Here is a 56,296-nt window from a genome sequence, read left to right on the forward strand (position 1 = left end):
TTGGTAAAGGTATAGGTTTTACTACTTCTTCAACTCTAAAAGAAGAAGAAATAATTAAAAATAACATTATGAAAGCATTGAAAGATAAATTTGCACCAGAATTCTTAAACCGTATTAATGAAATAGTTATTTTTAACCAACTAAATGAAGATAATATTAAGGAAATAGTTAAAATTCATTTAAATAAATTGAAGAAACGTATTGATGATATTGGATACATTCTTACTTGGACTCCTTCAGTTATTGATTACATTTCAAAGGAAACTTACAACCCTATGTATGGCGCAAGACCTGTAGAAAGAGGTATTCAAAAATTAATAGAAGATATGATTTCAGAAGAACTTCTTAGAAATGAACCAACTACAGGTTCTAATATAAAAATACAATATAATAAGAAAGATAACAAACTATTTGTTGTATTTGATAATAAATTAAATATTAATAAAAATTAAAGGTTTTTAAAATTCATATGACAAAAGAAAATCTAGTAAAGTGGTTTTTAAATAAATTTAATTCTTGTTATAAAGTAAAATATATAGATTATCCAAATTCTATATTTTATTATTATGATCCACAATTTATTAGACAAAATAAATTAGCTAGAATTATGGGTGAAAATATTGAATATCCCTCAAAAGCTCTGGTATAGTTCTTTTTGAACAGGATTTAAAAAATAAATATTTTTATTGTAATTATAATGAAATATGGTCTTTTTTTGAAAACAATTTTAATACTAATTATAATGAAATCCAATCTTCAATTAAAGATATATTAGAAAAACATTGCAAAATTAAAGGGGTTACACCGCATTTAAATATCGACCCGGAAGAAATATAATTAGAAAAACATTGCAAAATTAAAGGGGTTACACCAAATGTAGGTTTATCTTTGCTACATATTAAATTAGAAAAACATTGCAAAATTAAAGGGGTTACACCACTGATAATGATATTTTATTAAATATTGGTATTAGAAAAACATTGCAAAATTAAAGGGGTTACACCTTGGCTATTACAGGCTCTACTCTTACCATATTAGAAAAACATTGCAAAATTAAAGGGGTTACACCCGAGGCGGAAAGTTTGGCTGTATGAATTAGAAAAATTCAAACCCTTTAATTTTTGCAATTGTTAGAAAAACATTGCAAAATTAAAGAGTTTATGACAAAAGAAAATCTAGTAAAGTGGTTTTTAAATAAATTTAATTCTTGTTATAAAGTAAAATATATAGATTATCCAAATTCTATACTTTGTGTAATTTGAAAACAATTTTAATACTAATTATAATGAAATCCAATCTTTAATTAAAGATATATTAGAAAAACATTGCAAAATTAAAGGGTTTACACCATATTTCACCTTACTTTGTTACCAACACCGATTAGAAAAACATTGCAAAATTAAAGGGTTTACACCCACCAATATTTTGCACCTTTTACTTTAAAAATTAGAAAAACATTGCAAAATTAAAGGGTTTACACCTTATCGAACAAACATTAGGAAAACATTGCAAAATTAAAGAGTTTATGACAAAAGAAAATCTAGTAAAGTGGTTTTTAAATAAATTTAATTCTTGTTATCAAGTAAAAAATATAGATTATCCAAATTCTATATTTTATTATTATGATCCACAATTCATTAGACAAAAGAAATTAGCTAGGATTACGGGGGAAATATTGGTGTAATTCTTTTTGAACAGAATTTAAAATATTTTTATTGTAATTATAATAAAATATAGTTTTTTTTATAACTAATCTTAATACTAATTATAATGAAATCCAATCTTTAATTAAAGATATATTAGAAAAACATTGCAAAATTAAAGGGGTTACACCCCGACCCCAATAAAGATTTTTATCTAATGAATTGTGGATCATAACAATAAATAATCTACATGTTTTATTTGATAACAAGAATTAAATTTATTTAAAAACCACTTTACTAGATTTTCTTTTGTCATAATTTTGCAATGTTTTTCTAATATAATTTCGCTCGCCAATAGGAGTTCGATAAGAGAATATCAGGTTAGAATTTCAAACTCACCAAGTTTTACTAATTACACAACTATTGCAACGGTTTCTGTTCCTGACGATGAAATGGTTTACACAAATTTTACTTCACTAAATTCGCTACCTAAGTGAAAGATTATCTTTCTTTTAGCTTCATCATCATAAATTTTGTTCCAGTTTGTGTCACCAACAACATTGTTCTTGAATGATTCAAACTGTCTGTCTACAACAAACATTGGAACTTTTGACCTATCAACACCTTCAGAAATATCTTTCAATATTCTTTCTTTTGATAGTTCAATATTAGGTTCAAAAACAATTGCAACTTTTTGAACATCGGTGTATTTCTTCAAAAATTTTCTTCCTGAAGCAGAAACACCAGTTGAATCAAATACGCAATATCCGTAAACATCTAAGTTCTTTTTCATTCTAGAATCAGCCAACTCCCAAACGTAGTTATCTCTTGATATATCAGACACATCACCACAAACTTCTCTACGAATGTCATCAGGACAAACCTTTATAGATTCTAAAGTCATACCTCTTTCTTTCAAGAAGTTAGCAACTTCTGGAAAATCAATTAAAAACTGGTTTTTATAGTAAGTTGATTTACCAGTTCCCGATATACCTATGCTGAAATAAAGTTTTTTCATATTATGGTTTAATTTTATTTTATATATAATTCAAATACAAAGATACTAATTTATGGACAAAGAAAAAAAATTTTTTGATGATATATTGGATGATGAAGATGGTGAAAATAAACTTCAAAATGAAACCGAAGAAACTGAATTGACAGAAAATGATGAAGTTGTTGGTTTTGATTTTGAAAGTGATATACCATCAGAAAACTATAAAACTGATTATGATAAAATAGATAATTATAATAGGACAAAGGAGGATATTAAAGATAGTGTTGCTGAATTACAAAGTAATATAAATAGTATGCTAGATAAAATTTCAACAAAACCTGAAGATATGTTTCCAGACAAGGATTTATTACCTAATTTAGATATACAGGTTGAATATCACGATTATGAAAAAGATATAGAACTAATTAAAATAGAGTCAAAAGAAACATTGGAATGTCTTGCTAATCTTTATCTTACTGAAAAAATGATGAATACTAAGAATATTTACAAAATTATTAAAGATGACTCTATGAATTTGGCTAAGTTAAATTTTTCAATAGAAATGTCACAAAGAGCAATGATATCATGTATGAGACAATTGGATATGGGTGTTAATGATCCTGATATGTACCAATCAGTGGCTTTATTTCAAAAAGAATTAAGAGATTCTATTAAAATGGCTTATGATTTACAAAAGAAAATGAAAGACTTTTATAAAGAGTTGAAATCGGAATTACAAGAAATTGATACGGGAGATGAAATTACAACACAAGAAGAATCTAACTATATTATTGGTGATCCAAAAATGTTGAATAATTTATTTGAACAAATGAAGAATGATCCGACATTATTAAATGATATGTTAAATAAAGATAAAAAGAATGATGATAAGAAGGATTAGTATTTCAACATTTTTTGGAATGTTTTCCAATCTTCAAAATTTTTATTTATATCTAAATCTATAAAATCTTTATAATCGATTTTATCTAAGTCTACTAATTCGCTTAAATATTCAAGATATATTTTTGACGTTTCCTCATCTAATAAATGTACTATATCTGTTTTATTCAAAAGTTTTATCACTTCTTCAACACCAATCATATCATATATTTGTTGCCATATTTCTCTAGGACTTTTTTTATTTGTATCAATATTTAAATTATATTTTTTAATATAAAAATTGGCATCTAAATTTATTGAAAGTATATCTACTACAATTTGTTTATTTATGCTATTTTCATTTTCTAAAAACATATCTGAGACAGCATTATAAATATCACTATCTCCCTCATTTATTATATAACATAATAAATCATTTACTTTTTTATTTTTAATTGCCCATTCTAAAGTTTCATCAAAATTAGGATTAAAATTATCCCACATATTATCTAAACTATCACCGATATATGTATCTGGATCAATTCCATTTTTTTCTATTTTGTCTAAAACATCCAATATTTCTCTAATTGATGTTATATTGTATTTTTCACACCATTTTGAAAGTTCATGTTTAAAATCATCATAAGTACCATTATATATATGGTCATTATTGGCGTCCCATATTGTTATTTCTAAAGGTGTTTCCTCATAATCATAACTATATATACTATTTATATTATCTATTTGAATTGCAAGATTTTTATAAGAATTTATTTTATTAATACATTGAATGACACCACCATAAGAAGCTTTATATTCATCTCCGTAAAAGTATTGAGGTTCACGATTTATACACCAAGAATGGTCACCATATTTATAAGCGGTATCAAAATCTAAAGGTGAAAAAATTATATATTCTTCACCATTGTAATAAAGACCCAAAGACCATTCATTTTCTATATTATCATATTTTTTTGTGATTATACTTTTAAGTGAGTCAAGTGTTTTTAGTTTTGTGATGTCTTTTATATGAAGTGTTTCTTTTTCTTTTTTGAAAAAGTCTAACTAATTCAAAAATAAATTTCTCTAATTCAACTTTTTTATATTTATTATTATCTTTGTTATCAACATAATATTTTAACATTATTTCAAGCAAAACTGATCCAGCACCATCCATTTTTTAGCCATATTTGACAAAAAATAATTAAAAATTTCCTCTGGAACAACATCTTTATACTTTACTTTAAGATCATCTATTTTACCTTCAAATATATAATTTAGATAATTCTTCATAACATTTTATATATTAATTTTTACTATATATAAAAATGAAATCATATAAGAAATTTATAGAAGGTATAGGTTCTGGTGATTACGCTATATTTACCAACACTGCAGGAGATTCGTTCTGGGGTGATGTAGGTGGTGGTGTTCTACCAATTTGTAAAAAAAAAAACAAAAAGAATCCTACTTAATTATCGTTCTAAATATGTTAATGAACCATATACTTGGGGCATCTATGGTGGTAAATTAGATTCTGATGAAGATATTATAAATACTGTAAAAAGAGAATTCCTAGAAGAAAGTGGTTACGATGGTCAAATAGATTTGATTCCCGCCTATGTTTTTAGAAGTGTTAATGGTACATTTGAATATCACAATTTTATAGGTGTTATAAATGATGAATTTGAACCAGAATTGGATTGGGAATCAGAAGGATATAAATGGGTAACATTTGATGAATTATTGTCAATAAAGCCTAAACATTTTGGGTTAGAAGAACTTTTAGCTGATAGTCAGAGTATACAAACAATAAAAAATATAATTAAATAAATATGAAACATTTAAAAAATTGGAATGAAAAAATTAAGTGAAATAGAAAAATTAAGTGAAATAGAAAATTAATATTTTTCTTTAAATATCTTTACAATATTTTCAAATTCAGATAATAATTCTTGATTATCTGATTTTTTTATTTTCTCTCTTATGATTTCTTCAATATTTAATGTATTATTATCAACAACCTCAACATTTTCAACATCATTTGTGTATGTTATAGATTTGAAATTATATTTTGAAAGCAACATATCAATTTTTATTTTCTTATCATCAATTAATGATTTATCAATTACAATATTAACAAAATTCTTATTTACAAAATCCACATCAATATCATCTATTTGAGATATATCGGTTATTGTTATAGTATTATAAATCGGTGAATAGTTGTTTTTAATAAATTTATACTTTTTTGTTTCTATATCAACAACATAGAAACCTTTATCTGATGAAGTTTTATCAAATTGATATGGTGCGCCAACGTGTATAACATTTGCATCTTCTTTTCTATCATCAGAATAACCGCATAAAAATAAAATATCTGGGAATTTTTTTAATAATTCTGTATCGATTCTATTATTAATAAATACTATTCTATCATTACTTGTAATATGTTCTAATGGATTTTTATTAGGTATGAATTTAACACCATATAATTCTTCGACATTATTTATATTATAAACAAAAAATGGTGCTAGACCGTTTATAAATAGTTTTGAAACACCATTTTTTTCATTATATCCATCAATTAAATAAACTGGTGTAACATAAGACATTCGTATAAATAACTCACGAACTGTTAATAATGTTGATATATTAACAGTTTCAGTTGTGTTTAAAATGTTTCCTAGGTGAATTATTTTATCGCCAGGTTTGGCGTTCTTTTTTAGAAATGGTATAAATTGATTATCAAAATAATCAACCATATTTTTTAACCATTCTTTTGAATTGTTTTTATAACCAAATTTGGTGTTATTTATTACCCATAATTTCATATGAATTATAGGTATAATTAGATTGGAAGTTTTATATTTTGTAAAACATTGGTAGAAATTTGTGTATAGATTTCGGTTGTTTTTATATTATTGTGTCCAGCTAATTTTTGAATGATTCTACAATCTGTTCCATTTTCAATTAAGTGTGTAAAACACGAATGTCTTAGAGTATGAAAATGATAGTCTTTTCCTAAGTATTCTTTCACAATTTTATTACAAGAATTAGATGAATATTGTGATGAATTCTGACCATTAAACAAATATTCTTTGGGTTTATATTCTAACCAATATTTTCTTAATAATTCTAGAACATTTTGAGAAAGTGGAACAATTCTATCTTTTCTTCCCTTTCCATTTTTAATATGTATAATCATTCTTTTAGAATCAATATCCTCAATTTTAAGATTAATAACTTCAGAAACTCTTAATCCAACTGAATATCCTAATGAGATAATTGCTTTATGTTTTAAATTTTTAATTTCATTTATTCGTTTGATTAAAAACTCTTTATCAATAATCTGTGGTAAATGTTTTTCTTTACGTGGTCTTTCAAATAATACTTTATCGTATTTTTTATCTAGAATTTTCTCATATAAAAATTTAATTGCATTTATTATCTGATTTTGTTGTGATATTGATGAAAATTTATATGAATCTAAATAAGATTGAAAATCTTTTGAAACAATATGTTGAGGATATTTTTTTGTTGATATTAGAAATTTATGAATGTAATGAAGATAAATTTTTCGTGTACATTCAGAATAATTAAGATTTTTAAACTTTAGTTCGGCAATCTTTAAAATTTTATCATACATTTAATTGAACATTAAATAGTTAGAATTGAGTGTTTATATATAATAGTTATAAACAATAAATTAAAATTGTTTACGTTTCCACTTTTTACGAGTTTTTTTAATCCATTTATCAAAAGATTTTGCTTTATTCTCATCAATGTTTTCTGGTTCTACCATGTGTCCTGCTGTTGCTTTATTTGCTGCATCAAATAATTTATCAGCAAAATCTTTTACGTCTTTGTCTGTAAAGTTTTCCATAATTTTAATTTACATGTTTATAACAACAAATATAAAACATTGCTGTCGTGTTTCTATTTATATTATACGTTATTTTTTTAAATTTGTTTCATTTAATTTACTTCAGTGCTGCAACGTTTTATATTTGCGACCGTTATAACCAATAAAATGAAAATCACTCTGCATCTTTATAAACATAAATATCTTTCTTAAATAATCCACCTTTTATAATCTCTTTTTTAAGAATACCAAATTCAACATAAGTATTAAGCACACCAATAAGAAAGATATTCCTTTGTGTGTATTTTAATTTTACTGTTCCCATAAAGTTTTTCATATATTTTCATTTAAAAGTTTATAACAACAAATATAAAACATTGCTGTCGTGTTTCTATTTATATTATACGTTAATTTTTAAATTTTGTTCTATTAATTATCATTAGTGTTGCAACGTTTCATATTTGCAGTCGTTATAAGTAATGTTTTGGGAGCGTGGACTCGAACCACTTTCGCAATCCAGCGTTACGCCTAAACAATTGGAATCGAACCAATTCTACGTTAACCAAACTTTAATCAGGAATCGAACCTGAACGTCTCAGGGAGCTACCCTTGCCACCTTGGAACTCCCAAAACACATACTTATAACAACAAATATAAAACATTTTATTCTTATTTCAAAATAAAATTTATAGTAATTGTTAAGTTTATTATTTCAATTTAAGTTCTGTGTTAAAACGTTTTATATTTGCAATTGTTATAAACAATTAATTTTTAAATAACCTATTGAAAAAATTCACCCATGATTCTGGAAAATATGTATAACAATTTTTGATATATTCATCATAATCCTTCTGCGGTTTTTGAATTTTTTCAATCATTTCTTTTAAAGGTATATTTTCTATTTCCATAAAATTAACTGTTTATAACAAGGTATATGTGAAATACCTCATAAGGTTTTTACTAATTATTTAAGTTTGTCGTTAGGTACTTCTACCAAAAAACGTTGTATATTTGCAATCGTTAGTTGTCATTTTCTTTAATTATCTTAATAGCATCATCTATAAGTTCATCCATTTTACCCAAGTAAGTGTCCATTCCCCATACATCACCTTTACTATCTTCATAAGCACTAAGTTCTATTATCTTCCTTAATGTTTCTCGTGATAGAAAACGACAACTAACATCAGATATATGTAATTTTTTATCTGTGTTATCAAATTCTGTGTCTTTATTTACTTCTTCCATATTATTTAAGTTTGGGTTTCAATTTAAGAAAAAACTACATATATCTGAGTATCGTTATGTGCCATTAAGAATTGACAAACTTATATAGTTCAATCAACAATAACGAAGCCTCTTCTTTATTAAGCACCATCTTCCCTTTCATGTTAATGTAGTTATGAACTGTCAATGTTTTTTCTTCATTGTAAAAATCATCAATAGTTACAACTGGTGATTCAATAATTTTGTTATCTGTTTCGTAACTCATAGTTTTAAAATTAACGGCATATAACATGGTATATATGTTATATGCCAAATTAGTGTCGTACTTATTTTTAGAGTTTGTGGTTAGGCGTACAACACATATACCCAACCGTTACCGCCAATTAATATAAGTCTTTATCGAGGTTAATGTCAATGCGAATGATTTTTGAACTATATCCTATATCTCCTTCTTCCGGAATAAATCGGAAATGTTCAATTGGATATGCAGCATATCCTTCCGTTCCTCTTTCGTTTTCAGGTATTGTTTTAGTAGCTCCGATTATTACATCGAAATCATCATCAGCCATGTTCAAAAATTATTTAAGTTCTTTTACTTTCATATTTTTAAAATTTCTTTTTAATTTTATTTCATCTTTGAAAATCCTTTTTAATTTCATAATTTATATATTTCACCAACAGTTAATGTAATACCAAATACTTCATTGACGGGATAAGGTTCAATATAACCAATATATTTAACATATTTCATCATCTTTGAAAATCCTTTTTAATTTCTTTTCTCTATTTCTTCTATATTTTATTCTAACAAATAACGCATCATCTAAAGTAGTCATATTATTATAACAATAAAAATTACCTTTAACCTTCTCTGGATTACCTTTTAAAGTAATTAATTTATTATTACAATCAAAATAGCTTTCAACTATTTCTGGATGATTAATTTTTGTTTGTTTTCTTGTCATATTACTAATTAATATTTTAAATATTCTTTTATATCTGTTCATAATTATACCACAATGATTCTATTTTTGATTTACTAATTCTATTATTATTTTGGGTTTTTATTTCCATATCAATTCTATTCCAACCATTTTTTTCTAAAATTGAATATCTTTCACAATTATAACCACTAACTAAAATTTTAGCATTTTTAATAGATAATAAAATTTTTAAATATTCATCTTGTTGTTTATCTGTCATATCATGTTTATATTTTCCAGAACTTCTTGTTTCGTTTGCATATGGTGAATCACAATACATAAATGTATTTTGTTTATCCCATTTTTTAATTAAATTTAAAGCATTAGTATTGTGAATTATAACAGAACTTAATCTATTGTGAATTTCATATAATCCATCTATTGCAGAAAGATAATCTGAAACCGGTTTTGACATTTTCCTACGAATTACTCCAGATGATGAAAATCCACCAACACCATTATAAGAGGTACGATTACAATAAAAAAACTTATAAGCTCTTTCTAATATATTTAAATCATCTTTTTTTAAGTCGTTAGTGTATTCTTTTAATAATTCTTCCGAATATGGTGTTAAATCACATAATTCTTTAAATTCCAAAAATAATTTTTTATCTATCAATACTTTAAACAAAGAGTAAATATTTTGATCTAAATCATTAATTATTTCAATATCTGACTTTTCTTTATGAAAAAGTAATGCAGCCGAACCACAAAAAGGTTCTATATAATTCATTTTTTCATAATCTATTCTCTTTATTTTTGTCTTAAATATATAATTATACAAAGATATAAAAAATTCTTTAAAATAAAAAATTTAAAGTGGTTATTGGTCTTTTTAATTACCTCCTACTATAATCTTCAAACACTTCAACCTGATAAAATCTTCTTTTACCCCTTGTTGCTGATAGCTACTGATTCATCGAGCTTGATAACATAACCAAGTCTATCATCATACACACAAAAAGGTATAAGATCTTTGAAAGCATCAATACCGTATTCTTCGTATATTTTAATCATAAGATCAAATATCGTTTTTACACGATATCGAACTGGAGAAACTTGATTAATATGTTTTAACTCTAAAAACTCCTTAAACTCATCAGAGTTAATCGTACCAGACTCTGAATGAAAATCAATTTTAGGCTCTTGTTCAAGTTTATTAATAACGACATTAAGCTCTTTATAACGGTCTTCGTACTGTTGATGAATACTTTCATAAAGACTCTTTTCGACTTGACCTAAACAGAAGGCTTGTTCTATTTGCCTCTTCTTTTCGATAAGAGAACCTTGTTCTCTTTTTAACGATTCGATTGTATATTTGTAATCCATATCAATTTAATTTATTTAAAGTTTTTTAATAATTGACATCCACACCTACATATAACAAGGTGCACCATATTATAAACTCCTATACACAATAGCTTTATTTAACTCTCTGATATTGTAAGCGTTTAGCTCAAAAAAGTGAATGTTATTATTTTCACCTTGAACTAATGCTGTCATACCGAGAGCCATTTTTGTTGCTGGTATTTGAAGTTGTTCAGACATATTTAAAAAGTCTTCTTCAATAATTCTTCGTATTTCTGTAATTATTGGTCGAATATTATCATTAACAAATAAATATGGTGATTCTGTTAATATAATTTTCTTATTTATATCTTTATATAAGATATTAAAAGATACAATAAACATATATATATTTTTATTTATTTTTATTAATTATAACAGCAAAAGTTTGAATAAAAAAACCTTCATTTTTTGGTGAAGGTTTTTAAAGATAAATTCCTTTTGTATCAATAATTATTTGTGTTAAAATACAAAATTCAATAAACTAAATAATTTCGATTTTTAACTTCAAGAAAAAATTTATAAATTTGTTATATTTTTTCATTTTCTTTTTTCATTTCTTTTCTACAAAACTATAATTCTCAGCATCTAATGTATCTCCTTGTGCAACATTTGATAATATTTGTGAAGTAGTCATCCAAGTTTCAAGTCTATCATTTTCTCCTTTAACAGTAAAATACCAAGATATTTTCAATCAATTGATTGGTTTCTTAAAACCTTTGATTCCTATGTTTCAATCGGCAAACGAAGGATTTAAAGACACAATATTTTGGGATATTTTTATTGAACCTTGGCAAGAAAAAGATTATGGTATTGGTATTATAACAGCCATATTAGGTTTAATTGTGGCATTCGGTATTTATATACTTTATAATTACTTAAATATTTCATTATCGTGATTATTATTTTATTATATATTAAAAATATCATTTAATATACGAAAACTCCCACAATGATGGTAAGTTTTTCATATATCCAACAGCATTAAATAATCCTACACAGATATTTACTATGAATTTTGGTACACAACAAAGTATATTAATAATCGTTGGTAGCCATGTTATAACGTTTTTAAATCTATTTTTCTTGTCATTATTTTGTTGTTCAAATTCTTGTTGATTTTGTTTTAATGTATTTAATTCTTTACTTAATTTATCTAACTCTTTTTCCATTTCTAATTTAGTTTGTAATAACTGTTCATTTGTTCCAATTGAAATTTTAATATTATCTAGTTGGTTTTTGAGATCAATGTTAAGTCTTTTTAATTCTTCATTTTTTGATAATTTATTAGAAAACTCAAAATCACTCATAGTTTCTTTATTTAAGCACAAATCACTTTCTAACTGATTTATTTGTACATTATTTTGTTGTATTTTAGCATTTAAACTATTTACTAAATCTAAATTACTCTGATCATTTTGATTATTATTGATATTATCCTGCAATTTATTTAATTTTTTCTTTAAATTATCAATTTGTTTTTGTTTTTCTATAATTTGTTTATTATAAGGAGTTATTTTATTTTCACTATCTAAGAAATCATTCATAATTTGTATAAGTTTATCAATATTATTCTTAAATGAACATAAATTACCAAATAATGAAATTTTTTCATTTAGTTCCGAAATTTTTGCCTTTTTATCATTTATATCAGATTGTATAGAATCAATATCATAAACATTATCTAAATTTTGTAGTTGTGTTTCCAATTTTATTTTATCAGCTTGTAATTGTGATAATGATTTGTTTTTTAATTCATTTAATTTTTTATTGTTCTCTTGAATTTGATTTTCTAAGTCATTTACAATTAAACAATTTTCTTTTAATTGTTTTTCTAATATTAATAATATGTTCTCAGATATCGAATCATTGCTTTTGATATTATTTTCAATAACTTCAATGTTTTTGGCATGAACTATTTGTAAATTTTTAAGTTTTGTGTTAAATCTTTCTATATCAGATAAATCACCATTTATGATAGAATTGGTTAATATTAATTGACTATTTAATTCGTTTTGTCTTTTATTTTTTGCTTTAGTTACAGTATCTAATTTATCATATAAATTATTTAAATTTTGGTTTAAATTCTTTACTTGATTTGAGAATTTTGATGATAATTGTTTCAATGTGGTCATAAATTCAGCAAAACCTTTTACAAAAATATCAATTAACATCAAACCATCAGAATTTGTAAATAAAAATTCCATCATACCATCTAATGTTGGTAATTTTTTAATAAGTTCTACAAGTTTTCCGAATCTTGTAATAATTCCCCAATCATTTTCATTTGTAGATGAAGGATTTCCAATAATCCAATCTGGAATTTTCATTGGATTTAATGGTATGCTTATTACTTTAATAATCAAATCCACAAGTTTTTTTATGAGTTCAAATATAAATTTCATAGGCATTGTGATGACGGTAGTTATCGTATTTATAATGGTTTTAGTCCACTCCAATATAGGATTTCTAGGAATTAAATACATAACATCTTTTAGCAATGACTTCCAATCATCCATACCAAAATTAAAAGGATATTCTAATAATTTAGCAATATTTTTTGACCAATTTGGATCATAAAAATTAACACCTATTTTATCTAATGCTTCAAATTTTTCTAATTCAGCAAGTATTAAATCGGTATTTAACTTATAAACTTTATTATCTAATTTGGATTTTTCTTCATTCAACAATAATAATTCAGCATCAATATCTACTTTTTTTAATTTCAATATTTTATTTCTTTCATCTAATAATTTATTTATTTCGTCATTTAACTTTGTTATCAATGAACATTTTTTATCTAAATTATTTGATAAATTGTTTAATTCTATTGCGGTAAAATTTGAAACATTCGTATTTTTCAAATTTTTAATATCTGTTAATGTTGTTGCTTGTAAAATTCTTAGTTTTTTAAGTTTATTGTCAATATCAATTATTAGTGAACCATTTAGAATATTTTCCAGATACGATATTCTTTTTAATATTTTAGACATCTTTTCTTCTCTGTTTTTCAAATATTCTATCTTAGCATCTACAACATATTGAGGTATAGAAATTAATTTTAATTGAACAAGTGATTCAATTTTTTGCATATAATCATCTTCTGGTTGTTCAAAATCAACACCTAATTTATTAAGTATAGCAATCTTCTGCCTGTTTTCTATTTCTAAATAATCTATACCTAATTTTTTTAAATTTACAGCTTTATTATAATCTAATAACCAATTATCTTTTCTAAAATCTATACCAAGTGAATTCAAATTTGACATTTGAGATATCCATTTTTTAGTACCCGATTGAACATAACTATTTGTAACATTTACAATAGTGGAAAAATTAATACCCAATTCTTTTAATTTCTGAATTTTATTACTCCAATCATTATCTTTAAAATTAATACCAAAAGAAATTAATTCTTCAATAGCATTTTCAAAATCCTTATCATTTATATTTAAGCCTATTGAATGCAATTCGTTAATCATAGTTAACCATTCTGGTCTATTAAAATTAAATCCTATATTATTTAAAGCATTTAATTTATCATCCATATCCACACCATTTGTAACTGTTTCATTTGATATATTGAAACTAAAACCTAATTGACTTAAGCTATCTAATTTATTCATACTTTCTACACTATTATAATGCCAACCTAAAGCACACAAAGCATCCACTATATTAGCAGTTTGAAATGCACTAATATTAAATGATAAACCGTTCAATTTATTTAAAAAAGCATCATATGTTGGATTTTGAAAGTTAAATCCCATTTTATTAAGTGAGTCGAGCTGAATAATTGTTTTTGTTGGTTGTTTAGGTTTATTAGGATCTATAATATTAGTAATTTCTATACGAGCATTATATCTCGCATCATCAAAAACTTTAGGATTTGGTTTTGTTGATGATAAATCAATAACCTTTTTTATATCATAAGCACCATTATTACTATTTCTATCATAATATGTTAATGTTACTTTTCTTTTTGTTTCAAGTATATTTATTTCATCTATTTTTACTTTTAATATGCTCATCATTTTCTGGAATTTATAATCGTATTCTTTATCTCTAATATTCAAACCTAATTTATCAAAATTACCATAAATGCCTGACAATTGATCGTAATTAATTTCATTGGTATTTGGTGTTGCACCTGTTGTCAAAACTAAATTTGGGTTTGTTGCAACCATTCGTTCATAATCACTAACCGATGTTGCAAAATTATCAGCAACTCTTACACCTTCAATAACCCAACCACGATTTAAAACAAAATCTCTCAACAAATCTAACATTACATAAATTTCTTTTGTACCATTAGACAATACCATTTTTTCTACATTTTTATTATTACCAGTAAATCTTTCATTTCCTTTATATGGTAAAATAGGAGGTATTAAATCTTCACCTTGTATGTTTTTATTTTTAGATATAAATTTTACCTTGACATTATATTTTGTCCACCTATTTATAATATTTATTATTGGAGTTGATGATAATGGTATACAGTATAATTTATCATAAGTATATGAAATAGATGTTACAGTTTCCCAAGTAACAGCTGTTGTTGAACCACTGCCTGTTATACCGCTAATTTGTTCAGATGTATAATTAGTTGTTACTTTATAAATTAACCCATTATCATGATATAATTGAATTTTTAAAGGTTTGCCTTCTTCTATAATTGGAACATAATGTGTGCCTTGATTTATAAGTGTTGTATAAGCGCCGGCAATTTGGCTTTTTACTGGTATTTCTTCATACCATTGTGGTTTATTTGGTATTATATCTTCTTTATATTCAAAATTACCAGAAATTACTAATCCAGCTGTATCACCAGCATTCATATATGATAAAGTTTTATCAATATCAAATGTATATATGTATTTTATAAATTCATTATTTTCTAAATTATTCTTACTGAAAAAATAATTTAAATCTGTGTTAGGATCTTCAAAAAAATTTAAAATTTGTTTAACTCTGTCAATTTGCTGTACTGTTACAGTTGATAAAATTTCAGCTTCAGTTGCTAAGAAATTGTCATTATTCCAATTCAAATTCAATGTAAAATATTTTCTTAACAAAGGTTCAATATATGGATTATTTAAATTTACATTCTTTTTTATAGCATTATCATAACCTGCAACAGTTTTAATATCAACATATTTACTTAATATTTTTAACCTCTCAACAGCATTAGTGTTATTGAAATTAAATCCTATTGTATTTAGTTTTTTAAGTATTTCTAAATCATTTATATTTATTCCAAGTTCATTTTTCAAAACATTGATAATATTAAATAAAAATATATTATTTAAATTCATTCCAAGTTCTTGTAATAATAACATTAAATCTTCATTTTTTATATCTATATTATATCTGTATAATAAATTTAATTTTTCCAAATGATTAGGATCATTAAGATTAAAACCAAGTTGATATAATTTAAATAAATGAGTTGCATTATTAAACTTTAAACCAAATTTATCTCTAAGTGTCTTTATTTCATAAATATATTTATCTTTAGTTAAGTCATAACCTATTTTTTGTAAAAATTCTGTAACTTGATTATCAAAAATATTCACACCTATATCCCAAAGACCAGAAAGTTTTTCTACCAAACTATCTTGAGGAATATTTTGTTCAAACGATAATAATATAGCTTTTTTAGCAAATTGTCTATATGTTATAATAGGTTTTTCTTTATCTGTTAATTCTTTTAAATCATTATTATATTCTAATAATTTTGATTCCAATTCTATTCTATTTAATAAACTTAATCGTTTTTGTTCATTATTATACAATTTTTTTAAATTATTAAGATTTTTTACTTCTTCACTAATCAATTCACAATTCGTTTTTAGTTCTTTCTCTTTGTTTATGAAATAGTTTAGATTTGAAGAATCTTTATTGGAAGTTAAATCTTCTTTTAACTTATTATTATTTAATGTTAAAATTTTTATTTTTCTTTCGGATGCCTTTATAAGAGATTCATATTTATTTACACCATTTAAATCATTTAATATTTTTTGTATTTTATCTTGTAATACTTTTATTTTTTGTAATTGGAGTTTTTTGAAATTTATTTCAATTTCTTTATCTTCTTTGCCAATTTCTTCAGCCATAATTTCATACCAATTTGATGGTATCTGTGTTGGATCGGCTTTTATATTAAATGATGTCAATTTATTAAAATAATCAAAAGGATCTATTTTAGGTATTCTAATTGCAAATGGTAAAAACGGTATCATAGCACCAAGGTCAAATTTAAAAGATGGTATAGGAATATTTATATCAAATAAAGGACCCAATATCTTTTTAAACATCCATTGACTTGGATTTGTGAATAATAATTTTATATCTTTTAAAATATTAACAAGACCTGGAATCATAGTACCCAACAACTCACCTATCTCCAAACCTGCTATTAAATCAACAGTATTCTTAAAAAAGAAAAATTGTTTTACGAAACCTTGACCAATAGTTTTTAATAATGTATCTATAAATACACTTAATAATGTTGGTAATCCAGGCATTTGTATATTTGAAATGCTTTTTATAACTTCATTTTTTGTCATGAAGTAATTTTCTGGTATAGTATTTAGACCAGCACCATATATACATTTTATAGTTTCAGATATAACAGCATTTTTAGGATAATTTATATAGATACCAAAGTTTTCATCAATAATAATTTTTTGATATTCATTCATTGAACTATTTTCTTCAAGACCTTTATATTTATTATTAGTATTTTGTTTTTGGCGTTCTAATTCTCTTTCTTTTGCAATTTGTTCATTGACTTTTGATAAGTCATCATATAATTTATCTATTTCGGCTTGATATTCTGTTGGTAATTTAGATAAATTCGTTTTTGTTTTAGAATCGAGTTCTTGATTTAACTGCCTTATAATTTCTTCATTTTTTGATAAATCATTACATATCTGTACTAATTTACTATAGATATTATTTAAAACAATAGGATTATTTTCAATTCTTGAATTAGATATTAAAGTATTGTATTGAGATAATAGATTATCTCTTTGTTTCTTTGCATCATTAATTTTACCAGTGATTTTTTTATCAGGTACACCAGCAAGAATATTTTGTTTTTCTACAATTTGTTCTATTATCCTATTCTTCTTTTCTAGTTGATATTCCAGACTCATTTATAAACCCATTAAAATTTTTAATGCGTTCATTAACTTTTATAGGATATTTTAAAGGTGCTTTTAATTGAATCTTTTTAGTTTTAAAAGGATTTATTTCATTATTTGTTATTAAATTGGTAGTCAAATTTATTTCATTTTTATTCACTCTATCTATAACCATTTTAAATAAATCATCATCTGTGTTTTTTAATACCCTATCAAAAATCATTTGAACATCATTTGCATAATCAATATTCATTTTTTCATCATCGTAAAAATAAACATTATTAAACCAATCCTGTTTATATGCTTTAAATTTACCATCGTCTATTTTGAGACCTACCAAATGTTCAATAAGTATATATAATTTATTCAAACTTATTGTTTCATCATGTCTATAATAAAACTTATCAGCCACAAAATATATTTTATATATTTCTATACCGATGTCCTGTAATTTTTTTCTTAAAGTATTTAAAATATCACCATATCTTTCTCTATGAGCTCTACCACTTAATAAACAAATGTATTCATTTTTATTTCTTAAATGATATATGTTATTAAATAAAAATGTAACTTTAGTATTATTTATATATTTTTCATCATAGAATTCTATCCAAGATATACCAAGTCTTTCAATAGGAATTTTCTTTTTCTTATTAATTTCATTAAATAAATTATTTGATATAAAATAAGTTTCACCATTATATTCAATTTTTAAGTTATCTTTAATATATAAACCAGAAAGTATTTTACTTTCTTCAAATTTATCTAAACGGATTATTGGTTTGTGAGGTTCTTCTTTATCAATAATCCAAGATTTACAATCTATATCCCATAGCGTTCCATCTAAATCAAAAAAATGTAAACTTTTACTATTTGGTATCATCAAATTTCTATATTTTTTATTTATATATTAAAATTATGAATCGAATATAAAAAATATATTGTGTTTGGATTGATATTCTATAATATATAATTAAAAAAATAATTAATCTTTATGGGTGAAAACGATAAAAAACAACAAGAAGAATATTTAGCAAAATTCTTAACTGAAACAAAAGATGAGATTAAAGAAATAAAAACAACTCTAAAAACAATTAGTCAAGATAGTTCATTGGGATATCTTAATGTAGATTTGGATTTATTACCATTAGGTATTTTTTATCAAGATGGTACAAAGATCAAAATTAGAGCCGCAAAAGTACATGAAGTACAAGCATATTCGGTTGTAGATGATAAAAACTTCTTAGATGTAACTGAAAAAATGAACCAATTATTATCAAGTTGTGTAAAAGTAACATTACCAAACGGAAATAATGGATCATATAAAGATATTAAAGATGGTGATAGATTGTCTATTATATTTATGATTAGAGAATTAACTTTCCAAAAAGGTGCTTCATTAGCCAAGGAAGTTACTTGTCCTCATTGCAAACATGAATTTTTAATTCCGTTTAGAGCAACATCAAATAGTGAATATCCAAGAACCTTTGAAAACCACGAAATGCCAGAAAATATTAAAAAATTCTTTAATAAAGAAAGTAAATGTTTTGAATTTAACATTAATGGTGTTGTTTATAAATTAGCTCCACCTAATATAGGAATTCAAGAAATTTTCTATGGGGATATAAAATCAAAGGTTCAAGCACAAAAAAATCCTAACGTATCATTCTTAAAAATTATTCCATTTATGTTATGGGATAGAACATCGATAACAGAAGAAGGTATAAAAGCAAAAGAAGATGAATTTAAAAGAATGGATATGTACACTTTTCAAGTGATTAATAAAGCTGTAGATAATATGGTTTTTGGTCTTAAAGGATTAAAAATAAATTGTCCAGAGTGTCAAGGGGAGGTGCACTCAGACATGACCTTTCCCGACGGAGCGTCAAGTCTTTTCGTTATTTCAGATCCATTTAACGACTTTATTAAAGAATAAGTTTGAGTTCATGTGGCAAAAACAAATTTCTCCATCTGAAATAGATAGGATGGACTATTGGGAATTTGAAGAATATATTAAATATATGAACGAAAGAAATAAAGAGGAACATGATAGAAATAAGAAACAACAAGAAGAACAACAAGAGTATCAAAACAAAATAACACCAAAGATACCGAACTTCAGTGATTTCAAACCTGGCAATTTTAAGATACCTAAATTTTAAAAAAAAAATAAACCCACAAGAAATTGTGGGTTTTTTATTATCTATCTGTTTTATTCAAATTTCCTTCATATATAATCCCATCTACTTTTTCTGGAATAATGTGACAATTGAAAGAACACCATTGAAAAATTATTCACACCTCAAATGGAAAAATCATGGTGAATGGCATCTTTATTTATACGTTTTAGTTTTTTATATCTATCTTTATACATTAAATATTTAGATGGTTTACCATTTTCTAAGTGAAAACAATTAGGACACATAATTTCACCATGTATCTTAACATATTCTGTATAACCACAAAATTTATTATGATTATTAACTGGTGTTTTACATTCTTGCCAAACATTTGTTCTTTGATAAAAAAGATTCCTTTCCAAGTCAAAAAAATTGACATTTTCTTGAACTTTATTCCAATTAATCGAACCAGGACAATTAACATCTTCCAATTCTGGATAAATATCTATCGCATTGTCTTCATTTAAATCTGAATATACATCTCCCCAATCTTCGTTATTACAAGTTGTTACAAAGTAGTGTTCTCCATACTTGTTAATCCAAGTATCGTAATTACAAGAATAAAACATTACAGGTTGATCCAAGTCTTTACATTCCTTTAACCTTTGTAATACTTCATTCACTTGAGGTTTATATTCAACTCTTTTTATCATATATTCTGCTAACTCAGAAATATTATTCCATCTATTTTGATCAATGATAAATGAACTTGAACTAGAATTGCTTACAAATCCGTTTCTTACTTTCATATTATTCTTTTTAATTTTAAATATTTCTTCCTTTCCATATCATTTGTATAGTGATATTCAATTAAATAACCATATTCCCAAAAATTTATTAATATTGATTTTGCAACACTAAACATAAATCCTGTTATACCCATTCCTGGTTTTTCATCTGCTTCAGAAGAAAATTTTTCAATAATTTCCTTTATAACAGGTTCATTATTATTAATTTTTAATTCTAAAATTTCTACCCCCTGTGTAAAACCAATACACTGGAAAATAAAGAACTTGTTTCCAAATTGGAAAATGTTCTTTGAATAATTTAACAGCATAATAATCAGCTCTTTTTTCAGAATGATCATTCTCTTTTAAAGCATAGTGGTGTCCGAGTTCATGAGCAAATGTCATTAAAGAAAATAAAGTTTTTGTTTTACCAAACATATGTTCTTTACACCATTCAATTCTAGGCAATTGTTTTACAAAATTTTCTATAGGTGTGGCGTTTGTAATATATACATACCTTCCAAATACTCTTTCAGAATAATTTTTTACATTTACGTTAATATCTTTAATGGTATCATAAGATTTCACATATATTAATTCTTTTTGTGATTTCTCCATAAGAAAATTGTGGAATTTTTCATAATCACCTTTTAATATAAAGCCACCTATAGTAATAAAAAAAACGAAGTATAACATTACTACAAATAAAAACATATATAAAAACCAACATATTAAAAAATTTTGAAATACTACAATATTTTTAGTTTTTTAAGTTTATAACACAAAGGTAGGAAACTTTTATTAAATTAAAAAAATAAATTTAATTTTTTATATATTTTAAAACAGCCAATTCTTTTTGCTTACATTCTAATTCTGTATCAAAAATATGACCAAAAGTTTCAATTTTTTCATATATAATCAGCGTGAGCAGTTTTCTTAACACCTTGAGATTCTAACAATTTTGAAGAACTCATATGTGTTAAAGGTGTTGTTTGCCAAGTTGATAAAGCTAATTCAAGCGCTTGTTGCATTGTTTGATCTTGTTTACCACATACAAAATGAAATTGGTCAAATATAATAGGTATACCAATAACTTTATAAATACCATTATATAAGTCTTTTACAGAAAATTGATTCGGTGAATCATCATTTTCAACGGTCAAACGAGATTTACAAGAAGCAGAAAGTTTGCTAAAATTTGTACAAAAATTCTTCATAGCAGTTTGTAAATCTGGTTTAGTGACACCAACATGAATGTTGATAGGATAATATGTTGATTTGTCAAGTAACATAAGATCCATTAATTCTGCATGTTTATTAAGTTCTACAATAGTCTTATCAACAACTGAAGGTGTCAAACTTGCAAGTATATTAAAGGGACCTGGATGGTACGAGACTCTGATTTTATTGTTTTTAATATAGTTGCCTATACTTTCTAATTTAGATTTGATTGTTTTGAAGTCTGGTAAATCTGAAAAGTTATATTCAGACATCCAAGGGAATGAGTCAGATGATAGTCTATAAACAAAAATATTATTGCGAACATTCCACTTCAATATAGTTAAAGTGTCGTCAAGATTTTGTTTGACTAATTTTGATACATAAGGTAAACCCTTGTCATTATTTTAAATCTTGCTGGTTTATTTCTATATTTTATAGATTTAATAAACCACTTGGTTGTTTTCTTTCTCAAAAAGAAATCTTCTCTATCTTCACGGCAAAATTCATCAATGCCATGAGAAAAGTATATCTTAATATACTTGAATGATCTACAACTTTTTCTATTTCTTTTGAGAATTTTCATAATTTACAAATATACAACAAAATTTCGAATAAAAAAAGAGCCCGTTGTTAAAACGGGCTCTGTCAGCTTATTACAGGAGTTTAACCTGTAGCTCCATACTTTAATGAGCCGCTTTTCTGCATTTGCTGACAATTATCTTATATCTAAACTTATATATTAAATTTTAAGAGTTATAATGCTTTTAAAGCATTTTCTAATGCTTTTTGTTGATAGTCAAAAAGCGATTTTTCTTTTGAAAATTCTTTAAAATCCAATCCAAGCCAATTGGCTGGAAGGTTGTTTTGATTAAAATTTTCTCTATGTTTTGAAGGTATAGGTTCATATTGTTGTCCTTTTAACATTTCATTTAGTATTTGTTTTCATGTCAAATATTTTCATTTTTTTTAACTTGATAAACTCATCATGTTAAATAATAAATTTTTTTTTAACTTGATTCGGTAAATAGTTTGTATAATGGTTCGTTGATGTAATAATTGTTTTTCCATATTTTTACCTTTTTTAGTATCCCATATTTTTCTAATTCATCTAAATATTTCGCTGCAGTTTGCCTTGATACTTTTAGGTCATTTGCTAAAAATTCAATTTTAGTGTAAGGATGAGAAAACAAATTATTTAGTAAATCTTGCGAATAAAAATTAAAATTATTTCTAATTTTATGTTTATATTCTTGCATTAAAGTTTTAATGTTTTCTATAAGTTTAATTGTAAATATATAACCAATCTTTGATTTCGTTTTCATCTTCATATCCAAGGTCAGGACCATTGTATAAATAAAGAATATCTAAATATTTATGGTGATTTAACCATTCTGTAAAATCAGTCATATCCATATTCATATGAATTCTATATGATGGTTGTATATCTACAATAATGATTTTTTTATTAGGATATTTTTCTGTTCTAAAATTTTCAAACATCGTTATCATCCTTAAATTGTTTTATTTTAATATTGAAATCAAACCATTCATCAATAGCTTGTTTACATTGTATAATAGAAACTGTATCAAATCCTTTTTTTATTTCATTAGCAAACACTCTGTAATATAAATCTGGTACAGACCAATAACCAACTTCGCCAGGTGATTTTTCAGGATTTTTAACTAATTTATATCCTTTATACCACCTAATATTTTTTGATTTATTATATCTTTCAAAGTTAGTTTCCATTAGGATTAAAATTTGGTCTATTTGTATTTAAATTTTTTGGTCTTTCCACATTACCATTTATGGCATCATTTCTTGAATTAGTTCTATCATATAAAACTTTTATATCTCCATCTTGTCTGTAATCCATTTGAATATTAGCTTTTATATCTTCTGTTTCAATTTTATCTACTTTCGCTTCAACTTTTTCAATTTTATCCAATATTCTATTTTCAGTTGAATTAATTTTACTTTCCAAACTTACTTTAAACCCCCAAGCAACACCTAATATTAATAATGATAATGAAATAATAATTCCAACAATCCATTTGAACGATTTCATACTGATTGTAACAGTACCTTTATCTGTAATAGCATTATCTATTATATCAATATTGTCTTGTAATGTTTTTTTAGCCATAATTATTTCTTTATTTTTGTATCATGAAATGGATAACATTTATCAAATTTAATTTTAAATGTATTAATTTTAGATTTTGAAGAAAAAAAAGCCACATATAAACTTGGATCTAAATATTCATGGTGGTCACAAATTATATAAGGTTTGTGATAGTCATATACAACTATTGGTTTACCATTTAAATTATATTCTGTCATATAAATGTGTATATCACTTATGTATGTAATAGCTTTTTGATAATTACCTTTTTCATCTACTTTATTAAAGAATGAATTTGAATAAAAATAAACATAATACCAATAATTACCATTTTTATCACTATTATAAGTTCTTATAACACACCACATGAAAGAACCCCATTCATTTTCGTTTTCGGTAATCCAATCAACTTGTGTATGAAATTTCAAATCATGTTTTAATTCTTTTTGTTTGTATTGATAATATATTTCTTTTTTATTCTTTTGGGAATATGTTGAGAAAAAACAAATTAACATTAATAGAAAAAGCAATGTTCGTTTCATAAGATATAAATATTTTTAAGTATATATTAAAAATCTAATTTTTTTTATTTTTAGCTTCTTCCTTTATTTCATGAAACCTAATTGCTAGTTTTTTACATAGTTTGAAACCTTTAAAATTTTTTATACACCAATCAATATATTCTGGGTAACTTTTCATAATTTCTCCGATAGATTTACCTTCAAACTGACCAAAATTCAAAATCTGATCTTCTGATTTAAAGGAATAACTTATCTTTTTCCATTTTTTATTTTCTTCTGACATATATCAATTTTTTTAAATTATATATTATTCTCTCTTTTACTTATTGTACCAAACAATGTGAGTTACATTTAATAGTGGATATTGGATTAAAGGTGGACTTAAAAGTAATGATAAATTTTTTTTCGTTCCTACATCAAAACTAACTGTAACCACTCTTCTACTGACGTAACTCCATAATTAAAATTGGGTACTAATTGACACTGCTTTAAGTTGTCAAAATATTTTTCCGATATAAAGTTTGATCCGGTCATATCTTTCATCATTCTACCACGTTCAACTATATTTTCAATAGTTTCATCTTTTGAGTAGATAAACGGTATTGAGCAAGGGTAAATTCCTTTTTCAAGTAAGTTGGCATCAACATACTGTCCGCAGTGCATTAGTGCCTTAAATTCTGTTTCTTTCATTTTTTTATGTTAATAATTTTTTATGTTAATAATTTAAGTATTTTGGTATAATCTTTCATTACACTTGGATAAAATAAAGATAAATCAAAAATTTGTGTTCGATAACATATATTAATGATGACTTATTTGCCAATGTTTTAGTTTATCAAAAACACCACTATGTTCAAGATATGCTTGAATATCTCCATTATTATCCGAATAATGATAATATGATATAAACTTATCACCAAAATCATTGATGAACTTTTCAGCAGATTCTTCTACCAATTTATCCATAGTTTCATTCGATTCCCAAAGCGCTTTTCTAACTTCTCTTAATTTTTCAACTGCTTCAAAGTACAGTCTTTCTCTTTCATTTTCAGTCTTTTCATTAAGAACTCTTTCGAGTTTGTTTTTTCTAAGAAAGGTTTGTTTTTCTTTATCTGAAAACTTTTTTAATACATCTTCCCAATATTTCTCTTGGTCTGAAGCAATTTTCATTTCTTCTTCATATTTTCTACAAAGTTCTTTGTTTGGTTTGTAACCTTTTGAATACCAATAATTCTTATCACTCCAAGAATTATATTGATATAGTTCTCTTTGTATCTTTATAATTTCGTCTTTTGATAATTGTTTAGTATCATTAAATATAATTTGAGCAAGTTCTTTTGCATCATAAGAATCATCCCAATATGTATGTAGTTTTTCGCCATTAAATAAAATTTGATGTACTTCTTCTACTGAAGTTGGTTTTTTATCCCAAACAACTATAAAAGAACTTGAACTACTATTACTTACAAAACCATTTCTAATTTTCATCTTTTAAAATTCTTTTTAATTTTTCTTTTCTAAATAATTTTTGATTTGGATTTCCATCTGGGTCACATAAACAACTAGGGCAAAACACAGAACCATCATCAAACTCTAAAAATCCACAATGACATTTATTACAAGAATTGTCTGTGTTTGCTAATTTACCAAGATACTTATTATCATATAAAGGAAAATAAAATTTTTCTTCATAAATTATATCATAATATTCACCTTCTTCTTCGCATTTTATAAGATTCCATTCATAATGATAACTAGCTTCAACATATATTTTATCATCTTTCTTAACTATATAAATATTATCACAATATTCTATTAGAATTGATGTATCTTTATTTTTAAGTTTTTTAAGATTGTTTTTAATCTTTTTATATTTTTCTTTATAATTATTGTCTTCACTGACTAAAACATCAATTATTTGAAATGCAATGTCAACACAAGTATATTTATTACCATCGATAATGAATGATGAACTTGAACTATTACTTACAAAACCTTTTCTAATTTTCATTTGTTTATCCTTTCTAATTTATTTTCACGAAATAATTTTTTATATACTTTTTATGACTATTTTGATGGGTAATTCATAAAGACTTCATATAATCATCAATTTCTGATTCTTCGATAACTTGAACAACATCAAAATCTTTCTTCAAAGAATCAACTATTTCATCTATTTCCAAATTCGAAAATAGAGTGCCAACAGACGGATAAACACCATCTATTAATTCAAAATCCCACTCGTAGTTTCGTTGCAATTTTATAACAGATTTTTCACCACGATCTTCTAAGTAGAGGTAATATACATCATCAAATAAAAAATCCATATGTTTTGTTTAATTTACAAATATAAAACTAAAATCTATACAAAAAAAGTCCTCTTCAGGACTTTTTTATTTTAACAGTAATATGAACCATAGAATAATTTAAAGTCACTATCTTTGACATCAGGAATTATTTTCTCTAACTCATTTCTTATTTTTAGTAGTTCTTCAAGAGAAACATTACCATTGTCTATTTCTGAATTTGAACTGGTTGCCAATCTTCTTCCTAATTTTATTTTTCCATTTTCGTGTATGGTGTCAATTTTTGATTTGTGCATATTATTGTACCAAATGTCAGTCCAATCGATACCATCTTCACCGTATTCTTGTATTTGTTCATTTAATTCTTTTTTATACACATCTTCTGGTAAGAAACTTTCACAAAGCCATTGATAATCCTCAACCATATGAGCACCCTCACTTATTTCTATTCCAAAAAGAACAAAAGAACATTATGTGTCTTATAATTAACATAATCATTATGACCAAAAGTCATCCTCATTTGATTTCTTCTTCGTGAATTTCTTCTTACATCGTATAACATACTAGTTATCAAGGTAGTGTTTAAATTCGTCAATATCAACGAATTTTTCTTTCATTTCTAATTCTATTTGTTCTTTTGTCTTACCATTTTCCTTTAACAGATATTTAACCATATCTGAAGTGGTGATATGTTCCATTTGACAGATAGGACAGTATTGTGCAGGAAGTTCGTATCTATATTCATGTTGTTCTATAATTTCATCATAATCTAAATCTTCCTCACAAAGAGTCAATTTTTTTAATGTTTCTTCATTTTCTTTCAATGAATCAACATAATAATCCTTAGCACCGTAATTTTCAATTGCTTTTTTTGTTTTATTTATAGATTTTTCAACAAGAGCAATTGCAAATTCTCTATTAAATTCAAAATTTATAGCATGGTCTTCACAAAAAGTATGACCATTTTCACATTGATACATTTCAGCATCATGTAGTGACATATCCCAACCACTTACATCTTGTCCACATACATCACAAACAAATGATGAAGAGGATGAATTACTTACAAAACCTTTTCTTATTTTCATATCTTAACTTTTTAAAATTTTTTCAACTTTATCTGGACTTATTAAAACACCACAACCTCTTAGGTAGTAAAACTACGAAATAGCTTGAACTTGAGTTGCTTACAAAACCATTTCTTTTTATTTTATTGTTAATATTCTATTTAATTTTCTTTCTCTACTATTTAATCGTATGTTTGAAAAACATCTAACTTCTCTTTTAGTATTATCGACATCTATACGGTCTATCAGTTTATAGATTTTTAATTTTTGATTGTTTGGAATTTTTTCCAAAATTATCTTAGTTAAATAATAATCTGGTATAATAAATTCTTGTTCTGTCATAAGATTCATATAATAATTTTCGAGAGGTTCTGTGTAATCTCTTTTAAACCTTTCTTTAAAGGATTTTATCCATTCTTTATGTTTTAATTTGGTTTGATTGTTAAAATCTGACCAATCCAATTTATAAACATCACAAGGTTCATTTCCATTTCTACTACTATTAGTAGTTATTCCAATTTTTATAAGAACAGGAAATCTCAAACCATAATTTGTTTTGTTAATTATCATTTTGTAATCCTTATTAATTTTTTAATTCTTAATTCTTTATTTATTTGTTTAACAGACCATTTATCGTTCAAATATTTACCATATGTATTAAAGTTTATATGTGTTGTTGCATCGATATGCACATTAATATTGTACTTTATATCAACAGTTGGCCCAAAAAAAAAAAAATAAAAACAGTGTATGATATGAGCCATACACTGTTTTATTTCATATGCTGTTTGACGCAAGCTACCCCATTTATAACTTATTTCACTAAAATAAACTTCGTCTTTTAATTTATCAAATGTTCTTTGATTTTTAATCCAGTTTTATCATTTTTCTAAACGATTGCTGTTTATTGATTTCTTTTTATTATTTTATGACTTATATTATTTATTATATCTTTTAAACGCATTTTCTGTAATCATATTAAATTCTACTTGACCAATAAAATCTTTTAGTGAAGTTTTATTTGTATAACTCATTGCACTTGATAGATAATGTTTAAAATTATCACACCAACCTTCAAGTGTATATTCAACTTGATTCATTCTAGTTATACCTTCTGATGTTTTAAGTATTTCGTTACCTAATGACTTCTGAACTTCTTTGGTACTCATACCTCTAAATTTTTTAAAAAATTTAGAACCATTTTTAAACATTAATTTAGTCGTATCTGAATATTGGTCTACAAGTTCACCTGGTTCTGTACCCCAATCGTGTTTAACATTTTGTGTATAAGTGTCAGCACAACTTTCAAGAGCTTTATTTAATATTGAACCAAGCATAACATAATCAGCTCCAAGTGCTAATGCTTTAATAATGTCAGAATATTTTTTAAAACCACCATCAGCCACAATTTTTGCAGGTTTATCAAATTTACAAGATTCTTCATAACATTCTCTAATAAGAGATGCCATAGGATAACCAACGCCTGTTTGTTCTGTTGTAAGACAACCACCACCATTACCTATACCAATTCTAATATAGTCTGCACCAGTATCAGATAATAAAGTATATGTCTTTGGATTTGCAATATTACCAACCATTAATGTTAATTTATCACCATATTTTTCTTTTGCTTTTTTTACAATTTCAAATAATTTTGACATATGACCATTGGCTATATCTATCAAAACAAGACCATTTAGGCTTTCTGCTTTTCTTTTAATATAAAATTCTTCAAATGCATCCAAACCAATAGCCACACCTTCACCTTTCAATGGAAACAGTATTTTTTCTGTTCTTGGTAGAATTGGATATATTTTATTATTATTAAAATAAATAATATTTTTATAATTTATAACTGTGTCCATTGGAGCAGTAAATAATGGTAACCAACCATCATTATAAAAAACATTTACATTTTTTCTGCTTTCTACATCTGATTGTTCAGCAGGTTGTATTAAAATATCATCAAAATCAAATTTTACATCGTTTTTCATTTTTATTTGTTTTAATTTTTGAATTCTCATATAGTTTTTGTACATTATTTCTAATACAAAAAATTTTAATCTATTTCTAAAATATCCTTATATATTTATCAAGTAAATTCATTAAATAAAGTCTTTTGTATCAACCGATTTAATAAACTTAGAAAAATCAAAATATTTGTTATATACAGACATAACTTTATCAAATGTTATATCTTTCAAAATTGGTTCAACTTGCCATTCTCTCGGTATAATATATTTACCAACATTATTATATCTATTAATCTCATTCTTTTTAAATTTGATTTCTAAACTTTGTTTTACAATATCAAACCTTTCTTGTGTCATAAATTTTTCGGGATTTCCTAAAACAAACGCTGTAATTTTTTCAATTTCTTCAACATTTTCATCAGATGTTTCAGATGTTATATTAATAATACCACTATTATTTGTTATTCTGTCAATATAGCAATTTATATAATAAACCAATCCTCTTTTTTCTCTTATTTCTTGATAAAGAGGTGATTTAAGACCCATGCCTAACATATTACAAATAAAATCTATATAAGCAAAATCTTCAGATAATACTTGTGAATTATAAATTACCGATGATTTTCCGTTTCTGCTCTTATATGGCTCAAGAATATTTGGATATTCACCAGCAACTATATTTTGTATGAATGTTTGTGTGGAAAATTCAATATCTGTAACAAATTCAGAATTCCTAGATACATTTATAATTTCATGCGGTTTTGAAAACTGTAATTTGAAATAGTCCTTAATATCTTGATATTTAAGACTTTGTAAATCTTCTTTTAGACCGATTGGTCCATAATTGTTATATAATTTTCTATAAAGATTTAATTGATGATTATAATTTTGCTTATTAAAATAATCTTTATATTCTTCTAACACAATCTTTCTTTCATTTTCAAATTGTTCTTCTGTTATTGAAAATGTTAATAATTTTTTGAGTATTATGTCTCTATATTTTGATAGATATTCATCTAAACCAATATAATAAAAAACTACTTCATTGTCTGAAGTATATGCGTTCCAAGCAATACCATCTCTATCAAAATCATCCAACATATCATCAAGATGATGACATATAAGATGTTCCATAAGATGGCTTAAACCAAACCAACCTTTCTTTTCATTTCTTACTGATCCTTTAAAAACAATATAGAATCCACTTAAATCTGTTTGACTTTTTATATTTATTACTGCCATGTTATTATTTATTTTTTGACTTCTATATATATATCATTTATTAACCAAAATGTTTTGGAAATTAAAAATTAAATTGAACAAACGGTGTGGAAAGTTTATTAGATTTGATAAAGTTGAAATAAGAATTTTTTAATTAAAGACCTTTTATAACTTTTTGATAATCAAAACCATCTGCAAAATAATAAACTTTATAAATATAATCATCATCTTTTTTTCTAATGTATTGAATATCAGCAAATTTATCTATAAGAAGAATGATTTTGTTTTTATTTCTGCTAAAAGAAATAACTATTTCATTATCTTCATTTTTTGATATTTCTGCAGATCCTACTATATTTAGTATACTATTTGCAACATCAAGAATATTTTTGTTATTAAAACCACATTCTTGATATATTTCATATAACTTTTCCATAAAATTATATATTCTTATTTAATAGTCTTTTTAGTTTAATTTCTCTTAATTCTGGTCTTTTTTTCATTCTTCTTTTGTATATTTCTGACCATTAATGAAATAATATTCATGAAAAATATAATCACCATAATTAAAATGTTTTCTTTTAATATATGCTGGTCCTTCTATTCTATGTAATTCATTATTCTTTAAATAATATTCGGTAATACCTTCATTAAATTTTTCAATTCTAATATATGTTAAATTGTTTTTATTTTTGTTAATAAAATCATTTGCTTCTTTTATACTTTTGAAATTACCGACTATATATGATTTACCACTTATGATAAATTCTTTAATATCTTCTATCATAACGGATGTTTCTATAGTGGTATAAAAACCTTTTAAAAATTCTATTCTATAATATTCAATCATATACAACCTCCACAGCTTCCTGAACGCCAATCACATTCACTTATTTTAGAGTATATTTCAGAATATAAATCTCTGTCACCAACAAATTTTATCGAATAACCTTCTTCAAGACACTGTATTGCATATCTTAACCAATTATCTTCTTGTTTCCAACAATCAGCATCATCTTCGTAGTAATATTCGGTTTCTTCAAAATGCTGTATTGAATATGTGCCACGAGTACCCATACTATCACTTTTAATAATTTCTGGTATTGGTAATTCCATATTGTCAATTTTGATTGTCCATAAACCAGAACATAGGTTAGGATATTTTCCTGACCAATTAACATATATTTTAGATTTTGTTACATCGTAAGGTATTATTTCTTTTACTTTTTCTGAAACAGAAATATTAAGAATTCTTTTTAATTTGAATTCTCTTTCCATTTTCTTAGGTAATTTTTTGAAATGAGTCTTATCAAAACCTTGAATGATACCATTAGAATTACGAACATAGTAAATAGAATTTTTTTTCAAACAAATAATTTGTATTTTTACTAAAATATATTATTATGGATAAATGTATTATGGACATAAGTAGCAAAGGTAAATACCCCTCAAACGCATTAAGTAATTTCTCACCACATCCTTTTGTATTAGATGGTGTGGAAATATCTTCGATGGAAGGCTTTCTTCAAAGCCTCAAATTTAAATCACCTGAAATGCAAGTTGAAGTATGTAAACTTGTTGGTCTTGCTGCAAAAATGAAAGGTAAGAACAAGAAGTGGTTCAAAACTCAAACTTTATATTGGAGAGGTGTTGAAATAAAAAGAGATTCAGATGAATATCAGGAACTATTAGACAGAGCATATAATGCAATGTATGAACAATCAGATTCATTTAGAAAAGCACTTGCTGCTTCGGTTGGTTGTACTTTAACACACTCTATGGGTAAGAACAAAAAGAATGAAACCGTTTTAACAACTCAGGAATTTTGTTCAAGATTATCTATATTAAGAGATTATGGAAAAATTGAAAGATAATGTTAGTTCAGTCTAAAATAAATAATGGTTTATTAGATGTAAATGTTGCATATAACGTTTTCAGAGAAGATGAATACCATTAATTTATCTTCTCTTTTCGAGACTTTTATTCTAATTTTCTATTTAGTTGACCACATCTGACCTTCTGAAGTCTTGTGTATGCTACCAGTTTAAACATCTGCTTTTAAATGTCTTATTTCTTCTAAGGTAAGATTTTTTTTTTGATTTCTTCAACATTAATTTCCATCTTTATTAGGATTTAGATTTGATAAATATAAGAATTCCATATATTTATTGAGAGCCACTTTCACTTCTTCTGATTTTTCATAATCATATTTATTGGCATATCTTTTCATTATATCACCACTTATTTCAATCATAAATTTTATTGGCGATTCTGATTTATGCATCTGTTCAAGATATTCATTAAAAATATCTTGTGAAAATTTTGATGAATCTTCTTCTACTTGTTCATATGACATATTATGTTTTTCAAGCATATAATCATAGAAATCATAAAAAGGTTTTACATCATTTATAAAACTTTCAACTTTTTCTTCTGGGAACTTTGATTGTAATAATTTTCTTAGTTCTTCTATCGTTATTTTATCTTTCATATAGATATTTATATGTTCCTTTTATAAATTTTTCAATTACTAATGGATAGAATTTTAATTCTAATTCATGTACTTTTGATTTTATATCCTGCCAAGTATCTTCTGGTATAATTTTTATGATTTTTTGAAATATTATTTTACCAGTATTATATTCTTCATTCACTATATGTATTGATATTCCTGTTTCAGCAACGCCAGATTTTTTTACAGCTTGATGAACATTATCACCATACATACCTTTACCACCAAATCTTGGAAGTAATGCAGGATGAATATTTATGATCTTATACATGTATTTTTTGCAAAAATTTATTGGAATTTTATCTAGGTAACCATCAAGCACAATATAATGGACTTTATGTTTTGTTAAAATCCGATCCATTTCTTTGTACCATTTTGTGCAGTATGTGGGCACTTTGTATCTTCTTAATCGTTTTAATACACCAACATTTTCTTTATTTGAAATAACACAAGCTACATTTGCATCTAAAAAAGGCTCAAAATACTGAATAATATTTTCAGCATTTGAACCTTCACCTGAAGCGAAAATCGCTATATTTATGGCATTTTCTAATTTTTCAATTCTCATAAAATTCTATTATATTTTAATTTGTTTTTTCAATCCATTACCCTACAAACACAATGAAACGATTAACACCGCTTCATTTTCAATTACCCCGAATTCGGTGTAATTAAACTTTGGATTATTAATTAATATTTTATATATAATAAAGTTAATAGTCTAATGAAAATGTAAAACGCAATTATTACCGCTTGTAGCTTTCATGAAATCTTCATACACTTTATAAAACCATTCGCTCATTTTTTCTTTGGCAAGTTCATTAAATTTTACAAAATCTTCATGTAATTTTTTACAAACTTCTGGACCAATCACACCTTCACAATCACTGAAATGTAAAAGTTCAACAAATGGCTCATTATAAACATCAATAATAGACATTTTATTTTGTTTTCCTAAAATTCTGTTTAATTTCTTTTCTCTATGATATTTTGACCATTCAAACTCTGTAAAATACCAAACCCTATTACAATACTCGTCATATGTTTCATTACTGAAAAGTTTTAAAACATCATTTCGCCACAAACTATAACTGCTATACGAGCCTACACGAAAACCATAAAAATAATCTACTATATATTCTTGATCGATTTTTAATGTTCCTAATTGATATACAAATGGTTGTTTATGAATTTTAAATTCTCCTTTACCTAATCTTACATTACAATAAGCACTAATATCTAAACCCATATTAATTTTCGTTTAATATTCTTTTTAATTTGTCTTTTATAAATTCTGCAATATTCTTTTCTTTTTCAAGCCAAATACTACCAACTCATGGGTAAGAAGATTATTCTCATCGTATTGAAGGTTAATACTTATTAATGGTCAATTAATGCATGAAAACCTGAATATCTTTTATTTTCTCTTATTAATTTATCCTTTATATTTTTCACAAATTAATAAATCATTTTCCATATCACCAGTTTCCATTATCATTGGAATATTATATAATTTACACAGATTGATTATATTTTCAATTTCTGTTTTTGTAAATTTTGCAGTTTCATCAAACAATGAAACATCATGTTGGTCTTTGTGTTTGCCAAACTCAACATTAGAACTCGGATTGTTAAGATGTACCAGATTAATATATGATTTATATTTTTCAATATATTTGATAACATCATAACCTGCAGCGTACATATGAGCTGTATCAAAACACATACCTATTAAATAATCATTTTCATATTTGTCAATAAATTCTATGATTTTGTCAAATTTCAAACGATTTCCTCCTTCAGTAGTAGTTTCAATAAGCATTCTTGTGTTTGGTCTACCACCTACAGATTTTTCAAATCTTTGATAAGCATTATAGATATTCATTTGTGTGAGTGCCATACCATTAACTATGGATTTGTTTGAACCCATATGAATTACTAATCCTGATGCACCGATTTTATCACAAAATTTTAGATTTTCTTCAATAGACTTTGGTATGACTGGTTTATCATCAGCGAGATTTATAAAATAATTACTATGAACAAACACAGGAATGTTCAATTTTTTCATTGCATTAAAATCTGCTTCAGTATATTTTGTACCTGGAAAGTAACTCTTTGGACTACCAGGAAAGATCTGAACAGCGGTCATTTTTTTATTTACTATATTGCTTGCAGTTTTTACAAGACCGCCACTTATCGATATGTGATATCCTATTTTCATTTAATCAATTTTAACTGTAATAACTATATAAATTTGTTTATTTCCATATCTTACATATTAATAATACATACGATTATCCACTTTTCTGGAATAGATTCAAACCAAAATAATTTTTCTCCATACTGATCCTTCCTCCGTATTGTTTGTCCATCAATAAAATATAGTTTATCTCCATATCGGTCTTTGTATCTGATAGTGTTTTTGTCAAAATAGAATAATTTCTCTCCGTATTGGTCTTTTAATCTTACAGTTTCTCTATCAATAAAAAATAGCTTGTCACCATACATATCTTTTCGTCGAATAGTTTGTCCATCAAGATAATACAACTTCTCACCATATTGGTCTATTGACCTAAGAGTGTTTCCATCTTTCCAATACAATTTCTTGCCATATTGATCTAATAGTCGTATTTGTTGACAGCTAGCCCAAATTGGTATTAATAGTAAGAAAAAAATAAAAATTGATTTCATGATGTTTTTATTAACTGCAATCAAATCAGAAAGTTTTACACCAACTATAATTTTTGAACAAGCAGTTGAACTCATATTTTTATTTTTTACAAAGTTAATAAATTTTTTATTTATCTTTCAAAATTCTTTCGAGTTTATGTTCTCTAAAATATTTTTGAATTTCTCTCTCTATTTCATCATTTGAAATATCAAGATCATGATTTTTAATCACATCAAAGTAACTTTGTGAACAATAATTATTCATATATCCATAGAGACATTTTTTTTGAATTTTTTATAATATAAATTTTCTATTTGTAAACTATCATAGTCCCATAACTCATCTTTGTCAATACCGAGTATTTTTGAAATACGTGGTTCATATTTAAAATCTTCAATTAAATAAATATCAAAATAATCTGGATATTTACTAACCACATATAGTTTTTCATAATCATCTAAATCAAATACATCAAGACCTTCACCAAGGGTTGGTCCAACCACTACATAGTGATTGTTCAAATTCTTAATATCTTTTATATCAACTTTTGTTCCTACAAGTAAGAAAGAACTTGAACTAGAATTACTAACAAATCCGCTTCTTATTTTCATATTATCTTTATTTTAAGGTCTTTTAAATTTTTTGTCTATTCTTTTAAGTTTCACATCTCTTAGCGTTCTATTAGCAGCTATTATACAAAATCTACAACCTGTAGTTTCTTTTGATATAAATGGTGGACAAGACATACCATCAAGTATATTTTTATTTGAAATAAGCCATTTAGCTTGTTCTATTGGATTAATAGACACGCTTTCAAAATTATATGTATTTATTTTATTCACCAATTACACAATATAATTTTAAATCTTTTGACTTTTTTCTTACAAGACCATCTTTTACCCTTATGAGTAAATCAAATTGATTACAACCAATTTGTTCTTTGTGTAACAGTTCACCATCTACAAGAGTACCGTCACTAATAAATACAAATTTATCGTTTATTTTAAGGTCTTTTACTTTTACGTTTTCTTTCATAATTATTCGCTTAAACTTGTTCCAAACTCATCTTCTTTGAACTCACCATCTTCTGTGAGCCATATTTCAGCAACAAATATATAGTGGTCACAATCTGCTGCAAATCAATACACATTTTTACCATTTTCATCTTTGTAAAGAGAAACAATACCACTAGTTTTATTCAAATCAATTGTACCTTTAAACTGAAATCTACCATTTTTAGTTTCTTCTTTCATTCTCTTTGTTAAGTAATTTTCAAACTTAACTTTGACATCTTTATCTAAAGACTTATCAAAATCATAATATTCTATGTCTTTAATAAATGTTAAATTGTTTGTATTCATATTTTTATTAGTTTTTGTTTCTATACTAATACCAGCATCCTTCATAACATCTTCCAAGGTAATTGTTTTTTACCAGACTGCTTTAATTTATGAAAACTTTCCATAAATTTTTCCTTCTTAGAATCTTCATTCATATATTATTCATTAATAAATTCTTCAATTTCTTTCACGTATGCATCATGATTAGGAGACTTTTCAAGTACACCAGTAATATAAGGTATAATTTCTCCTGCTTTCTTCAAAGCCACTTTTGCACCAGGGAAAGTACCTTTTTTCAGAATAGTTCCAAGATTGGAAAGACTTGCTTTGCCAACCATTGTACCATCAAGTTCAACAGGTTCAAGAATAGCAAGTGGTGTTAAATGACCATCTTTACCCATCTTCCATTCAATATCAAGAATGATTGTAGAAACTTCTCTTGCAGGGAATTTGATAGCAACAGCCCACTTTGGTTCGTGATTGTTTTCACCTAACCTAAGTCTTTTGTTCTCTGGAAATTTAATAACGATACCATCCATTAAAAATGGACATACATTATCTTTATAATTTTTGAACTTATTATAAATTTCAATAAAACCTTCTTTAGTGGCAGGAGTCTTAACTAAAAATGGTTTATAGTTTACATTAAAACCAAAATCAGCAAGTAATTGCATAGAATTATCAGGATAAAATTTCTTACCTGTTTTTTCATCAATTACTACTAATGAATAAGCAATAAATACTAAATCTTTCAATTCATTAATATTGTATTCATCACGATTCAATACACCTGCAACAAAATTTCTTGGATTGTCAACTTTATTAGGGTCAGAATATCTTTTTTTCCAAAGTTCAACATCAATTACAACTTCACCACGTATTTCGAGAGTTTTATCTTTAAAATCATCTATATTTTTAAGAACTGTAGGTACTATATGTTTCATTTTATTAGTCTTATCAAGACCAAATTTCTTATCACCTCTTGTAAGAGCTTGACTTAATTCACCATTACGGTAAATAAGTTCTTGACCATTACCATCATATTTACCACTTGCTTCAATAAAATCTGATTTGATACGATTTAAAAATAATTCTATATCATGAAATGGCATATTTGATTCATCATTAATCTGTATCTTCTGTAAGGAAAGCATAGGTGTAAGATGAGGATATTTAGTTTCATCCCTTTCATCTGAATCAAGAATGTTAGCAACATCAAGACCCAATTCTTTTATTTCTCTAACAGTTGGAAAATCAACAAAACTGATAACCTTTAATGCCAATGGGTTACCAGTATCTTTAAGATTTTTTTCAAATTTATCAAAGTCTGAGTCTAAGATAGTTGGAGTACCAAGTACATAATACTCATATTTATACCTTAAATATTCTTCGCAACGTTCTTTAATCGTCATATTTAAACTTTTTAATATTTTACAAAGATAAAAAAGATTATTCAGAAAATAAAATTTTAACAATTTTTTTATAAATCTGAGTATAATTCTTCTTTAATATTTTCTCAGCCGTATACATTCAAAATCCTTTTAAGTTAATACTATCTATCATTTCAAATTTTTTTTAATTTTTAATGCCAACATTCATTACCATAATCATTTTAAGCCAATAATACCTAATAATTTTTAAACCAATAATACCAATATTTACCAAAATCTTCATTATGATAAATACTTTCAAAAATTCTAACTTTAATACTATTAATTTCAAAGACTAAATCTTTACCATCATGTTTTTCAATTAGTTTCATTCATTCAAAATCTTTTAGCATTTCTTGATTTATAACCCAATTCGTAATGTTGATATTTTTCTGGACACAATTTACTGTAAAAGTGGTAGAAAGTGTCAAATTACAATGTCGTGAATATTTTTTATATGTTACTTCAAACTTTTCCATAAACTAATTTATTTATCTTTTTTCTAAAAGTTGTTTATATTTTTTTCATCTATATCTTAAATCCAAACTTATTGTCTTTATTTTTTCATTTTTAGCCAACTTTAATTATAAGTTATAAATATAAGAAATAAATATAAAATTAAAAAATTAACAAACCTAATAATAGTATAATTTTTTTAATATATAAATCGTTATGAATAAAAAACACACTTTTTATAGAATAGCGCTTGCTTTTGGCGCAATATCACTTGCTGGACCAGCCGCTTATTTTTCTATTTTTGGTTTATCTAAACTTTATATAGGCGCTGGAATAGCAGGTATCATTCTTTTTGGCGCTATTGAATTTGGTAAAATAGTTACTGTTAGTTACTTATATGCCTTTTGGAAAACAATATCCTTGGTAAGAAAAACTTACCTAACATTTGCTGTTATTGTTGCAATGACTTTAACATCAATTGGTATTTACGGATTTCTGAGCGCAGCATTTCAAACAACTTCCACAAGTATAGAAACCATCAATAGTCAGATTCAAGTTATTGAAAATAAACAAAATATGTTCAATAAAAGAATAGATAATATTAAAGAACATGTGCAATTTAGAACAGATCGTGTTAATAAATTATCAAATTTGAGAACTCAACAAGAAGTAAGACTTGATACTCTTTATCAAAGAGGTAATTTTGCAAGTGCAAAGGCAACAGAAACTAATATAAAAGAAACTAATATAACTATAGATAAATTAAATGATGAAATATTGGAATTGAATAGTGAAATAGCTTCACTTAATGATTCTGTAAGTACTTACGATGTTAAGATTATGGAGTTAAAAAATAATCAATATCAACATGATTTAGGTCCATTAAAATATGTGAGTGAATTATTAAGTATTCCAATGAATAAAATTGTGAATTGGTTAACATTGGCTATTATATTTGTATTTGACCCTTTTGCAATAGCATTATTAATAGCATTCAATCATCTTACTATACTTTCAAAAAAACGTAAAGATGATGAAGATAAAATTTCTGAAAACAAACCAAAATATAAAAATCCGTTTGACAAATTAATAAAAAAGTTTAATAAAGTACAATCTGAAGAAATACAATCTGAAAAAGTACAATCTGAAGAAGAAATACAATCTGAAAAAGTACAATCTGAAAAAGTACAATCTGAAGAAATACAATCTGAAAAAGTACAATCTGAAGAAGAAATACAATCTGAAATTATTATAGGGGAAACAGAAGAATCTAAAACAAAAGAATCTAAACCTGATGAAAAACAAGAAATACAGTATATAATTGAACCTGTAAAAGGGGAAACTGAACCTGTAATTGAACCTATAAAAGAAATAGATTATTGGCAAGAAACACACAAATCATCTGACATTGAAGAATATTTTGGGGAATTTAAAAATATTCCAGAAGTTAATATGCAAGATAAAATAAAAGATGAATTACAATTTGAATTAAATACAAGGTTAAATAAAGAAAAGGAACGTTATGAACATGAAATATCAGAAAAACTCAATGAACATATTAATAAGATAACAAATGAAAAAGAACAATTTGAAAAAAAATTAGAAGATAAACTCAACGAACATCTTAATAAGGTAACAGTGGAAATACAGAAATATGAAGAAAATATACAAACTATAATCGATGAAAAACAGAAAATAAAAGAAGAAACAATAAAATTGAAAGAAAAATTATTATCACTGGAAGACAAATTAAAAAATGCTCATAAGTTTACTCAGAAATTTATTGATGAAATTGAAACCAAAATACGAGAAAAAATAACAGAAGAAATGCAAGAAAAAATGAATGAACGAATAGAAACTATAAAAGAACAATTGGTTGATAAATATGAAGGCAAAAGAAAAATTATTTTCAAAAATAAACAATAAAATAAAAACCTCTCAATTTGAGAGGTTTTATTTTATTTATTTTCTTTTCTTTTCATTAATTTATTAAATATATAACTTGCGAATATTTCTGGTTCATAATTATTTTCTAACCATTCTTCAATATACGTTATAGAACAATCAATATCTGGATCATGTTCTTCCATAAATTTATTATAAAGTTCTTCGCCTTTTTCATAATATTGTTGTTCTTTGTCAATTTCTTGTCGTTTATGCATCAAAAACTCTTCTTCTGATTGTTCATATCTTTCATTAACAAAATTATCAAAACTCAAAATGAATTTTTCTTCAGTTAAACCTCTTTTGCGGTTTGCATAATATTCTGATTTTGTTCTCTTTTGATATTTCTTTTTAAGACCAGCATCTTGTATTGATGATGAACAAATTGCGTAAGGATTTGCATTAGGATTTTTCTCTTTTACCTTTTTAACACAACGGTCCCATTTTGCTGTATGTTTTGATTTTGCATCTGGCATAATTATATAATTTATTTTATATTATATATTAATTAAAAAATTACAATTCGCCAAATTCTGGTTCTTCATTATTTAAACAAATAAGTCTATATTCACAACCTTCTATATTAAAATTATCATATATTAAATCTAAATATTCGTAAAAATCAACAGCACACATATTATAAAGCGTATTAAATAATTCATATTCATCATTATAACCTATTAATCCTATAGCTTCAAAAAATAAATTATTTGTTTCAGAATCAATTTCTTCCATAATGGCCCATATTGCATCTTCTTTTGTTTCATAATCTCCAATGATTTCATCATTTAATCTTACTTGCCAATTTAAATCATTTTGATATTCTTCATAATCATCTAAATATTCATCCCAATCATTTCTCATAATTTTTGAATTATTTTTATGGTATATATTAGATTTTAAACCCTATTTTCTTTTCTACTAAATCATCTTCTATTATTTGATTAGAACCTTCATAAATTTCAGCCAAAGTAACAGATTCATCAAAATTTTTATCCAAACCTAATTTCTGTGCTAATTTATTTGCATCTTTTTTACTAAGTTTGCCAAATTTATAACTTACTTGTAACCTACCAGCTCTTCTTAAAGCATTATCTATAAGTTTGGCATTTGTATTAAATGTTGCTATTATTTGAACATCCATATAATCATTCAACAAACCATCTGTCATATTTAAAATATTCGAAACAGCTTGTGTCCTATCATTTATTGTTGTTGCTAAAACATTTTCCGCATCTTCTAAAATCAAAATTGTATTTTTAAAACCAGCAATAAAAGATATAAATTCTGGATCTGCTATATTACTCATCATATATGACGGTATATAAATAATAGTCTTTTTTTCACTTAATAAACTTATAATTTTTCTGATATATGTTGTCTTACCTGTACCAGGATCACCATGAAATAAGAATAATCCATGACTTTTTGTTTCCAACCTATTTAATATTTCTTGATGTATAGGTAAAAACTTTTCACCATAATTCAAATTTAAATCAATCTCCATATCCTTTATATATGACGCTTTCAAAACAAAACCAAACTGATTTGTAGAGATTGTGAAAAATTGATTTTTAGTAGATGGTAAATATGAACAATCAATTAAATCTTTTACTATTGTATCTTCTAAATCTTTTGTACTTATTTGATCAGGATTATAATAAACTACCAAATTATATATCTTATTTGATTTATCTTCTTCCGTTACATATTCATGGTAATCAGAATCTTCCCAACCTCTTAATTCATCATTAAATACTAAATAAATATAACTTTCTGTTGAATACTTATCTGAATAATCGTTGAGAAAACATTTAATAACATATTTGTATTTTTTATGCCTTTTATTTTTTTCATTAATTTCAACCTCTATATGTGTTATAATATTTTTTTCATCTTTTATATCAAATTTTTTAGTTAAATATTCCCATACCGATTCTGAATATAATTCAGATTTTATATTATAACTATTTACAATTTTATTGTATTCAAGACATATTAATTCATATTCTTTATCATCTGAATCTACGTAATTATATACATTTTTGTAATTAAAAGAAAATACACTCATATTTATCCCCTTCCTTTATTTTTTACTATTATAATTTTATATATAATGTAAAATCAGTCCAAAGAATAGTGAAAACATTAAAGAATTATAACACTTTTATTTTTGAAAATGCTATTGAAATGCAAGAAATTTTCAATGATGCTGATATTTTAGAATCTATCGTAACAGATTCTGATGAACTATTAAATACAATAAAAGCAAAAGAAGTTGACCTATTTCAAGTTTTTGAACTAAATCCAGATAAGTTGAAATCAAATTTCACAATTCAAGAATTATATGATAATAAATACTTTAATAAAGCACTTGTAAAAAAAGGATTTAAAAAGAATGAATTAGAATCAACCGAAGAAACAGAAACTTTTTTGGATGATTCTATTGTTATTAAATTTTTCTCTATTTTCAAAAATAATGCTTCCGAATTAGAACAACCAGAATATATTATCTACCAAAGTAAGAAAAGAAACCAAAAAGATTGGGGTCAGGTTAAATGTTATAAAGTTAATGATAATATGAAAAATTTTTATGATAAATTAACTAATAAATCTATTGAAATTAAAAAAGGAGATAAAACATATATTTATGTTACAAGTAATTCAGGAAATGATTGGCAGTTACAAAAAAGTATGAAAAATCAACAAACAGATAGATTTAAGGAATATATGACTAATGATGATATTAAAGCAATTCTATTAGACGATGATGTATCAATAACAATATTGGCTTAAATAATAAAACCTCTCAAATCTGAGAGGTTTTTTTCTTAACATATCATATTCAATTATTTAAAGTTTGAAACATCGATAGAGTCAAACATATCTTCTTTCTCTGCGTATCGTACTTTGTAATATGCAATTACATCAACTTCGCTTGGTAAAGTTCTACCAGGCACAAAGTTTGTAAGCTCGTAGACGAAAAAAACAAGACAAACTTTAGAAAATATTGCAAGAACGCCAATTAAAGCAACTGCTGCAAAAGGAGCAAAAGCTACAATAAATACTTTTCTCTTAGAGATTTCTCTTTTAGTACTGATTAAACATTCAATATTCATATTTTCATGCATTTTAATGTTTATTTTATCAATACCTGAATTGACTAAAATCATGGCAATAATATGAGAAAATTCATGAATAAGAATTGATAAGTAACCATATAAGTTCCAAACACTCTTTAATATATCTTTTATTTTTTTCATAATACAAAGATACAGCAAAAAACCTAAAATAAAAAATCATACTTAAATAAAGTATGATTTTTTATCAATATATTATAATTATTTTTCATTTTTCATATACCTATCTATATCACGCTTTTTGATAGTTTCTCTCTTATCGTAATCTTTCTTACCACGAGCCAAACCAATATCAAATTTAACTAATCCTTTATCTGTCGTATATATTCTTAATGGTACTATTGTATATCCTTTCTCAGTAACCTTTTCAGAAAGTTTCTTCAGTTCTCTTTTAGTCATAAGCAACTTTCTTTCTCTCAATGGTTCATGATTATTATATGTTCCATTCTCATATTCAGCAATATGAAAATTTTTCAAATATAATTCTCCATTAACAAAATAACAATATGAATCATTGAAACTTATATTACCATTTCTAATAGATTTAATCTCAGTACCTTGTAACACCACTCCAGCAATATAATTATCAAGTATTTCAAATTTGAAATACGCTTTCTTATTCTTAATATTTATATTATTGTTATTCATTATTTTTAACTTGTTGTCTATATTTTGCTTTTATTAATATTTTTCTTCTTTTTACGGATTTTTTTTCATTGAACATTCTATCCTTTAATTGTTCCATTAACTTTGTTTTTCTGACTTTGTTTTTATATTTTTTCAAAGCCAATTCAAGTTCTTTTTCTACCTTTATTATTAACATATTATAATATTATTTTTTATCTTCTATTTAGTTATTTCATTTTCTTTGTCTTTCTAAGTCGTTCAAGTTCAATCTTTTCGACATAAGTTAATTCACTTTTTAATTCGAGTTCTTCAACTCTTCTTAACCACTGACGATAGTGAACGTTTATTCATTTTAAATAATTTCTTATATCCATTATTATATATTTATTTTACTACAAAAGGTGGATTAATCAATTTTTCTTTGTTGTATCTCAATTCTAAACCACCTAAAGTATATACATTCTTTCCAGCAAATTTTACAATAGCATGAGCTGCAGCGGTGTCCCACTCTTTTATTGAAGTCATTCTTGGATAAATATCAGCTGTACCTTCTGCAACCATACAAAACTTTAACGAACTACTACTATTCTTATACGTAAAATCTTTACCTATTGTTATATTATTTATATAAAGTTGTGTATTTTTGTCCAAGTTTAATTTTGAAGCAACTACAGTGTATTTTTCAGTTTTGGTATAAGGTAATTTTTGTGATTTCTCAATAAGATTTTCTTCATAATCACCTATCCACTTATAAGAACCAATATCTTTGTGTGCAAAATATAATTCTTTTGTTACAGGTACATATACTACACCTAAGATAACTTCATAATCTTCTATAAGCGCAATGTTTACTGTAAATTCTATTCCACCTTTTATAAATTCGCTTGTACCATCTAATGGATCTACTAACCAAATTCTTCTAGAATTTCTTCTAATTATATTGTTTTCTTTCAAAACATTAGGAATACTTTCTTCAGCCACAATAGGTATTCTTGTTTGTTCAAGTTGTTCAATAATAATCGAATTAGCAATAAGGTCAGCATTAGTTACATAGGATTTATCTTTTTTGAGTTTGACTCCTTGTGTAATATTGTTTCTAACTTTAATGATTTCTTCACCTGCCAAGTAGGATGATTTGATTGCAATATTTAATAGGTTGTTTAACATTTGTATATTTTATTCCACCTTATATAAGAAAAAACCAGAAATGTTTATTTCTGGTTTTCTTTTATTATTTCTAAAATCCTTTTTGCTCTATGAGTATATGTGTGATTATTCTTTACATGATTGTAACCACTTTCAGCAATTTTTTCTCTAATTTGTGGATTACCAAGATAATAATTTATTTTTTGTAATAAATCTTGTTTGTTTGTATATGTTACAAGATGTTCACCTATATTAAAAAGTTTGTCAAGATTTTCTGTATAATTGGTGAGTAAAAAAGTTTTACAACCAAGTGTTTCAAATGTTCTGTAATTAATATCATCTGCCATATTTCTATTAAAATGAATTTTAAAAGAATTTATAGCATTAACCATATCATCTCCTATGACAAAAATATATTTCTTAATATTAGGTATTAAATTGATCCAATCAGCACGATTAACCCAGTTTCCACAAAAACCTATATCAATTGTTTTTTCTATATTTGGTTTCGGATAGATTAAATCATCTGGGTAAGCATTTGGTAGATAGTAACATTTTTGATTTGGAAAATATCTACTATGTGATTCAATAGCATTTAATACAATATCAATTTTGTTATGGTCACAAGTTTGTCTGTGTTGTTGTGGTATCACATGACTATCAATACTCCAAAATAATTTCAAACCTTTAAAATTTGAAATGTTAGGTAACCAACCATTATTATAATTTTCAATTAGAAGAATAACATCACAATCTTTTGAAACTTCTTCAAATTTAAGGTTATAATTAGGATAATTTAAACCCCAAACCACAGAGTTTACACCTATTTTATCAAATGATTTTTTAAAACTTAAAGATTCTCTAAATTGCCAGTTTTTTTCGTGTCTACCCTTTTCTTGTATTATTAGTATTTTCATTTAATTTGAATTATTTTTCACCAACTATCATAAAAGAATGATTTAAATCCCTTTCACTATAAAAAATATTTTTATATCCTTTATGAGTCATTTTGAACTAATATACTCATTAACAAAACATAAATCTATATACATAATATATCTATTTCTTTTTTATATTTATTATAAGGTCTTAATAAATGCGAATCGATATAATAACTTTCTTTTAATTTATTTATATCATAGGTCCAATTACTTCTATCAATTCTATTTTTGAAATCTCTATCTCTTAATATTTCACATTTTCCAATTCTATTAAATTTATTAATTGTGTTATATATATATTTTTCATCTGTGTTCCAATCCATATTCGAGTATGATCTCATTTTCATAATAAAACTAACATAATCTTTTTCTATTTCTAACAAGTTTACAAAAGTTTGACCTTTGCCTAAAATATAACATATTGGATAAAATGGTACATTACTATATGGTTGGCCAGAATAAAACAACAATTTATTATCAGGTAAATTCTTCGCTTTATCTCTAAAATAATTACCATTTAATGGCAACATATCAATATCTGACATTAATAAATTTTTATCTCTTAATAATGAAGTAGCAAATAATCTAACATTCTGTGACTGAAACCCACTATCGATTCCATCTATAACCTTTATATTTTTTATTAAACCATATTTGGTTTCATTTATATCTGTTTCATTATTAGTTATATTTAAATAAAATACTTTATATCCGAGTTTATTCCATTGAGCTGAAACAATTGGATAAAAATCTTTATATAAAGGATTATCATCCGATGATATTACAACATAATCTATATTCATAATTCTTTTGTTATTTTTAATCAACTTTTTATTGTGTTATCCATATCATAATATTTATATTCTACCAATTTACCACCAAATATATATTTATTAACTTTTTATATTTGTTGTACAAACTAATATTTTTTATTATTTATCAGATAAAACGGACAACCTACTATTAAATAATCATACGTTATTTTATCTTTTTATATAATCATCATAAAAATTAGATTTTCTTTTATTCTTAAATAATCCAATGATGTTATATTAATGTCTTATGGTATATCTATTACTATTTCATTTTTTGTAATATGTTTTTAGCAATAGTAATATCTTTTACACCATGACATATATAGAAATCTACATTATTCATCCAACCATAACCATGTCTATCTTTTTCTATTTGAGTTGGATTTATAAAATATTCATAATATGGATCATAACAGTCTGCATATTTTGTACTATTATATTTCCATAACATAACATTATATATTGTCTCATCATAATTTGGTGGATTTATATTATTTTTAAATAAATATTGTGATAAATCATAACAGTCTTTAAAAAAATTCTTACATTTTTTCGAAAAAATATAAGTAGCATGAACATATGGTTGTGTTTTTTGTTTCACATTAAGTTCATTCATTATTCGAATTTGATTATTAGGATCACTAGGGTGTAATGAACCAAAAGGTGTTTGTGAATCTACTACATATTTATATTTTTCAAATAAGTTATCGCTATATTTAGTCAATATCATATCTGCGTCTAATTGTACGCCAATATCAAATTCACTATTAAGAGAAGAATACAACTTACTATAACATATTGAAGCAAAATTTTCATTATTCACATTTATTCTTCTTGAAATAACTCTATCACTATTATATTTGTAATTAAAATTAATAGCAAAAACCTCGATATTATATTTAGAGAAAGTTATCAAACTTTCTATCAATATATTTGTTAATTGTATATATTTTTGATTATTATTTACAAAAGTTACATATCCTTTTTTCATAATTTATTATTCTCTTTTTTGTATAAATTAAAAACATCATCATCCCTAATATAATGAAATGAAATTTGGTCAAGGAATGTAATATTTTTTATTTTATACGGCGTATCATAATTAAATTGTGTTAAATAATTTGAAATATATAATAAACCTGACATCACTTTTTTGGATACATAATTATAATCAGATCATTCTGTAACTTTGATATTATTTTTTTATATTATTACTATCATTGAATATAAAAAATCTTCACCTTTAAGCCAAGTGTTAGTAATATCTAATAATTTTTTTTATATTTACCAGTACCAATCACACAATATAATATTTTCATAATCAATTTAATTTTTTATCATCATCCTATGTTTAATATTAAAAGGTTGGTCATATTCATCGAAAGCTTCACCAACAAATTCTTGTCCAATTCGTTTTGTTGGAAAAGGTTTCTTATGTTTTTCATAATTAAAGAATTCATCATGAACAAAGCAATCATCCTTTATTTTTTGATAAATATGTTCCTTTAAAAAATTTTGATCGACTTGCCAAAAATTTCCTTTTATATATTTTTCTATTAATTCTTTCATATCACTCAGTATTTTACCTCTAACTCCCCACATACCTCCTAGTATTTCTGTTCCGTGATATGGATGGTCTCTCATAATGTGGAAAGATTTGTTAGATTTTAACCATTCATCCACAGCATATTTTTCTCTCAAATTCAATCTACTATCCGTGTCACGACTTATCATAACTTCTACATCATTTTCACTCGCTGGTAAAAACCTATCAAACATACAAACCCAACCATCATTTAAAGTCATAACTATTTCCACATTATTTATATTTTTTAATTCTTTTATTATGTCATTTGGAGTAGATTTAGAAGAACAATAAAATCTAGATATCCAACCTGGATATATTTTATTTGTTAAATGTGCATTTTTTATAGCACCTATAGTATATTTTGGATTGTTACCCCATAAACAAAAAGAAATAATTTTTTTCATATAATATTGTTATTTTTTAATATATCTATTATAAAAGTTAATTGGTTTTTTGAACTCTCAAATCACTAAGTACAAAATCATACTTTGCTAAATTATTTTTTAAGCAAATGAATATCGAAATTTCTTTGCTTTCTTTGCATAAAGAACTGATAATCTTCCGGATAATACTTATGATTTATAGCATATAGTAGATCCATTTTATCCCTATATTTTGGAATATCAGGATGTTCATGTTTAATTATACAAATATCTATATAAGTTTGTTTACCTAATTTTTCAGCAACTAACATAAATTCATTATCACAATAAAAAGATTTATAACCAGGTTTATATAAATATCCAAAACGATCAAAATATTTTTTACCCATAATAGATAATGTATTTAAATCTTTTCTATTACCATCAAAAAACCATAAAACACCATCTGTATCAGGATAATATTTTTTCATATTTTCACGAATAATATTATCATATCCTTTTAATTGTGGTATCATATCATCTGATGCTAATAATACAATGTCAAATTGGCATTTATCTATATCAGCATTTACAGCTTCTATTTTATTTTTATTATTACCTACATAATATTTAAGGTTTTTATAAGTAGATAATCTATCTATAACTTTCTGATTATTCATGGTTTTATCATCAATATCAATAGAAATACAGAATTCTGTGTTATCTTCATCATCTAAAAAAGCATAATATCTATCTAATACATTAAAAAACCTATCTACTCTGCCTCTTGTCGGAAACTTTATAAGTAATTTCATATGCAAATTTTAATTTTTTTTATTTATATATTACAATTTATTTGTTCCAATTTTTAATATATAATGAAAATAAATTACAGAAAAATGATTCATAATTATAATACTTTCAAACGTCTTAACGAAGCAAAAAACAATTTTAATCATCTAATAGATTACACATATCTTAAAAAGAATGCGACAGTAGATGATATTAAGAAAATATGTGAAGAAGCAATAGAAAACCATTTCTATTCAGTTTGCATATATCCAGAAATGGTTGGTACTGCTAAAGCATTTCTTGAAAACGAAGACCCAATTGTTTGTACTGTAATATCTTTTCCTAATGGTGATGATTCAACTAATTACAAAGTTAAAGAAACACTTAAAGCAATATCTAATGGTGCAGATGAGATTGATATGGTTTTTAATTATAAAAAACTTAGAAAACTTGCCATATTAGAAGGTGAAGATTATGAATCAGTTTATAATGAATTGGTAACGGATGTTAGACAAGTTGCTCATAGTTGTCATAAAAATGGTGTTATTCTGAAAGTTATTATTGAAGTAGAAGAAATAAATTATAATGAAATAAAATTGGCTTGTGAGATATGTGTTGAAGCTGGTGCTGATTATATTCAAACATCAACAGGATTTTCAAAAATTAATAAATTTTTTTCTGAAAAAGTAGAACAATTAAAATATATGAGAAAGATTCTACCAGAATATATAAAAATTAAAGTATCTGGTGGTGTTAGAAATAAAGAACAAGTTGATATGGTTTTACCTTATGTTGATAGAATTGGAACATCTGTCATTATAAATGATATTAAAAATTAACAATAAAGAAGAGAAAGAATTGTTTAAACTTCAGCAATTAAATGAAGTTAAACAAAATTAAAAAGGATATACATATTCAATCAGATTTGATTTGACAAACTTACAAGAATTTTTAAATAAACACAAATAAAAAACAAAGATATTTGCTGAAGGTATCGTAAACAAAATAGGAATAAAATTAAAAAGCTAAAACCTTTTAGTATATTTATATAAGTTTGATGAATTTAAACAAAAGATATTTAGGTATTGACTTAAATCCAGATACAATTGGTATTTCGGTTTTATAAAATGGATAGACTTGTTCATACTCAAGAATTTAGTTTAAAACCAATTTTCAATAAAATATTGAATGAAAAATTAAGTTCCAATTTGGATAGAATGAAATATTTTCAAAACAAATTAAAATTTGAAATATTTGAAATAAACTTGCTATTTCAATGCTGCTATTTCAATGCTAGATTGATTACCATCAGTATAATTGTGTTGTAAGTTTCCAATAAAACTTGAATAAGTAGGATTAACAAAATATAGTTTTATATTTTAATATATATATACTAAAAATAATTTAACAATATGAAAAATAATAAACACGTAGAAAGTTTCGAAGAGTTCAATGAAAAGTTAAATATATTTGGAAAGAAAAAAGAATCTAATATAAATTTAGGTGATAGTAAATTAAAGAATTTTGGTTTAGATGAATTTATAAAACAATTCATTAGAGGATTAGATAATCCTATAATAATGAGTATGTTTTATAGAATGTTAGATACAAATTCATTTACTAAATTTGGTCAAAAAATATTTACATTCACGGATGAGGAAAAAGAAAAATTAGAAAAAATTAAACCATTACTGGATGATTTAGTTAATACTGTTTCAAAAATTAAAAATATACAGAATGGTGTGTAAAAAATTATTATAAATAACGGTTGCAAATATAAAACGTTTATAACTAAACTTTAATGTTGGGATATAATCATCATTTGTAATACTATATTCAAATATATCAAATTCTTAAAATGAAAATAGTATCATTCAATCTTGAAATTTTTATTTTTTTTTAAGAAAAAAAAAATAAAAATTTAGAGATATTATCATGATCTTGCACTTTTCGAATTAAAATAATAATTATCAGAGACTATAGAAATTAAATATAATGATGTTAAATATGGAAATTTAAGTATTAAGATATGCTTGATGGTGATAACTAAAACATATTCTTAATTGTTTGATTAAAATAAATTTATTAAAATGATGGATTTTAAAATACCATTATTTGTGTTGCAATTTAAATATTTGGTATGGATAAAATAAAACTTATGAATGTCCAAAGTACGATACTATAGAATAACACATTTTACAATGATTTTCATGTAGTATAATTTTCATAACGTAATTTGTGTTTTAATTTGCGAGTGTATGATTTCTTTGAATGATGAATTTTGTGTTTTGAAATAAAGCCTCTTTCGTTTTCATTATGAGCAAGCCATTCTCCATGACGATTTGCTTTAATGTAATTGTTAAGAGTTATTATTTTCTTTATGTTTTTTCTTGCTTTCATAATTACAAAGATAATACAATAAAAATTATACATTACCTTGACTTCTAAGATAATCTATTTCGTCTTTAGTTAGTGAGTTCCAACCACCTACTGATAGTTTATCTAACAAATCATCTATATTATATTCTTTCTTTTCAACTGGTTTAATTCCTTGAATATTTTTTAATTGATCAAATACATAATTATCATTATATTTATCTTTGAGATATTGACCTAAAGCATTAATATTTTGTAAATACCAATTTGTATTTGATTTTACTGTTTCATCAAGCTTTTTAACACCTTCGATCAAGTCTTTGTTAATGTTCTCTAAGTCTTTAATTTCTTTACTTAGTGTTTTATTATCAGATTTAAGGTCATCGATATTTTGTTTCAATCTTTTTGGATCATGAATACTTATAGCAAGTCGATATCCAACAAATACTAAAAATATAGAACATAATATAATTAATAAAATTAATAGCATATTTATATTGTTATATTATTTAACCATTCACTTTCAATTATATCAAGAATTTTGTAGATTTCTTTAATCATAATACCGTACTTTTCAGAAATCTTTTCAAGTTCTTTATTATATTCTTCTTCAGACATTATATCGTAAGTTGTTTTATTAATAAGTTTTTTAATATCTTTTTTTTAGAGAATTTGAAATAGAACCAGTCTTTTTAATCTCTAATATAGATTTTAATTTATCGTATTTTTCTTTATTAAAAGATGAATAGAATATACTAAGTGGTTTATCACTTACTTTTCTTTTATATTTATTTGAATAAAATACTTCAATTATAAATTCAATTGATTTAATATCATAGGTTGTAGTACGTTCATTAAGTATTTTTTCAACATTTTTCCTTATGCTTTCATCAACAATTTCAGGTAATTTTCTTTTAAGAGACTGTTTGTTGAGCTCAAAATCCGATAATTTATATTTCATAATACTTTATATTACTTATTTATATAAATTGCTTTATATATACAAAATTAATACAAATATATTTCAAAAAAAAAATTATTCTTCAGAATCGGCTTTCATTTCATTACAAAGTTTGCACATAGTTTGGAAATTAATTATCTTGTTTACACCACCTTTAGATTTTGGAATAATATGATCTATTGTAATAAGGACTTCTTCACCGTCTATAAGACCATATAAATCAAGATGTAATCCACCTCCTTTATCTTTTTCTAATGCAAAAAATGAACCTTTTACACCACAATTAACACAAACAATACCTTTCTTATGAAAAATTTTTGCTCTTTTTGTATTTATTTCAAAACCATCTTTTTCCCAGTATATTATTCTTGGATTTTTTTCAATCCATTTGAATACTTCTTCTATTGAGTAAGTTTTTAATCTTTCAAGTCCATTATGTGTAGGTATAATCTTAGGTTTGTTCATCACGATTGTTATTTTTTATATTCATCAAAGGTTTTCATACTTCTTATATGTAATTTACACCTTCTGACAAATTCTTCTTTGTACTCTTCAAGAATTGTTAGATTTTGTCCAGTTTTGAATAGCATTTCAGATAAGTCTGGATATCTATCCGCAATTTCTTCTTTTGAGTAAACTTCTACACCATCAGTTAAAGCAAGAGACTGTCCTATCTGAAATGACATAGATTTCAAATAATCAACCCATTTTAGTCCAACATTTTGTCCTAAATCATCAATCTTTGAAAGATCAATAATATCTAAAACTTTTATTTTTTCTACAAAATTTCCTTTTAATGCTTTTTTAACTTCAAAACGATGTTGAGTATAAGAAAGGTTCATTAACATAAACCTTGCACTACGCATTATTTTAATATCAACATCTCTATCAACAAGTTTTGTAATCTGTTGTTCGTGGAATTGTTTGTGTAGATTATAAGTTAAATATAATGAGTTGTTTATTTCATCACTTATACCTTTAAATACTTCAACAATAATACCATCTTTTAATACTGCAAGGTTGCAGTTTATCTTTTTGATAGGCATACTAGTATCAAGAAAAGTGAAATACAGTTTCTTGTTCCATTTTTCGCATAGTTGTTTCGCTTCATCTGTTTGAGGAATTTTATCAACAAAAATCATAACATTATAATCTTCAGATGATTTAGAACCAAATATTTGAAATATGTTACTCATTTTACAAAATTAAACATTTTTTTCTTTATATAAAAAAATATCACAAGTTTATATATGAATATTTATCTTTTGTTTTTTATATATATTATTAAATCGATTATAATGTAAATGATTTTTAAATTCAAAAAAATTTATTGTAGCAAAATACCAAGGAAATAAAATGTATAATTTATGAAATATTTAAAAACATATGAAAAATATAAAAAAGTAAAGCAATTAAGTCTTTTTCCTGATCAAGAAACCGATAAGGTTCAAAATGTTGCTAAAAAATTTGTTCAAAAATATAAAACAAATCAAAAGAAAAAATTTGAAAAACAAATTTGCCACAACCAATGATGTAATTAAATATTATGACGATAAAAAAATCTTTAATAGAATTTGTGAGGATTTGTATAATAAAAATTTGTTTGATTCATATGAATATGATTATGTTGCAAAAATATATTTTGAAAATAATAAATACATTTTGATTGATTATTTAAAAGACACTGGTGACTGGGGTGAGTATTTTAATGATATTGAAGATGAAGAAAAAAGAATAAACAAAGCCGAAAAATATAT

General features: G+C 24.8%; 81 protein-coding genes and 1 CRISPR repeat array (1 of these 82 cut by a window edge). Of the genes, 13 read left to right on the forward strand and 68 right to left on the reverse strand.

Going from position 1 to position 56,296, the window contains the following annotated elements:
- The coding region (locus tag HPY57_14920) for an ATP-dependent Clp protease ATP-binding subunit (protein ID NPV13056.1) at positions 1–452 on the forward strand (452 nt) is incomplete at its 5' end.
- 318 nt (positions 453–770) lie between these two features.
- Positions 771–1,130: a CRISPR direct-repeat array (repeat unit 36 nt; unit sequence ATTAGAAAAACATTGCAAAATTAAAGGGGTTACACC).
- A gap of 970 nt (positions 1,131–2,100) precedes the next feature.
- Here HPY57_14920 and HPY57_14925 read toward each other — a convergent pair.
- Positions 2,101–2,661 (reverse strand): AAA family ATPase, encoded by a 561-nt coding sequence (locus tag HPY57_14925; protein ID NPV13057.1) that lies wholly within the window; start codon positions 2,659–2,661, stop codon positions 2,101–2,103.
- 52 nt (positions 2,662–2,713) lie between these two features.
- On the opposite strand from HPY57_14925, the gene HPY57_14930 reads away from it, so the two are divergent.
- On the forward strand, positions 2,714–3,541 hold the full coding sequence (locus HPY57_14930; protein NPV13058.1) for a hypothetical protein: 828 nt from the start codon (positions 2,714–2,716) through the stop codon (positions 3,539–3,541).
- On the opposite strand, the gene HPY57_14935 is transcribed toward HPY57_14930, so the two are convergent.
- Positions 3,538–4,461, reverse strand: a complete 924-nt coding sequence (locus tag HPY57_14935) for a hypothetical protein (protein ID NPV13059.1) — start codon at positions 4,459–4,461, stop codon at positions 3,538–3,540. The two genes, HPY57_14930 and HPY57_14935, sit on opposite strands and share 4 nt — an antisense overlap.
- Positions 4,462–4,516: 55 nt before the next feature.
- Positions 4,517–4,696, reverse strand: a complete 180-nt coding sequence (locus HPY57_14940; protein NPV13060.1) for a hypothetical protein — start codon at positions 4,694–4,696, stop codon at positions 4,517–4,519.
- Positions 4,697–4,847: 151 nt separating this feature from the next.
- Between HPY57_14940 and HPY57_14945 the strand changes: the two genes are divergently transcribed.
- Both HPY57_14945 and HPY57_14950 read left to right on the forward strand, forming a co-directional pair.
- Positions 4,848–4,994 (forward strand): hypothetical protein, encoded by a 147-nt coding sequence (locus HPY57_14945; GenBank protein ID NPV13061.1) that lies wholly within the window; start codon positions 4,848–4,850, stop codon positions 4,992–4,994.
- A complete protein-coding gene (locus HPY57_14950; protein NPV13062.1) occupies positions 4,948–5,352 on the forward strand; it encodes an NUDIX hydrolase in 405 nt (134 codons plus the stop codon). Before HPY57_14945 ends, HPY57_14950 begins: the two co-directional genes overlap by 47 nt.
- Before the next feature lie 68 nt (positions 5,353–5,420).
- On the opposite strand, the gene HPY57_14955 is transcribed toward HPY57_14950, so the two are convergent.
- The 14 genes from HPY57_14955 to HPY57_15020 all read right to left on the reverse strand — a co-directional run bounded on the left by HPY57_14955 (position 5,421) and on the right by HPY57_15020 (position 18,975).
- The gene (locus tag HPY57_14955; protein ID NPV13063.1) at positions 5,421–6,353 is read right to left on the reverse strand and encodes a hypothetical protein; all 933 of its coding nucleotides are present in this window, start codon (positions 6,351–6,353) and stop codon (positions 5,421–5,423) included.
- A gap of 17 nt (positions 6,354–6,370) precedes the next feature.
- Complete coding sequence (locus HPY57_14960) at positions 6,371–7,168, reverse strand: tyrosine-type recombinase/integrase (GenBank protein NPV13064.1); 798 nt, start codon at positions 7,166–7,168, stop codon at positions 6,371–6,373.
- Between the two features lie 60 nt (positions 7,169–7,228).
- Entirely contained in the window at positions 7,229–7,405 is a 177-nt protein-coding gene (locus HPY57_14965; protein ID NPV13065.1) for a hypothetical protein, read from the reverse strand.
- A 154-nt stretch (positions 7,406–7,559) separates the two neighbouring features.
- Positions 7,560–7,721: a hypothetical protein gene (locus HPY57_14970; GenBank protein ID NPV13066.1), complete on the reverse strand. Its 162-nt coding sequence runs from the start codon at positions 7,719–7,721 to the stop codon at positions 7,560–7,562.
- A gap of 683 nt (positions 7,722–8,404) precedes the next feature.
- Positions 8,405–8,629, reverse strand: coding sequence for a hypothetical protein (locus HPY57_14975; GenBank protein ID NPV13067.1), 225 nt, complete (start codon positions 8,627–8,629; stop codon positions 8,405–8,407).
- Between the two features lie 64 nt (positions 8,630–8,693).
- The gene (locus HPY57_14980) at positions 8,694–8,873 is read right to left on the reverse strand and encodes a hypothetical protein (GenBank protein NPV13068.1); all 180 of its coding nucleotides are present in this window, start codon (positions 8,871–8,873) and stop codon (positions 8,694–8,696) included.
- 118 nt (positions 8,874–8,991) lie between these two features.
- Positions 8,992–9,177, reverse strand: a complete 186-nt coding sequence (locus HPY57_14985) for a hypothetical protein (protein ID NPV13069.1) — start codon at positions 9,175–9,177, stop codon at positions 8,992–8,994.
- Between the two features lie 168 nt (positions 9,178–9,345).
- Positions 9,346–9,615 carry a hypothetical protein gene (locus HPY57_14990; protein ID NPV13070.1) on the reverse strand — a complete coding sequence of 90 codons (270 nt, stop codon included), beginning with the start codon at positions 9,613–9,615 and terminating at the stop codon, positions 9,346–9,348.
- Positions 9,602–10,324 carry a DNA adenine methylase gene (locus HPY57_14995; GenBank protein NPV13071.1) on the reverse strand — a complete coding sequence of 241 codons (723 nt, stop codon included), beginning with the start codon at positions 10,322–10,324 and terminating at the stop codon, positions 9,602–9,604. The genes HPY57_14990 and HPY57_14995 overlap by 14 nt, the downstream gene beginning before the upstream one ends.
- A gap of 155 nt (positions 10,325–10,479) precedes the next feature.
- A complete protein-coding gene (locus tag HPY57_15000) occupies positions 10,480–10,920 on the reverse strand; it encodes a hypothetical protein (GenBank protein ID NPV13072.1) in 441 nt (146 codons plus the stop codon).
- 69 nt (positions 10,921–10,989) lie between these two features.
- The gene (locus HPY57_15005) at positions 10,990–11,283 is read right to left on the reverse strand and encodes a hypothetical protein (GenBank protein NPV13073.1); all 294 of its coding nucleotides are present in this window, start codon (positions 11,281–11,283) and stop codon (positions 10,990–10,992) included.
- A gap of 208 nt (positions 11,284–11,491) precedes the next feature.
- Positions 11,492–11,632, reverse strand: a complete 141-nt coding sequence (locus HPY57_15010; GenBank protein ID NPV13074.1) for a hypothetical protein — start codon at positions 11,630–11,632, stop codon at positions 11,492–11,494.
- 232 nt (positions 11,633–11,864) lie between these two features.
- Positions 11,865–18,104 (reverse strand): hypothetical protein, encoded by a 6,240-nt coding sequence (locus tag HPY57_15015; protein ID NPV13075.1) that lies wholly within the window; start codon positions 18,102–18,104, stop codon positions 11,865–11,867.
- Positions 18,070–18,975, reverse strand: a complete 906-nt coding sequence (locus tag HPY57_15020) for a hypothetical protein (protein ID NPV13076.1) — start codon at positions 18,973–18,975, stop codon at positions 18,070–18,072. The genes HPY57_15015 and HPY57_15020 overlap by 35 nt, the downstream gene beginning before the upstream one ends.
- A 111-nt stretch (positions 18,976–19,086) precedes the next feature.
- Here HPY57_15020 and HPY57_15025 point away from each other — a divergent pair, with 111 nt between their 5' ends.
- Complete coding sequence (locus HPY57_15025; protein ID NPV13077.1) at positions 19,087–20,028, forward strand: hypothetical protein; 942 nt, start codon at positions 19,087–19,089, stop codon at positions 20,026–20,028.
- Between the two features lie 10 nt (positions 20,029–20,038).
- Positions 20,039–20,254: a hypothetical protein gene (locus HPY57_15030; protein NPV13078.1), complete on the forward strand. Its 216-nt coding sequence runs from the start codon at positions 20,039–20,041 to the stop codon at positions 20,252–20,254.
- Between the two features lie 140 nt (positions 20,255–20,394).
- Here HPY57_15030 and HPY57_15035 read toward each other — a convergent pair whose 3' ends face one another.
- The 23 genes from HPY57_15035 to HPY57_15145 form a co-directional block, all read right to left on the reverse strand.
- Entirely contained in the window at positions 20,395–21,021 is a 627-nt protein-coding gene (locus HPY57_15035) for a hypothetical protein (GenBank protein ID NPV13079.1), read from the reverse strand.
- A complete protein-coding gene (locus tag HPY57_15040; GenBank protein NPV13080.1) occupies positions 21,018–21,329 on the reverse strand; it encodes a hypothetical protein in 312 nt (103 codons plus the stop codon). Before HPY57_15040 ends, HPY57_15035 begins: the two co-directional genes overlap by 4 nt.
- Entirely contained in the window at positions 21,223–21,696 is a 474-nt protein-coding gene (locus HPY57_15045) for a hypothetical protein (protein NPV13081.1), read from the reverse strand. The genes HPY57_15040 and HPY57_15045 overlap by 107 nt, the downstream gene beginning before the upstream one ends.
- Before the next feature lie 212 nt (positions 21,697–21,908).
- On the reverse strand, positions 21,909–22,559 hold the full coding sequence (locus HPY57_15050) for a UV DNA damage repair endonuclease UvsE (protein ID NPV13082.1): 651 nt from the start codon (positions 22,557–22,559) through the stop codon (positions 21,909–21,911).
- Positions 22,560–22,974: 415 nt separating this feature from the next.
- Positions 22,975–23,145: a hypothetical protein gene (locus HPY57_15055; protein ID NPV13083.1), complete on the reverse strand. Its 171-nt coding sequence runs from the start codon at positions 23,143–23,145 to the stop codon at positions 22,975–22,977.
- Positions 23,146–23,228: 83 nt separating this feature from the next.
- Positions 23,229–23,567 (reverse strand): HTH domain-containing protein, encoded by a 339-nt coding sequence (locus HPY57_15060; GenBank protein NPV13084.1) that lies wholly within the window; start codon positions 23,565–23,567, stop codon positions 23,229–23,231.
- A complete protein-coding gene (locus tag HPY57_15065; GenBank protein NPV13085.1) occupies positions 23,503–23,721 on the reverse strand; it encodes a hypothetical protein in 219 nt (72 codons plus the stop codon). Before HPY57_15065 ends, HPY57_15060 begins: the two co-directional genes overlap by 65 nt.
- Entirely contained in the window at positions 23,714–23,971 is a 258-nt protein-coding gene (locus HPY57_15070) for a hypothetical protein (GenBank protein NPV13086.1), read from the reverse strand. The genes HPY57_15065 and HPY57_15070 overlap by 8 nt, the downstream gene beginning before the upstream one ends.
- Positions 23,961–24,368 (reverse strand): hypothetical protein, encoded by a 408-nt coding sequence (locus tag HPY57_15075; GenBank protein ID NPV13087.1) that lies wholly within the window; start codon positions 24,366–24,368, stop codon positions 23,961–23,963. Before HPY57_15075 ends, HPY57_15070 begins: the two co-directional genes overlap by 11 nt.
- A gap of 2 nt (positions 24,369–24,370) precedes the next feature.
- Positions 24,371–24,889, reverse strand: a complete 519-nt coding sequence (locus HPY57_15080) for a hypothetical protein (GenBank protein ID NPV13088.1) — start codon at positions 24,887–24,889, stop codon at positions 24,371–24,373.
- A gap of 34 nt (positions 24,890–24,923) precedes the next feature.
- Positions 24,924–25,151 carry a hypothetical protein gene (locus tag HPY57_15085; GenBank protein ID NPV13089.1) on the reverse strand — a complete coding sequence of 76 codons (228 nt, stop codon included), beginning with the start codon at positions 25,149–25,151 and terminating at the stop codon, positions 24,924–24,926.
- A 128-nt stretch (positions 25,152–25,279) separates the two neighbouring features.
- Positions 25,280–25,558, reverse strand: a complete 279-nt coding sequence (locus tag HPY57_15090; GenBank protein ID NPV13090.1) for a hypothetical protein — start codon at positions 25,556–25,558, stop codon at positions 25,280–25,282.
- Between the two features lie 111 nt (positions 25,559–25,669).
- A complete protein-coding gene (locus HPY57_15095) occupies positions 25,670–26,356 on the reverse strand; it encodes a hypothetical protein (GenBank protein NPV13091.1) in 687 nt (228 codons plus the stop codon).
- Positions 26,346–26,879 carry a hypothetical protein gene (locus tag HPY57_15100; GenBank protein NPV13092.1) on the reverse strand — a complete coding sequence of 178 codons (534 nt, stop codon included), beginning with the start codon at positions 26,877–26,879 and terminating at the stop codon, positions 26,346–26,348. The genes HPY57_15095 and HPY57_15100 overlap by 11 nt, the downstream gene beginning before the upstream one ends.
- 73 nt (positions 26,880–26,952) lie before the next feature.
- Positions 26,953–27,195 carry a hypothetical protein gene (locus HPY57_15105; protein ID NPV13093.1) on the reverse strand — a complete coding sequence of 81 codons (243 nt, stop codon included), beginning with the start codon at positions 27,193–27,195 and terminating at the stop codon, positions 26,953–26,955.
- 71 nt (positions 27,196–27,266) lie between these two features.
- Positions 27,267–27,599, reverse strand: coding sequence for a hypothetical protein (locus tag HPY57_15110; GenBank protein NPV13094.1), 333 nt, complete (start codon positions 27,597–27,599; stop codon positions 27,267–27,269).
- A gap of 138 nt (positions 27,600–27,737) precedes the next feature.
- Complete coding sequence (locus HPY57_15115; protein ID NPV13095.1) at positions 27,738–28,262, reverse strand: hypothetical protein; 525 nt, start codon at positions 28,260–28,262, stop codon at positions 27,738–27,740.
- A gap of 117 nt (positions 28,263–28,379) precedes the next feature.
- Positions 28,380–28,811, reverse strand: coding sequence for a hypothetical protein (locus HPY57_15120; GenBank protein NPV13096.1), 432 nt, complete (start codon positions 28,809–28,811; stop codon positions 28,380–28,382).
- A gap of 368 nt (positions 28,812–29,179) precedes the next feature.
- Positions 29,180–30,235: a guanosine 5'-monophosphate oxidoreductase gene (locus HPY57_15125; GenBank protein ID NPV13097.1), complete on the reverse strand. Its 1,056-nt coding sequence runs from the start codon at positions 30,233–30,235 to the stop codon at positions 29,180–29,182.
- Positions 30,236–30,346: 111 nt separating this feature from the next.
- Positions 30,347–31,456, reverse strand: a complete 1,110-nt coding sequence (locus tag HPY57_15130; protein ID NPV13098.1) for an insulinase family protein — start codon at positions 31,454–31,456, stop codon at positions 30,347–30,349.
- 133 nt (positions 31,457–31,589) lie between these two features.
- Complete coding sequence (locus HPY57_15135) at positions 31,590–31,871, reverse strand: hypothetical protein (GenBank protein NPV13099.1); 282 nt, start codon at positions 31,869–31,871, stop codon at positions 31,590–31,592.
- A 63-nt stretch (positions 31,872–31,934) separates the two neighbouring features.
- Positions 31,935–32,285 carry a hypothetical protein gene (locus tag HPY57_15140; GenBank protein NPV13100.1) on the reverse strand — a complete coding sequence of 117 codons (351 nt, stop codon included), beginning with the start codon at positions 32,283–32,285 and terminating at the stop codon, positions 31,935–31,937.
- Positions 32,282–32,713: a hypothetical protein gene (locus HPY57_15145; protein NPV13101.1), complete on the reverse strand. Its 432-nt coding sequence runs from the start codon at positions 32,711–32,713 to the stop codon at positions 32,282–32,284. The genes HPY57_15140 and HPY57_15145 overlap by 4 nt, the downstream gene beginning before the upstream one ends.
- Positions 32,714–32,853: 140 nt before the next feature.
- Here HPY57_15145 and HPY57_15150 point away from each other — a divergent pair, with 140 nt between their 5' ends.
- Positions 32,854–33,309 (forward strand): hypothetical protein, encoded by a 456-nt coding sequence (locus tag HPY57_15150; GenBank protein NPV13102.1) that lies wholly within the window; start codon positions 32,854–32,856, stop codon positions 33,307–33,309.
- Between the two features lie 236 nt (positions 33,310–33,545).
- Here HPY57_15150 and HPY57_15155 read toward each other — a convergent pair whose 3' ends face one another.
- The 11 genes from HPY57_15155 to HPY57_15205 all read right to left on the reverse strand — a co-directional run bounded on the left by HPY57_15155 (position 33,546) and on the right by HPY57_15205 (position 39,373).
- Entirely contained in the window at positions 33,546–33,926 is a 381-nt protein-coding gene (locus HPY57_15155; GenBank protein ID NPV13103.1) for a hypothetical protein, read from the reverse strand.
- Positions 33,916–34,515, reverse strand: coding sequence for a phosphoribosylglycinamide formyltransferase (locus HPY57_15160; GenBank protein NPV13104.1), 600 nt, complete (start codon positions 34,513–34,515; stop codon positions 33,916–33,918). The genes HPY57_15155 and HPY57_15160 overlap by 11 nt, the downstream gene beginning before the upstream one ends.
- Positions 34,516–34,668: 153 nt before the next feature.
- On the reverse strand, positions 34,669–35,196 hold the full coding sequence (locus tag HPY57_15165; protein NPV13105.1) for a hypothetical protein: 528 nt from the start codon (positions 35,194–35,196) through the stop codon (positions 34,669–34,671).
- A gap of 186 nt (positions 35,197–35,382) precedes the next feature.
- On the reverse strand, positions 35,383–36,171 hold the full coding sequence (locus HPY57_15170; protein NPV13106.1) for a TIM barrel protein: 789 nt from the start codon (positions 36,169–36,171) through the stop codon (positions 35,383–35,385).
- Positions 36,172–36,221: 50 nt separating this feature from the next.
- A complete protein-coding gene (locus tag HPY57_15175; protein NPV13107.1) occupies positions 36,222–36,716 on the reverse strand; it encodes a hypothetical protein in 495 nt (164 codons plus the stop codon).
- Positions 36,717–36,747: 31 nt separating this feature from the next.
- The gene (locus HPY57_15180; protein NPV13108.1) at positions 36,748–36,885 is read right to left on the reverse strand and encodes a hypothetical protein; all 138 of its coding nucleotides are present in this window, start codon (positions 36,883–36,885) and stop codon (positions 36,748–36,750) included.
- Complete coding sequence (locus HPY57_15185) at positions 36,882–37,232, reverse strand: hypothetical protein (GenBank protein ID NPV13109.1); 351 nt, start codon at positions 37,230–37,232, stop codon at positions 36,882–36,884. Before HPY57_15185 ends, HPY57_15180 begins: the two co-directional genes overlap by 4 nt.
- A gap of 12 nt (positions 37,233–37,244) precedes the next feature.
- Positions 37,245–37,463 (reverse strand): hypothetical protein, encoded by a 219-nt coding sequence (locus HPY57_15190; protein NPV13110.1) that lies wholly within the window; start codon positions 37,461–37,463, stop codon positions 37,245–37,247.
- Positions 37,456–37,656, reverse strand: coding sequence for a hypothetical protein (locus HPY57_15195; GenBank protein NPV13111.1), 201 nt, complete (start codon positions 37,654–37,656; stop codon positions 37,456–37,458). Before HPY57_15195 ends, HPY57_15190 begins: the two co-directional genes overlap by 8 nt.
- A 104-nt stretch (positions 37,657–37,760) precedes the next feature.
- Positions 37,761–38,027 (reverse strand): hypothetical protein, encoded by a 267-nt coding sequence (locus tag HPY57_15200; protein NPV13112.1) that lies wholly within the window; start codon positions 38,025–38,027, stop codon positions 37,761–37,763.
- Between the two features lie 92 nt (positions 38,028–38,119).
- Positions 38,120–39,373: a hypothetical protein gene (locus HPY57_15205; GenBank protein ID NPV13113.1), complete on the reverse strand. Its 1,254-nt coding sequence runs from the start codon at positions 39,371–39,373 to the stop codon at positions 38,120–38,122.
- A gap of 690 nt (positions 39,374–40,063) precedes the next feature.
- On the opposite strand from HPY57_15205, the gene HPY57_15210 reads away from it, so the two are divergent.
- The gene (locus HPY57_15210; GenBank protein NPV13114.1) at positions 40,064–41,773 is read left to right on the forward strand and encodes a hypothetical protein; all 1,710 of its coding nucleotides are present in this window, start codon (positions 40,064–40,066) and stop codon (positions 41,771–41,773) included.
- Between the two features lie 32 nt (positions 41,774–41,805).
- Here HPY57_15210 and HPY57_15215 read toward each other — a convergent pair whose 3' ends face one another.
- The 3 genes from HPY57_15215 to HPY57_15225 are packed head-to-tail and all read right to left on the reverse strand — an operon-like array spanning position 41,806 to position 43,862.
- Complete coding sequence (locus HPY57_15215; GenBank protein ID NPV13115.1) at positions 41,806–42,267, reverse strand: hypothetical protein; 462 nt, start codon at positions 42,265–42,267, stop codon at positions 41,806–41,808.
- A gap of 40 nt (positions 42,268–42,307) precedes the next feature.
- Complete coding sequence (locus HPY57_15220) at positions 42,308–42,655, reverse strand: hypothetical protein (GenBank protein ID NPV13116.1); 348 nt, start codon at positions 42,653–42,655, stop codon at positions 42,308–42,310.
- A gap of 28 nt (positions 42,656–42,683) precedes the next feature.
- Positions 42,684–43,862, reverse strand: coding sequence for an AAA family ATPase (locus HPY57_15225; GenBank protein NPV13117.1), 1,179 nt, complete (start codon positions 43,860–43,862; stop codon positions 42,684–42,686).
- A gap of 68 nt (positions 43,863–43,930) precedes the next feature.
- Between HPY57_15225 and HPY57_15230 the strand changes: the two genes are divergently transcribed.
- On the forward strand, positions 43,931–44,587 hold the full coding sequence (locus tag HPY57_15230; protein ID NPV13118.1) for a hypothetical protein: 657 nt from the start codon (positions 43,931–43,933) through the stop codon (positions 44,585–44,587).
- Positions 44,588–44,640: 53 nt separating this feature from the next.
- On the opposite strand, the gene HPY57_15235 is transcribed toward HPY57_15230, so the two are convergent.
- From HPY57_15235 to HPY57_15275, 9 genes are all read right to left on the reverse strand, one after another.
- The gene (locus HPY57_15235; GenBank protein ID NPV13119.1) at positions 44,641–44,964 is read right to left on the reverse strand and encodes a hypothetical protein; all 324 of its coding nucleotides are present in this window, start codon (positions 44,962–44,964) and stop codon (positions 44,641–44,643) included.
- Between the two features lie 168 nt (positions 44,965–45,132).
- A complete protein-coding gene (gene smpB / locus HPY57_15240; GenBank protein NPV13120.1) occupies positions 45,133–45,579 on the reverse strand; it encodes an SsrA-binding protein SmpB in 447 nt (148 codons plus the stop codon).
- Complete coding sequence (gene rpsU, locus HPY57_15245) at positions 45,572–45,754, reverse strand: 30S ribosomal protein S21 (GenBank protein NPV13121.1); 183 nt, start codon at positions 45,752–45,754, stop codon at positions 45,572–45,574. The genes smpB and rpsU overlap by 8 nt, the downstream gene beginning before the upstream one ends.
- A gap of 188 nt (positions 45,755–45,942) precedes the next feature.
- Positions 45,943–46,725, reverse strand: coding sequence for a 3'(2'),5'-bisphosphate nucleotidase CysQ (locus HPY57_15250; GenBank protein NPV13122.1), 783 nt, complete (start codon positions 46,723–46,725; stop codon positions 45,943–45,945).
- 44 nt (positions 46,726–46,769) lie between these two features.
- Entirely contained in the window at positions 46,770–47,621 is an 852-nt protein-coding gene (locus tag HPY57_15255; protein ID NPV13123.1) for a glycosyltransferase family 1 protein, read from the reverse strand.
- 125 nt (positions 47,622–47,746) lie between these two features.
- Positions 47,747–48,448, reverse strand: coding sequence for a hypothetical protein (locus HPY57_15260; GenBank protein NPV13124.1), 702 nt, complete (start codon positions 48,446–48,448; stop codon positions 47,747–47,749).
- Between the two features lie 274 nt (positions 48,449–48,722).
- Complete coding sequence (locus HPY57_15265; GenBank protein NPV13125.1) at positions 48,723–49,451, reverse strand: hypothetical protein; 729 nt, start codon at positions 49,449–49,451, stop codon at positions 48,723–48,725.
- Positions 49,452–49,786: 335 nt separating this feature from the next.
- A complete protein-coding gene (locus HPY57_15270; GenBank protein NPV13126.1) occupies positions 49,787–50,452 on the reverse strand; it encodes a hypothetical protein in 666 nt (221 codons plus the stop codon).
- Positions 50,453–50,544: 92 nt separating this feature from the next.
- Positions 50,545–51,225, reverse strand: a complete 681-nt coding sequence (locus tag HPY57_15275; protein ID NPV13127.1) for a hypothetical protein — start codon at positions 51,223–51,225, stop codon at positions 50,545–50,547.
- A gap of 84 nt (positions 51,226–51,309) precedes the next feature.
- On the opposite strand from HPY57_15275, the gene deoC reads away from it, so the two are divergent.
- Together deoC and HPY57_15285 are read left to right on the forward strand one after the other, a co-directional pair.
- Complete coding sequence (deoC, locus tag HPY57_15280) at positions 51,310–52,041, forward strand: deoxyribose-phosphate aldolase (GenBank protein ID NPV13128.1); 732 nt, start codon at positions 51,310–51,312, stop codon at positions 52,039–52,041.
- A gap of 573 nt (positions 52,042–52,614) precedes the next feature.
- Positions 52,615–52,950, forward strand: a complete 336-nt coding sequence (locus HPY57_15285; protein NPV13129.1) for a hypothetical protein — start codon at positions 52,615–52,617, stop codon at positions 52,948–52,950.
- 460 nt (positions 52,951–53,410) lie between these two features.
- Here the strand turns inward: HPY57_15285 and HPY57_15290 are convergent, their stop codons facing one another.
- The 5 genes from HPY57_15290 to HPY57_15310 form a co-directional block, all read right to left on the reverse strand.
- A complete protein-coding gene (locus tag HPY57_15290) occupies positions 53,411–53,602 on the reverse strand; it encodes a hypothetical protein (GenBank protein ID NPV13130.1) in 192 nt (63 codons plus the stop codon).
- 25 nt (positions 53,603–53,627) lie between these two features.
- Positions 53,628–54,068 (reverse strand): hypothetical protein, encoded by a 441-nt coding sequence (locus HPY57_15295; GenBank protein ID NPV13131.1) that lies wholly within the window; start codon positions 54,066–54,068, stop codon positions 53,628–53,630.
- Between the two features lie 159 nt (positions 54,069–54,227).
- Positions 54,228–54,539, reverse strand: a complete 312-nt coding sequence (locus HPY57_15300; GenBank protein NPV13132.1) for a hypothetical protein — start codon at positions 54,537–54,539, stop codon at positions 54,228–54,230.
- Between the two features lie 75 nt (positions 54,540–54,614).
- Positions 54,615–55,004, reverse strand: a complete 390-nt coding sequence (locus HPY57_15305) for a hypothetical protein (protein NPV13133.1) — start codon at positions 55,002–55,004, stop codon at positions 54,615–54,617.
- 8 nt (positions 55,005–55,012) lie between these two features.
- Positions 55,013–55,735 (reverse strand): hypothetical protein, encoded by a 723-nt coding sequence (locus HPY57_15310; GenBank protein NPV13134.1) that lies wholly within the window; start codon positions 55,733–55,735, stop codon positions 55,013–55,015.
- Between the two features lie 171 nt (positions 55,736–55,906).
- Here HPY57_15310 and HPY57_15315 point away from each other — a divergent pair, with 171 nt between their 5' ends.
- Together HPY57_15315 and HPY57_15320 are read left to right on the forward strand one after the other, a co-directional pair.
- A complete protein-coding gene (locus HPY57_15315) occupies positions 55,907–56,071 on the forward strand; it encodes a hypothetical protein (protein NPV13135.1) in 165 nt (54 codons plus the stop codon).
- Positions 56,043–56,296, forward strand: the 5' end (the start) of a protein-coding gene (locus HPY57_15320; protein ID NPV13136.1) for a hypothetical protein. It continues 628 nt past the right edge of the window; only the first 254 of its 882 coding nucleotides appear in the window; its start codon is at positions 56,043–56,045; its stop codon lies off the right edge, out of view. The genes HPY57_15315 and HPY57_15320 overlap by 29 nt, the downstream gene beginning before the upstream one ends.

It is taken from the genome of Ignavibacteria bacterium (assembly GCA_013177855.1).
In the GTDB taxonomy this organism is placed as follows: domain Bacteria; phylum Bacteroidota; class Ignavibacteria; order Ch128b; family Ch128b; genus Ch128b.

Excerpts from the sequence above, each read along its gene's own strand:
- smpB (NPV13120.1), bottom strand. The coding sequence starts at position 45,579 with ATGAATAACAATAATATAAATATTAAGAATAAGAAAGCGTATTTCAAA.
- HPY57_15015 (NPV13075.1), bottom strand. The coding sequence starts at position 18,104 with ATGAGTCTGGAATATCAACTAGAAAAGAAGAATAGGATAATAGAACAA.
- HPY57_14925 (NPV13057.1), bottom strand. The coding sequence starts at position 2,661 with ATGAAAAAACTTTATTTCAGCATAGGTATATCGGGAACTGGTAAATCA.
- HPY57_15020 (NPV13076.1), bottom strand. The coding sequence starts at position 18,975 with ATGATACCAAATAGTAAAAGTTTACATTTTTTTGATTTAGATGGAACG.
- HPY57_15090 (NPV13090.1), bottom strand. The coding sequence starts at position 25,558 with ATGAAAGAAACAGAATTTAAGGCACTAATGCACTGCGGACAGTATGTT.
- HPY57_15195 (NPV13111.1), bottom strand. The coding sequence starts at position 37,656 with ATGAAAGAAAACGTAAAAGTAAAAGACCTTAAAATAAACGATAAATTT.
- HPY57_15315 (NPV13135.1), top strand. The coding sequence starts at position 55,907 with ATGAAATATTTAAAAACATATGAAAAATATAAAAAAGTAAAGCAATTA.
- HPY57_15005 (NPV13073.1), bottom strand. The coding sequence starts at position 11,283 with ATGTTTATTGTATCTTTTAATATCTTATATAAAGATATAAATAAGAAA.
- HPY57_15045 (NPV13081.1), bottom strand. The coding sequence starts at position 21,696 with ATGTTATACTTCGTTTTTTTTATTACTATAGGTGGCTTTATATTAAAA.
- HPY57_15000 (NPV13072.1), bottom strand. The coding sequence starts at position 10,920 with ATGGATTACAAATATACAATCGAATCGTTAAAAAGAGAACAAGGTTCT.
- HPY57_15055 (NPV13083.1), bottom strand. The coding sequence starts at position 23,145 with ATGTTAAAAGGACAACAATATGAACCTATACCTTCAAAACATAGAGAA.
- HPY57_15260 (NPV13124.1), bottom strand. The coding sequence starts at position 48,448 with ATGAATATAGATTATGTTGTAATATCATCGGATGATAATCCTTTATAT.
- HPY57_14930 (NPV13058.1), top strand. The coding sequence starts at position 2,714 with ATGGACAAAGAAAAAAAATTTTTTGATGATATATTGGATGATGAAGAT.
- HPY57_14975 (NPV13067.1), bottom strand. The coding sequence starts at position 8,629 with ATGGAAGAAGTAAATAAAGACACAGAATTTGATAACACAGATAAAAAA.
- HPY57_14955 (NPV13063.1), bottom strand. The coding sequence starts at position 6,353 with ATGAAATTATGGGTAATAAATAACACCAAATTTGGTTATAAAAACAAT.
- HPY57_15150 (NPV13102.1), top strand. The coding sequence starts at position 32,854 with ATGGACATAAGTAGCAAAGGTAAATACCCCTCAAACGCATTAAGTAAT.
- HPY57_14995 (NPV13071.1), bottom strand. The coding sequence starts at position 10,324 with ATGAATTATATAGAACCTTTTTGTGGTTCGGCTGCATTACTTTTTCAT.
- HPY57_15135 (NPV13099.1), bottom strand. The coding sequence starts at position 31,871 with ATGGAAAAGTTATATGAAATATATCAAGAATGTGGTTTTAATAACAAA.
- HPY57_15040 (NPV13080.1), bottom strand. The coding sequence starts at position 21,329 with ATGCTGTTAAATTATTCAAAGAACATTTTCCAATTTGGAAACAAGTTC.
- HPY57_14960 (NPV13064.1), bottom strand. The coding sequence starts at position 7,168 with ATGTATGATAAAATTTTAAAGATTGCCGAACTAAAGTTTAAAAATCTT.
- HPY57_15170 (NPV13106.1), bottom strand. The coding sequence starts at position 36,171 with ATGAAAATAGGATATCACATATCGATAAGTGGCGGTCTTGTAAAAACT.
- HPY57_15060 (NPV13084.1), bottom strand. The coding sequence starts at position 23,567 with ATGGTCCTGACCTTGGATATGAAGATGAAAACGAAATCAAAGATTGGT.
- HPY57_14990 (NPV13070.1), bottom strand. The coding sequence starts at position 9,615 with ATGAACAGATATAAAAGAATATTTAAAATATTAATTAGTAATATGACA.
- HPY57_15100 (NPV13092.1), bottom strand. The coding sequence starts at position 26,879 with ATGAAAATTAGAAAAGGTTTTGTAAGTAATAGTTCAAGTTCATCATTC.
- HPY57_15250 (NPV13122.1), bottom strand. The coding sequence starts at position 46,725 with ATGTTAAACAACCTATTAAATATTGCAATCAAATCATCCTACTTGGCA.
- HPY57_15155 (NPV13103.1), bottom strand. The coding sequence starts at position 33,926 with ATGAAAGATAAAATAACGATAGAAGAACTAAGAAAATTATTACAATCA.
- HPY57_15140 (NPV13100.1), bottom strand. The coding sequence starts at position 32,285 with ATGATTGAATATTATAGAATAGAATTTTTAAAAGGTTTTTATACCACT.
- HPY57_15070 (NPV13086.1), bottom strand. The coding sequence starts at position 23,971 with ATGGAAACTAACTTTGAAAGATATAATAAATCAAAAAATATTAGGTGG.
- HPY57_15065 (NPV13085.1), bottom strand. The coding sequence starts at position 23,721 with ATGTTTGAAAATTTTAGAACAGAAAAATATCCTAATAAAAAAATCATT.
- deoC (NPV13128.1), top strand. The coding sequence starts at position 51,310 with ATGATTCATAATTATAATACTTTCAAACGTCTTAACGAAGCAAAAAAC.
- HPY57_15225 (NPV13117.1), bottom strand. The coding sequence starts at position 43,862 with ATGAGTGTATTTTCTTTTAATTACAAAAATGTATATAATTACGTAGAT.
- HPY57_15110 (NPV13094.1), bottom strand. The coding sequence starts at position 27,599 with ATGGTTGAGGATTATCAATGGCTTTGTGAAAGTTTCTTACCAGAAGAT.
- HPY57_15080 (NPV13088.1), bottom strand. The coding sequence starts at position 24,889 with ATGAAACGAACATTGCTTTTTCTATTAATGTTAATTTGTTTTTTCTCA.
- HPY57_15255 (NPV13123.1), bottom strand. The coding sequence starts at position 47,621 with ATGAAAATACTAATAATACAAGAAAAGGGTAGACACGAAAAAAACTGG.
- HPY57_14940 (NPV13060.1), bottom strand. The coding sequence starts at position 4,696 with ATGGATGGTGCTGGATCAGTTTTGCTTGAAATAATGTTAAAATATTAT.
- HPY57_14965 (NPV13065.1), bottom strand. The coding sequence starts at position 7,405 with ATGGAAAACTTTACAGACAAAGACGTAAAAGATTTTGCTGATAAATTA.
- HPY57_14985 (NPV13069.1), bottom strand. The coding sequence starts at position 9,177 with ATGGCTGATGATGATTTCGATGTAATAATCGGAGCTACTAAAACAATA.
- HPY57_15290 (NPV13130.1), bottom strand. The coding sequence starts at position 53,602 with ATGAAAGCAAGAAAAAACATAAAGAAAATAATAACTCTTAACAATTAC.
- HPY57_15105 (NPV13093.1), bottom strand. The coding sequence starts at position 27,195 with ATGGATTTTTTATTTGATGATGTATATTACCTCTACTTAGAAGATCGT.
- HPY57_15115 (NPV13095.1), bottom strand. The coding sequence starts at position 28,262 with ATGAAAATAAGAAAAGGTTTTGTAAGTAATTCATCCTCTTCATCATTT.
- HPY57_15220 (NPV13116.1), bottom strand. The coding sequence starts at position 42,655 with ATGAGAAATGATTGGGATGAATATTTAGATGATTATGAAGAATATCAA.
- HPY57_15125 (NPV13097.1), bottom strand. The coding sequence starts at position 30,235 with ATGAAAAACGATGTAAAATTTGATTTTGATGATATTTTAATACAACCT.
- HPY57_15210 (NPV13114.1), top strand. The coding sequence starts at position 40,064 with ATGAATAAAAAACACACTTTTTATAGAATAGCGCTTGCTTTTGGCGCA.
- HPY57_15235 (NPV13119.1), bottom strand. The coding sequence starts at position 44,964 with ATGATTTTAGTCAATTCAGGTATTGATAAAATAAACATTAAAATGCAT.
- HPY57_15095 (NPV13091.1), bottom strand. The coding sequence starts at position 26,356 with ATGAAAATTAGAAATGGTTTTGTAAGTAATAGTAGTTCAAGTTCTTTT.
- HPY57_15285 (NPV13129.1), top strand. The coding sequence starts at position 52,615 with ATGAAAAATAATAAACACGTAGAAAGTTTCGAAGAGTTCAATGAAAAG.
- HPY57_15160 (NPV13104.1), bottom strand. The coding sequence starts at position 34,515 with ATGAGAATTGAAAAATTAGAAAATGCCATAAATATAGCGATTTTCGCT.
- HPY57_15305 (NPV13133.1), bottom strand. The coding sequence starts at position 55,004 with ATGAACAAACCTAAGATTATACCTACACATAATGGACTTGAAAGATTA.
- HPY57_15205 (NPV13113.1), bottom strand. The coding sequence starts at position 39,373 with ATGACGATTAAAGAACGTTGCGAAGAATATTTAAGGTATAAATATGAG.
- HPY57_14980 (NPV13068.1), bottom strand. The coding sequence starts at position 8,873 with ATGAGTTACGAAACAGATAACAAAATTATTGAATCACCAGTTGTAACT.
- HPY57_15300 (NPV13132.1), bottom strand. The coding sequence starts at position 54,539 with ATGAAATATAAATTATCGGATTTTGAGCTCAACAAACAGTCTCTTAAA.
- HPY57_14945 (NPV13061.1), top strand. The coding sequence starts at position 4,848 with ATGAAATCATATAAGAAATTTATAGAAGGTATAGGTTCTGGTGATTAC.
- HPY57_15130 (NPV13098.1), bottom strand. The coding sequence starts at position 31,456 with ATGGCAGTAATAAATATAAAAAGTCAAACAGATTTAAGTGGATTCTAT.
- HPY57_14970 (NPV13066.1), bottom strand. The coding sequence starts at position 7,721 with ATGAAAAACTTTATGGGAACAGTAAAATTAAAATACACACAAAGGAAT.
- HPY57_15180 (NPV13108.1), bottom strand. The coding sequence starts at position 36,885 with ATGAATAATTATTGTTCACAAAGTTACTTTGATGTGATTAAAAATCAT.
- HPY57_15310 (NPV13134.1), bottom strand. The coding sequence starts at position 55,735 with ATGAGTAACATATTTCAAATATTTGGTTCTAAATCATCTGAAGATTAT.
- HPY57_15025 (NPV13077.1), top strand. The coding sequence starts at position 19,087 with ATGGGTGAAAACGATAAAAAACAACAAGAAGAATATTTAGCAAAATTC.
- HPY57_15120 (NPV13096.1), bottom strand. The coding sequence starts at position 28,811 with ATGATAATTAACAAAACAAATTATGGTTTGAGATTTCCTGTTCTTATA.
- HPY57_15175 (NPV13107.1), bottom strand. The coding sequence starts at position 36,716 with ATGAGTTCAACTGCTTGTTCAAAAATTATAGTTGGTGTAAAACTTTCT.
- HPY57_15295 (NPV13131.1), bottom strand. The coding sequence starts at position 54,068 with ATGCTATTAATTTTATTAATTATATTATGTTCTATATTTTTAGTATTT.
- HPY57_15275 (NPV13127.1), bottom strand. The coding sequence starts at position 51,225 with ATGAAATTACTTATAAAGTTTCCGACAAGAGGCAGAGTAGATAGGTTT.
- HPY57_15185 (NPV13109.1), bottom strand. The coding sequence starts at position 37,232 with ATGAAAATAAGAAGCGGATTTGTTAGTAATTCTAGTTCAAGTTCTTTC.
- rpsU (NPV13121.1), bottom strand. The coding sequence starts at position 45,754 with ATGTTAATAATAAAGGTAGAAAAAGAACTTGAATTGGCTTTGAAAAAA.
- HPY57_15035 (NPV13079.1), bottom strand. The coding sequence starts at position 21,021 with ATGAAAGTAAGAAACGGATTTGTAAGCAATTCTAGTTCAAGTTCATTT.
- HPY57_15265 (NPV13125.1), bottom strand. The coding sequence starts at position 49,451 with ATGAAAAAAGGATATGTAACTTTTGTAAATAATAATCAAAAATATATA.
- HPY57_15200 (NPV13112.1), bottom strand. The coding sequence starts at position 38,027 with ATGAAGGATGCTGGTATTAGTATAGAAACAAAAACTAATAAAAATATG.
- HPY57_15075 (NPV13087.1), bottom strand. The coding sequence starts at position 24,368 with ATGGCTAAAAAAACATTACAAGACAATATTGATATAATAGATAATGCT.
- HPY57_15165 (NPV13105.1), bottom strand. The coding sequence starts at position 35,196 with ATGGGTTTAGATATTAGTGCTTATTGTAATGTAAGATTAGGTAAAGGA.
- HPY57_15085 (NPV13089.1), bottom strand. The coding sequence starts at position 25,151 with ATGTCAGAAGAAAATAAAAAATGGAAAAAGATAAGTTATTCCTTTAAA.
- HPY57_15145 (NPV13101.1), bottom strand. The coding sequence starts at position 32,713 with ATGGAAAGAGAATTCAAATTAAAAAGAATTCTTAATATTTCTGTTTCA.
- HPY57_15270 (NPV13126.1), bottom strand. The coding sequence starts at position 50,452 with ATGAAAAAAATTATTTCTTTTTGTTTATGGGGTAACAATCCAAAATAT.
- HPY57_15215 (NPV13115.1), bottom strand. The coding sequence starts at position 42,267 with ATGCCAGATGCAAAATCAAAACATACAGCAAAATGGGACCGTTGTGTT.
- HPY57_15030 (NPV13078.1), top strand. The coding sequence starts at position 20,039 with ATGTGGCAAAAACAAATTTCTCCATCTGAAATAGATAGGATGGACTAT.